Origin of the sequence: Diaphorobacter ruginosibacter, assembly GCF_014395975.1 — a bacterium.
Taxonomy (GTDB): Bacteria; Pseudomonadota; Gammaproteobacteria; order Burkholderiales; family Burkholderiaceae_C; genus Diaphorobacter_A; species Diaphorobacter_A ruginosibacter.
In genome coordinates this window covers 2,847,940-2,905,154 of record NZ_CP060714.1, presented here as the reverse complement: position 1 = coordinate 2,905,154, position 57,215 = coordinate 2,847,940, and the positions used below count along the sequence as shown (strand labels likewise).

The 57,215-nt window shown below is 62.2% G+C and carries 49 protein-coding genes, 1 other RNA gene and 1 pseudogene (2 of these 51 only partly in view); 23 read left to right on the top strand and 28 right to left on the bottom strand.

Annotation, left to right across the window (positions count from 1 at the left end):
* The 4 genes from H9K76_RS13105 to H9K76_RS13090 all read left to right on the top strand — a co-directional run.
* A protein-coding gene (locus H9K76_RS13105) for a 2-hydroxyacid dehydrogenase (protein WP_187595862.1) crosses the window boundary here: on the top strand, positions 1-859 show its 3' portion. The gene continues 125 nt to the left of window position 1, outside the view; only the last 859 of its 984 coding nucleotides appear in the window; the start codon falls outside the window, past its left edge; its stop codon occupies positions 857-859.
* A 43-nt stretch (positions 860-902) separates the two neighbouring features.
* The gene (locus H9K76_RS13100; RefSeq protein ID WP_187595861.1) at positions 903-2,315 is read left to right on the top strand and encodes a DNA recombination protein RmuC; all 1,413 of its coding nucleotides are present in this window, start codon (positions 903-905) and stop codon (positions 2,313-2,315) included.
* A gap of 1 nt (position 2,316) precedes the next feature.
* Entirely contained in the window at positions 2,317-3,501 is a 1,185-nt protein-coding gene (locus H9K76_RS13095) for an MFS transporter (RefSeq protein WP_187595860.1), read from the top strand.
* A 73-nt stretch (positions 3,502-3,574) separates the two neighbouring features.
* On the top strand, positions 3,575-3,991 hold the full coding sequence (locus H9K76_RS13090; RefSeq protein WP_187595859.1) for a hypothetical protein: 417 nt from the start codon (positions 3,575-3,577) through the stop codon (positions 3,989-3,991).
* A gap of 52 nt (positions 3,992-4,043) precedes the next feature.
* On the opposite strand, the gene H9K76_RS13085 is transcribed toward H9K76_RS13090, so the two are convergent.
* The 5 genes from H9K76_RS13085 to H9K76_RS13065 form a co-directional block, all read right to left on the bottom strand.
* Entirely contained in the window at positions 4,044-4,907 is an 864-nt protein-coding gene (locus H9K76_RS13085; protein ID WP_187595858.1) for an LOG family protein, read from the bottom strand.
* 93 nt (positions 4,908-5,000) lie between these two features.
* On the bottom strand, positions 5,001-5,387 hold the full coding sequence (gene crcB, locus H9K76_RS13080) for a fluoride efflux transporter CrcB (RefSeq protein WP_187600629.1): 387 nt from the start codon (positions 5,385-5,387) through the stop codon (positions 5,001-5,003).
* Between the two features lie 58 nt (positions 5,388-5,445).
* Positions 5,446-6,753, bottom strand: coding sequence for a TRAP transporter large permease (locus H9K76_RS13075; RefSeq protein WP_187595857.1), 1,308 nt, complete (start codon positions 6,751-6,753; stop codon positions 5,446-5,448).
* Positions 6,754-6,791: 38 nt separating this feature from the next.
* On the bottom strand, positions 6,792-7,301 hold the full coding sequence (locus tag H9K76_RS13070; RefSeq protein WP_187595856.1) for a TRAP transporter small permease: 510 nt from the start codon (positions 7,299-7,301) through the stop codon (positions 6,792-6,794).
* A gap of 43 nt (positions 7,302-7,344) precedes the next feature.
* On the bottom strand, positions 7,345-8,325 hold the full coding sequence (locus tag H9K76_RS13065; protein WP_187595855.1) for a TRAP transporter substrate-binding protein: 981 nt from the start codon (positions 8,323-8,325) through the stop codon (positions 7,345-7,347).
* A 398-nt stretch (positions 8,326-8,723) separates the two neighbouring features.
* Between H9K76_RS13065 and H9K76_RS13060 the strand changes: the two genes are divergently transcribed.
* On the top strand, positions 8,724-12,362 hold the full coding sequence (locus tag H9K76_RS13060) for a hydantoinase B/oxoprolinase family protein (protein WP_187595854.1): 3,639 nt from the start codon (positions 8,724-8,726) through the stop codon (positions 12,360-12,362).
* Positions 12,363-12,391: 29 nt separating this feature from the next.
* On the opposite strand, the gene mnhG is transcribed toward H9K76_RS13060, so the two are convergent.
* The 16 genes from mnhG to gyrA form a co-directional block, all read right to left on the bottom strand.
* The gene (gene mnhG / locus H9K76_RS13055; protein ID WP_187595853.1) at positions 12,392-12,793 is read right to left on the bottom strand and encodes a monovalent cation/H(+) antiporter subunit G; all 402 of its coding nucleotides are present in this window, start codon (positions 12,791-12,793) and stop codon (positions 12,392-12,394) included.
* A complete protein-coding gene (locus tag H9K76_RS13050) occupies positions 12,790-13,071 on the bottom strand; it encodes a K+/H+ antiporter subunit F (RefSeq protein WP_187595852.1) in 282 nt (93 codons plus the stop codon). Before H9K76_RS13050 ends, mnhG begins: the two co-directional genes overlap by 4 nt.
* Positions 13,068-13,559 carry a Na+/H+ antiporter subunit E gene (locus tag H9K76_RS13045; RefSeq protein WP_187595851.1) on the bottom strand — a complete coding sequence of 164 codons (492 nt, stop codon included), beginning with the start codon at positions 13,557-13,559 and terminating at the stop codon, positions 13,068-13,070. Before H9K76_RS13045 ends, H9K76_RS13050 begins: the two co-directional genes overlap by 4 nt.
* The gene (locus H9K76_RS13040; RefSeq protein ID WP_187595850.1) at positions 13,556-15,313 is read right to left on the bottom strand and encodes a monovalent cation/H+ antiporter subunit D; all 1,758 of its coding nucleotides are present in this window, start codon (positions 15,311-15,313) and stop codon (positions 13,556-13,558) included. The genes H9K76_RS13045 and H9K76_RS13040 overlap by 4 nt, the downstream gene beginning before the upstream one ends.
* The gene (locus tag H9K76_RS13035) at positions 15,310-15,675 is read right to left on the bottom strand and encodes a Na+/H+ antiporter subunit C (RefSeq protein WP_187595849.1); all 366 of its coding nucleotides are present in this window, start codon (positions 15,673-15,675) and stop codon (positions 15,310-15,312) included. The genes H9K76_RS13040 and H9K76_RS13035 overlap by 4 nt, the downstream gene beginning before the upstream one ends.
* Positions 15,675-18,674, bottom strand: coding sequence for a monovalent cation/H+ antiporter subunit A (locus tag H9K76_RS13030; RefSeq protein WP_187595848.1), 3,000 nt, complete (start codon positions 18,672-18,674; stop codon positions 15,675-15,677). Before H9K76_RS13030 ends, H9K76_RS13035 begins: the two co-directional genes overlap by 1 nt.
* A 481-nt stretch (positions 18,675-19,155) precedes the next feature.
* A complete protein-coding gene (locus H9K76_RS13025; protein WP_187595847.1) occupies positions 19,156-19,536 on the bottom strand; it encodes a ComEA family DNA-binding protein in 381 nt (126 codons plus the stop codon).
* 90 nt (positions 19,537-19,626) lie between these two features.
* Entirely contained in the window at positions 19,627-20,781 is a 1,155-nt protein-coding gene (gene lapB, locus H9K76_RS13020; protein ID WP_187595846.1) for a lipopolysaccharide assembly protein LapB, read from the bottom strand.
* Entirely contained in the window at positions 20,771-21,091 is a 321-nt protein-coding gene (locus tag H9K76_RS13015) for a LapA family protein (protein ID WP_187595845.1), read from the bottom strand. The genes lapB and H9K76_RS13015 overlap by 11 nt, the downstream gene beginning before the upstream one ends.
* Before the next feature lie 75 nt (positions 21,092-21,166).
* Positions 21,167-21,487 (bottom strand): integration host factor subunit beta, encoded by a 321-nt coding sequence (locus tag H9K76_RS13010; RefSeq protein ID WP_187595844.1) that lies wholly within the window; start codon positions 21,485-21,487, stop codon positions 21,167-21,169.
* A 140-nt stretch (positions 21,488-21,627) separates the two neighbouring features.
* Complete coding sequence (rpsA, locus tag H9K76_RS13005; protein ID WP_187595843.1) at positions 21,628-23,313, bottom strand: 30S ribosomal protein S1; 1,686 nt, start codon at positions 23,311-23,313, stop codon at positions 21,628-21,630.
* A 193-nt stretch (positions 23,314-23,506) separates the two neighbouring features.
* Positions 23,507-25,525, bottom strand: a complete 2,019-nt coding sequence (locus tag H9K76_RS13000) for a bifunctional 3-phosphoshikimate 1-carboxyvinyltransferase/cytidylate kinase (protein ID WP_187595842.1) — start codon at positions 25,523-25,525, stop codon at positions 23,507-23,509.
* An 8-nt stretch (positions 25,526-25,533) separates the two neighbouring features.
* Entirely contained in the window at positions 25,534-26,421 is an 888-nt protein-coding gene (locus tag H9K76_RS12995) for a prephenate dehydrogenase (protein WP_187595841.1), read from the bottom strand.
* A gap of 11 nt (positions 26,422-26,432) precedes the next feature.
* Positions 26,433-27,533, bottom strand: a complete 1,101-nt coding sequence (gene pheA / locus H9K76_RS12990; protein ID WP_187595840.1) for a prephenate dehydratase — start codon at positions 27,531-27,533, stop codon at positions 26,433-26,435.
* Between the two features lie 102 nt (positions 27,534-27,635).
* Positions 27,636-28,745, bottom strand: a complete 1,110-nt coding sequence (serC, locus tag H9K76_RS12985) for a 3-phosphoserine/phosphohydroxythreonine transaminase (protein WP_187595839.1) — start codon at positions 28,743-28,745, stop codon at positions 27,636-27,638.
* A 180-nt stretch (positions 28,746-28,925) separates the two neighbouring features.
* Positions 28,926-31,595, bottom strand: coding sequence for a DNA gyrase subunit A (gene gyrA, locus H9K76_RS12980; protein ID WP_187595838.1), 2,670 nt, complete (start codon positions 31,593-31,595; stop codon positions 28,926-28,928).
* 225 nt (positions 31,596-31,820) lie between these two features.
* Between gyrA and ompA the strand changes: the two genes are divergently transcribed.
* From ompA to H9K76_RS12930, 10 genes and pseudogenes are all read left to right on the top strand, one after another.
* On the top strand, positions 31,821-32,486 hold the full coding sequence (gene ompA / locus H9K76_RS12975) for an outer membrane protein OmpA (protein WP_187595837.1): 666 nt from the start codon (positions 31,821-31,823) through the stop codon (positions 32,484-32,486).
* A 114-nt stretch (positions 32,487-32,600) separates the two neighbouring features.
* Positions 32,601-33,314, top strand: coding sequence for a bifunctional 2-polyprenyl-6-hydroxyphenol methylase/3-demethylubiquinol 3-O-methyltransferase UbiG (ubiG, locus tag H9K76_RS12970; protein ID WP_187595836.1), 714 nt, complete (start codon positions 32,601-32,603; stop codon positions 33,312-33,314).
* A gap of 50 nt (positions 33,315-33,364) precedes the next feature.
* Positions 33,365-34,036: an HAD family hydrolase gene (locus tag H9K76_RS12965; RefSeq protein ID WP_187595835.1), complete on the top strand. Its 672-nt coding sequence runs from the start codon at positions 33,365-33,367 to the stop codon at positions 34,034-34,036.
* A gap of 12 nt (positions 34,037-34,048) precedes the next feature.
* Positions 34,049-34,427, top strand: a transfer-messenger RNA (tmRNA) gene (gene ssrA, locus H9K76_RS12960).
* Positions 34,428-34,644: 217 nt separating this feature from the next.
* Positions 34,645-35,870: pseudogene (locus H9K76_RS12955) on the top strand (tyrosine-type recombinase/integrase).
* Between the two features lie 303 nt (positions 35,871-36,173).
* Complete coding sequence (locus H9K76_RS12950) at positions 36,174-37,808, top strand: DNA cytosine methyltransferase (protein ID WP_246475002.1); 1,635 nt, start codon at positions 36,174-36,176, stop codon at positions 37,806-37,808.
* Positions 37,809-37,871: 63 nt separating this feature from the next.
* Positions 37,872-39,194 (top strand): ATP-binding protein, encoded by a 1,323-nt coding sequence (locus H9K76_RS12945; protein ID WP_187595834.1) that lies wholly within the window; start codon positions 37,872-37,874, stop codon positions 39,192-39,194.
* Positions 39,191-41,872 (top strand): Z1 domain-containing protein, encoded by a 2,682-nt coding sequence (locus H9K76_RS12940; RefSeq protein ID WP_187595833.1) that lies wholly within the window; start codon positions 39,191-39,193, stop codon positions 41,870-41,872. The genes H9K76_RS12945 and H9K76_RS12940 overlap by 4 nt, the downstream gene beginning before the upstream one ends.
* Positions 41,854-42,894, top strand: a complete 1,041-nt coding sequence (locus H9K76_RS12935) for a PD-(D/E)XK motif protein (protein ID WP_187595832.1) — start codon at positions 41,854-41,856, stop codon at positions 42,892-42,894. The genes H9K76_RS12940 and H9K76_RS12935 overlap by 19 nt, the downstream gene beginning before the upstream one ends.
* Positions 42,895-42,946: 52 nt before the next feature.
* Complete coding sequence (locus tag H9K76_RS12930; RefSeq protein WP_187595831.1) at positions 42,947-43,468, top strand: very short patch repair endonuclease; 522 nt, start codon at positions 42,947-42,949, stop codon at positions 43,466-43,468.
* A gap of 163 nt (positions 43,469-43,631) precedes the next feature.
* Here H9K76_RS12930 and H9K76_RS12925 read toward each other — a convergent pair whose 3' ends face one another.
* Positions 43,632-43,844, bottom strand: coding sequence for a hypothetical protein (locus H9K76_RS12925; protein WP_187595830.1), 213 nt, complete (start codon positions 43,842-43,844; stop codon positions 43,632-43,634).
* 305 nt (positions 43,845-44,149) lie between these two features.
* Here H9K76_RS12925 and H9K76_RS12920 point away from each other — a divergent pair, with 305 nt between their 5' ends.
* Together H9K76_RS12920 and H9K76_RS12915 are read left to right on the top strand one after the other, a co-directional pair.
* Positions 44,150-44,815 carry a PDDEXK nuclease domain-containing protein gene (locus tag H9K76_RS12920; protein WP_187595829.1) on the top strand — a complete coding sequence of 222 codons (666 nt, stop codon included), beginning with the start codon at positions 44,150-44,152 and terminating at the stop codon, positions 44,813-44,815.
* A 143-nt stretch (positions 44,816-44,958) separates the two neighbouring features.
* A protein-coding gene (locus H9K76_RS12915; RefSeq protein WP_246475000.1) for an IS3 family transposase occupies positions 44,959-46,205 on the top strand; the annotation gives its coding sequence in 2 pieces (ribosomal slippage) (positions 44,959-45,304 and positions 45,304-46,205; 1,248 coding nt in all).
* 39 nt (positions 46,206-46,244) lie between these two features.
* Here H9K76_RS12915 and H9K76_RS12910 read toward each other — a convergent pair.
* On the bottom strand, positions 46,245-46,910 hold the full coding sequence (locus H9K76_RS12910) for a P-loop NTPase family protein (protein WP_187595828.1): 666 nt from the start codon (positions 46,908-46,910) through the stop codon (positions 46,245-46,247).
* A 327-nt stretch (positions 46,911-47,237) separates the two neighbouring features.
* Here H9K76_RS12910 and H9K76_RS12905 point away from each other — a divergent pair, with 327 nt between their 5' ends.
* Complete coding sequence (locus tag H9K76_RS12905) at positions 47,238-48,155, top strand: putative molybdenum carrier protein (RefSeq protein ID WP_187595827.1); 918 nt, start codon at positions 47,238-47,240, stop codon at positions 48,153-48,155.
* A 229-nt stretch (positions 48,156-48,384) separates the two neighbouring features.
* On the opposite strand, the gene H9K76_RS12900 is transcribed toward H9K76_RS12905, so the two are convergent.
* Entirely contained in the window at positions 48,385-48,786 is a 402-nt protein-coding gene (locus tag H9K76_RS12900) for a DUF6157 family protein (RefSeq protein WP_187595826.1), read from the bottom strand.
* A gap of 306 nt (positions 48,787-49,092) precedes the next feature.
* On the opposite strand from H9K76_RS12900, the gene H9K76_RS12895 reads away from it, so the two are divergent.
* The 4 genes from H9K76_RS12895 (at position 49,093) to H9K76_RS12880 (ending at position 53,344) form a co-directional block, all read left to right on the top strand.
* The gene (locus H9K76_RS12895) at positions 49,093-51,249 is read left to right on the top strand and encodes a TonB-dependent siderophore receptor (protein WP_425489582.1); all 2,157 of its coding nucleotides are present in this window, start codon (positions 49,093-49,095) and stop codon (positions 51,247-51,249) included.
* A gap of 28 nt (positions 51,250-51,277) precedes the next feature.
* Positions 51,278-52,480, top strand: coding sequence for a PepSY-associated TM helix domain-containing protein (locus H9K76_RS12890; protein WP_187600626.1), 1,203 nt, complete (start codon positions 51,278-51,280; stop codon positions 52,478-52,480).
* The gene (locus tag H9K76_RS12885) at positions 52,477-52,671 is read left to right on the top strand and encodes a hypothetical protein (protein ID WP_187595825.1); all 195 of its coding nucleotides are present in this window, start codon (positions 52,477-52,479) and stop codon (positions 52,669-52,671) included. Before H9K76_RS12890 ends, H9K76_RS12885 begins: the two co-directional genes overlap by 4 nt.
* A gap of 445 nt (positions 52,672-53,116) precedes the next feature.
* Positions 53,117-53,344: a hypothetical protein gene (locus tag H9K76_RS12880; protein WP_187595824.1), complete on the top strand. Its 228-nt coding sequence runs from the start codon at positions 53,117-53,119 to the stop codon at positions 53,342-53,344.
* Between the two features lie 44 nt (positions 53,345-53,388).
* On the opposite strand, the gene H9K76_RS12875 is transcribed toward H9K76_RS12880, so the two are convergent.
* The 4 genes from H9K76_RS12875 to asd form a co-directional block, all read right to left on the bottom strand.
* Entirely contained in the window at positions 53,389-53,670 is a 282-nt protein-coding gene (locus H9K76_RS12875) for a hypothetical protein (RefSeq protein WP_187595823.1), read from the bottom strand.
* A gap of 116 nt (positions 53,671-53,786) precedes the next feature.
* Positions 53,787-54,347 (bottom strand): Rrf2 family transcriptional regulator, encoded by a 561-nt coding sequence (locus tag H9K76_RS12870; protein ID WP_187595822.1) that lies wholly within the window; start codon positions 54,345-54,347, stop codon positions 53,787-53,789.
* Between the two features lie 291 nt (positions 54,348-54,638).
* The gene (locus tag H9K76_RS12865) at positions 54,639-55,022 is read right to left on the bottom strand and encodes a hypothetical protein (RefSeq protein ID WP_187595821.1); all 384 of its coding nucleotides are present in this window, start codon (positions 55,020-55,022) and stop codon (positions 54,639-54,641) included.
* 251 nt (positions 55,023-55,273) lie between these two features.
* Complete coding sequence (gene asd / locus H9K76_RS12860; protein WP_187595820.1) at positions 55,274-56,113, bottom strand: archaetidylserine decarboxylase; 840 nt, start codon at positions 56,111-56,113, stop codon at positions 55,274-55,276.
* 300 nt (positions 56,114-56,413) lie between these two features.
* Here asd and H9K76_RS12855 point away from each other — a divergent pair, with 300 nt between their 5' ends.
* Positions 56,414-57,215, top strand: partial view of an HPP family protein gene (locus H9K76_RS12855; protein ID WP_187595819.1) — the 5' portion only. 413 nt of this gene lie beyond the right edge of the window; 802 of the gene's 1,215 nt are visible here — the first part of the coding sequence; it begins with the start codon at positions 56,414-56,416; its stop codon lies off the right edge, out of view.

Here is a 57,215-nt window from a genome sequence, read left to right as displayed (position 1 = left end):
ACGCCTGAAGGACAAGGACGGCGCGCTGACCACGGGAACGCAGCCGATCAACACGGCGCTGCTTGCCGCCTGCCCGCGGCTGCGCATCGTCTCCAACATGACGGTGGGCTACAACAACTTCGACGTGGCGGCGATGACGGCCGCGGGCGTGCAGGGCACGAACACGCCCGACGTGCTCACCGAGACCACGGCCGACTTCGGCTTCGCGCTGCTGATGGCTGCTGCGCGCCGGGTGACCGAAAGCGAGCATTACCTGCGTGCCGGCAAGTGGACGCGCTGGAGCTACGACATGTTTGCCGGCGCCGAAGTGCACGGCAGCACGCTGGGCATTCTGGGCATGGGCCGCATCGGGCAGGGCATTGCCAGGCGCGGCGCGTACGGCTTCGGCATGGATGTCATCTATCACAACCGTTCGCGCCTCACGCCGGAGCTCGAGGCCGAATGCCGTGCCCGCTACGTGAGCAAGGAAGAGCTGCTCGCGCAGGCCGACCACCTGGTGCTGGTGCTGCCCTACACGCCTGCATCGCACCACGCGATAGGCGCCGCGGAACTCGCGCAGATGAAACCCACGGCCACGCTGATCAACGTCGCCCGTGGAGGCATCGTGGACGATGCGGCCCTTGCGCAGGCGCTTGCGGACAAGCGTATCGCGGCGGCCGGTATCGACGTGTTCGAGGGCGAGCCTTCGGTCTACCCGGGGCTGCTGCAGGTACCCAACGTGGTGCTCACGCCGCACATCGCGAGCGCCACGGTCAAGACGCGGCTGAAGATGACTCAGCTGGCCGCTGACAACCTGATCTCCTACCTGGAAGGCGGCCTGGCCATCACGCCCGTGAACCAGCCGGCCGCTCGCGGCTGAGCTCCATGCCGCCTGCCGGAGAGCCGAGCCACCGATCGTTGCGATGACCCCTGAAACGCTTGCCATCCTCGTCCTGATTCTTTCCATCGTCACGGTGCTGTTGCTGCTGGCACTCGTGGTGCTGCTGTTGCGCAAGCCGCGCGGCGAGATCCCGCCCGAGTTGCAGCAGCGGCTGCTGGCGCTGGAGACCGTTGCACAGGCCACGCAGCTTGCGGTGGCGCGCAACGACGGGGCCATGAATGGCATGGCCATGCATCTGCGCGCGTTCTCGCAGACGTCGCAGGATGCGCTCGACGGTGTGCGCGATGCGGTGGATGAGCGGCTGGCGCTGGCGGTGAACGAGGCGCGCATCAGCCGCAACGAACTGCAGACTTCGCTGGGCGCGTTCGAGAACAAGCTCGATCAGCGCCTGGCGTTACTCGACTCCGCGTTCGCGCAGCGCTTCGAGACGCTGTCGCACACCCTGCGCAGCACGCTCAACGAGCGCCTGTCGGCGATCCAGACGGACAACTCCGCCAAGCTCGAGGAGATGCGCCGCACGGTCGACGAGAAGCTGCATGCAACGCTCGAGCAGCGGCTGGGCGAGTCCTTCAAGCTGGTCAGCGAACGGCTCGAGCAGGTGCACAAGGGGCTGGGGGAAATGCAGACGCTGGCCGGCAGTGTGGGCGACCTCAAGCGCGTGATGACCAATGTGAAATCGCGCGGCACATGGGGCGAGATGCAACTGGGCGCAATCATCGACAACGTGCTCTCGCCCGAACAGTACGCCCGCAATGTGAAGACCGTGCCGGGCAGCGATGAGCTGGTGGAATTCGCGATCCGCCTGCCCGGAAAGAAGGAAGACGAGCCCGTGTGGCTGCCCATCGATTCGAAGTACCCGGTCGAACACTACCAGCGGCTGCTCGATGCATCGGAGGCTGCGGACCGGATCGCGATGATCGCGGCAGGCAATGCGTTCGAGACGTCGATACGCCTCGAAGCCCGCAAGATCTTCAGCAAGTACGTCGCGCCGCCGCACACCACGGACTTTGCCGTGTTGTACCTGCCTACCGAGGGCCTGTTTGCTGAAGTGATGCGCAGGCCCGGCCTGGTGGAGGCGATCCAGAACGAGTGCCGCGTGATGATCACCGGTCCGGCCAATCTTGCCGCCATGCTCAACAGCCTGCAGATGGGTTTCAAGACGCTGGCGATCGAGAAGCGCTCGTCCGAGGTATGGTCGGTGCTGGGGCAGGTGAAGACGGAGTTCCAGAACTTTGGCGCGGTGGTGGATGCGACGCGCAAGTCGATCGAGGCCGCGGCGCGCAAGTTCGATCAGGTCGATGTGCGCACGCGAGCCATCCAGCGCAGGCTGCGATCGGTGCAGGAGCTCCCAGGGCCGCAAGAAGGGGCGAGCCCTCTCGCCGACGAATCCGATGAGGCGGGCGGCGGATTGCTGCCGGGCGGTGAGGGCGGTTGACGTGAATCTTGCGCTCGCGCGTCTCATCGCAGGACAGATCTGCATCCACGCCAGCATGACCGGCATGCGCATGGCCGCGCCGCTGCTCGCGCTGCGCGAGGGCTACAGCGCGGTGGCCGTCGGCATGCTGCTGGCGCTCTTCGCATTGACGCAGGTGTTTCTCGCGCTGCCGGCAGGGCGCTACGCGGACCGGCATGGCCTGAGGCGGCCCGTGAAGTATGCGGTGATCGTTGCCGCCGTGGGGTGCGCGACCGCGCTGGCCTTCCCGGTCTATGCCGCGCTGTGCTTTGCAGCGCTGTGCACGGGCGCGGCCACCGGCACGGCCACGATCGCGCTGCAGCGGCATGTGGGCCGCGCCGCGCACGACGCCACGCAACTGCGCCAGGTGTTCAGCTGGCTGGCCATCGGGCCTGCCGTGTCGAACTTCATCGGTCCGTTCTTTGCGGGCCTGCTGATCGACCACGCGGGCAGCTCTGCGGGAAGCACGGACGGCTACCGCGCCGCCTTCGCGATGATGATGGTGACCGCGCTGCTGACCTGGCTGTGGGTGCGCCATGCGCAGGAACTGCCGCCGGTGATTGCGGCCGACGATGGCCGGGGACGCAAGGCGTGGGATCTGCTCGGCGAACCCAACTTCCGGCGGCTGCTGATCCTCAACTGGCTGCTGTCTTCCTGCTGGGACGTGCATACTTTCGTCGTCCCTCTGCTGGGACACGAGCGCGGGCTGTCCGCCTCCGTCATCGGCACGATTCTCGGAATATTCGCGTTGGCCGCCGCACTGATCCGCGTGCTGATGCCGTTCATCGCGGAGCGCCTGCGCGAGGCCACCGTGCTGTGCTGGGCCATGGCCATCACCGCACTGCTGTTCGCTGTCTATCCCTTGATGCCCACCGCGTTCCTGCTGGGCACCTGCTCGGTGCTGCTGGGGCTGGCGCTGGGGTCGGTGCAGCCCATGATCATGAGCATGCTGCATCAGCTCACGCCGCCGGAGCGACACGGCGAGGCACTGGGCCTGCGGCTCATGGCGATCAATGGATCCAGCGTGCTGATGCCGGTGATCTTCGGCTATGCCGGTGCGCTCGTCGGTGTGGCCGGCCTGTTCTGGATCGTGGGAGCGGCCGTGGGGTCGGGCTCACGCATTGCATGGAAGATGCGCGGGGTGGAGGCATCTGGCCATGCGCACTGAGCCGCTTCCCAAGCCATGGCATGTCCAATGACGTGCGCATGGATGCCCGATGCATCAATGGCCTGAACAAGGTATGAACAGTTTTCTTTCCTTTGTCAGCAGGACGAGTGACAGCTCCATTGACCAGGGTGTGGTTGACGAGGCGTCCCATTGCCTGGACAGATTCACCGAGGCGTTCAATTCACTGGATCTGGCCGGAATGGACGCGCAGTTGCACTTCCCGCATGTGATGATTTCGGAGTCGGAGACACTGCTTTGGGATGCCCCCGGCCAGCACCCCTCCGATTTTTTCCTGCGGCTGAAAAGTACAGGCTGGGCATCCACCCGATATGAGTCGAAGGTTCCGGTCCTGACCAGCCGGGACAAAGTCCACTTTCTCGTCACGTACACCCGGCGCTCAAACGTGGGCGCAGAGCTGAGTCGTCACACCAACCTCTGGATTGTGGTGAGGCGAAACGACATGTGGGGCATATCGCTTCGCTCATATTGAGTGCGTGCAGCCCCTGGCAGCCAGGAGGCGGCATGCTGCGGAGCCGTGCCGGTCAGAGCTTGTAGAAGTCCCTGATCAACTGCCAGGCCTCGGCCGGATCATCCACGTAGTGGAACAGCTTCAGGTCATTGGCCGAGATCGTGCCCTGTTCGACCAGTGCCTCGAAGTTGACCAGCTTCTTCCAGAACTCGGTGCCGAACAGGATGATGGGCAGTGCCTTGGCCTTGCCGGTCTGCACCAGCGTGAGGACTTCAAACAGTTCGTCCAGCGTGCCGAAGCCGCCGGGGAAGGCCACGAGTGCCTTTGCCCGCATGAGGAAGTGCATCTTGCGCAGCGCGAAGTAGTGGAACTTGAAGCACAGCGAAGGCGAGATGTACTTGTTGCCGCTCTGCTCGTGCGGCAGCGTGATGTTCAGGCCCACGTTGAGTGCGCCCACGTCATGCGCGCCGCGGTTGGCGGCCTCCATGATGCCCGGGCCGCCGCCGGTGCAGACGTAGATGCGCTCCTTTTCGGTTCGGGTCTTGCCGAACTCCGCGACCAACCGGGCGAACTGGCGTGCCTTGTCGTAGTAGTACGAGTTCTTCACCGCCAGCTTGCCACGGGCGATGCGCTCCTCGTCGCCGCTGGCTTCGGCTGCCTCGAGCTGCTGCTTCGCGTCTTCGGGCGACAGCATGCGTGCGCTGCCGTAGACCACGACGGTGTGCTCGACACCTTGCGCGGCCATTTCCAGGTCGGGCTTGAGCAGCTCGAGCTGGAATCGGATGCCGCGGGTTTCGCGGCGCAGCATGAACTCGGGATCGGCGAAGGCGAGGCGGTACGAGTCCGCATCCAGCGGGTTGCCCGCGACGGCGAAGTTGTGGAGCTCCGCCCAGGCGTCGGCCAGGCGGCGGTCATTCAGGTCGGTATTGGCTTCCATGGAAATTCTTGTTGTCGATGGTTCAGTGAAAAGAAAGGGTGAGGGCGCCGGAAACCCGGCATCGTCGGTGGGATGTCGTTATCGTAAGCCGTGTCAGCGCTGCAATTGCGTCCAGAGCAGGGCAATGGTCTGCAGGCCCAGCCAGGTCATGAACAGCGAGCCGAGCAGGTGTACGGCGCACCAGCCGAGGGCCACGCCGAAGCGCTGCTCCTGCAGCAGGGCGATGACCTCGGCGGAGAAGCTGGAGAAGGTGGTGAGCGCGCCCAGGAAGCCGGTGACCAGCGCCAGCCGCCAGACGGGGTCGAGCTGCGGCATGGCCTGGAAAACGCCCACGCAGATCCCGATGAGATAGCCGCCCACGATGTTGGCGGCCAGCGTTCCCCAGGGAAGAACCGCGCCGGCGCTGAGCCACAGACCCAGTCCCCAGCGCGCCAGTGCGCCGAAGCAGGCTCCGACGCAGATGGCAATAACTTGAATCAGCATGGAGCCATTGTAGAGGCCGCGCAGAGACCTCGTCCGTGCCCGCCCCGGCGGCCGATCAGCCGCGCACGATCATCTTCTCAGGCAGCCAGGTGACGATCTCGGGGAAGATGTAGATGAGGGCCACGGCCGCGCACATCAACAGGAACATGGGCAGTGCCACGCGAGCGATCCAAAGCAGTTCCTTGCCCGTCATGCCCTGCAGCACGAAGAGATTGAAGCCGACGGGGGGCGTGATCTGGGCCATCTCCACGACCAGCACGATGAAGATGCCGAACCAGATCGGATCGATGCCCGCAGCGTTCACGGTGGGCATCAGCACGCCCATGGTGAGCACCACCATCGAGATGCCGTCAAGGAAGCAACCGAGGACGATGTAGAACACCGCCAGCGCTACGATGAGCTGCGCCCGGCTCAGGCCCAGCGAGGAGATCCATTCCGCCAGATGGCGCGGCAGGCCGATGTATCCCATCGCCAGCGTGAGGAACGCGGCGCCCGCGAGGATCAGTGCGATCATGCAGTACAGGCGGGTCGCGCCATACAGCGACTCGCGAAAGCTCTGCCAGTTGAGCGAGCCCTGTACCGCCGAGAGGATGAGCGAGCCCAGCACACCCACGCCCGCCGCCTCGGTGGCCGTGGCGATACCGGTGTAGATGGAGCCGAGCACTGCCGCGATCAGCAGCACGACGGGAATCAGCGCACGCGATTCGTGCAGCTTCTGCCAGAACGTCATGCGGGCATCGGCGCGCGGAACCTGGTCGGGAAAGCGCAGGGCCCACAGCATGATGAAGCCCGAGAACAGCACTGCCAGCAGCACGCCCGGCAACACGCCTGCGATGAACAGCTTGGAGATGGACACCTCCGCGGTGACGCCGTACACGATCATGATGATCGATGGGGGAATCAGCAGGCCCAGTGTGCTGGCCCCGGCCAGCGTGCCGATCACCATCTTCTCCGGGTAGCCGCGGCGGGTGAGCTCGGGCAGCGTCATCTTGCCGATGGTGGCGCAGGTGGCTGCGCTCGAACCGGAGACCGCGGCGAAGATCGTGCAGCCCACCACGTTGGTGTGCAGCAGCCGGCCCGGCAGGTTCTGCACCCAGGGTGCGAGGCCCTTGAACATGTCCTGCGAAAGCCGGGTGCGGAACAGGATCTCTCCCATCCAGACGAACAGGGGCAGGGCGGTGAGTGTCCAGCTCGACGCGGACCCCCAGATGGTCACGGCCATGGCATCTCCCGCGGGCCGCGAGGAGAACATCTGCATGCCGATCCATGCGACGCCGGAGAGCGTGAGTCCGATCCAGACCCCGCTGCCAAGAATCAGAAACAGCGTCGCAATCAGCAACGCGGTGATGGCCAGATCGCTCATCGGAGAGGGCTTTCGTGAAAGGCGGAATGAGGGGCAGGCTATTCGTTGCGCAGCGCTTCGCCGCTCACGGGGACACTGCGCTTGCCCAGGATCTCGAGCACCATCTCGTCAACACAGGCAATCGCCAGCACCACGGCACCCACTGCCATCGAGAGCTGGGGAATCCACAGCGGCGTGGCATCGTTGCTGGTGGAGATATCGTTGAACTCGTGCGATTGCCAGGCCAGCCGGACGCTGTAGTAGGCGAACAGGATGGCCAGCAGCGAGCCGAAGGCCAGCGCGAAGACTTCGAGCAGCTTCCTGGGCTTGCCCTTGAGTGCATTGATGATCAGCGTGACGCGGATGTGTTCGCCGCGCTTGAGCGTATGCGCCAGGGCCAGAAATCCGGCGGCCGCCATCAGGTATCCGGCATAGGCATCGATGCCGGAGATCAGGAAGTTCATCTGGCGGCTCAGGATGGACAGCAGCACTGCAATCAGCAGCGCCACCATGGCGATGGCGGCGAGCGCCGCCGTGCAGTCATAGAGCGCGTTCAGCAGGCGTCGCATGGGCAGGAGAGGTTGGTTGAAGCCGGCAGCGCGTTCATTTTTTTCATTGCTTGCGGTAGGCATCCACGAGCGCCTTGCCGTCGGGGCCGGCCTTGTCCAGCCACTCCTTGAGCATGGTCTCGCCGACCTTGTTCATGTCGGACTTGAGCTGAGCAGGCGGTGGCAGCACCTGCATGCCCTCGGCCTTGAGCTTGGTGAGCGTGTCATCGTTCACGCGGCGGCTCGCGGCCCAGCCACGGGTCTCGGCGTCGGCTGCAGCCTTGAGCACGGCATCCTGCGTGGGCTTGTCGAGCGCGTCAAATGCCTTCTTGTTCATGATGACCGCGTTCTTGGGCAGCCAGGCCTGTGTGTCGTAGTAGTACTTGAGATGCTCGTAGAGCTTGCTGTCGACGCCGGTCGCGCCGGAGGTCATCGTCGACTCGACCACACCGGTCGCCAATGCCTGCGAGAACTCCGCGGCCTGCACCGTCACGGGCTGCGCGCCCACGAGCTCCGCGATGCGTGCGGTGGCCGGGCTGTAGGCGCGCCACTTGATGCCCTTGAGGTCGGCGGCGCTGTTCAGCGGCTTCTTCGTATAGATGCCCTGTGTCGGCCAAGCGACCGAGTAGAGCAGCATCATGCCCTGCTCGCCCAGCTTCTTTTCCAGGAACGGCTTCTGCGCCTTGTACAGCTTCATCGACGAGTCGTAGCTGTCGGCCAGGAACGGGATGCCGTCCGCGCCATACAGCTGCCATTCGTTCTGGTAGTTGACGAGCAGGATCTCGCCCAGCTGTGCCTGCGCACCCTGCACGGCGCGCTTGATCTCGGGCGCCTTGAACAGTGCGGCATTCGCATGCACGGTGATCTTGAGCTTGCCACCGCTTGCGCTCTCCACTTCCTTGGCGAACTGTGTGATGTTCTCCGTGTGGAAATTGGTGGTCGGATAGGCCGTGGCGAAGTCCCACTTCGTCTGCGCCTGTGCCGAGGCCATGCCCAGCGTCCCACACATTGCTACAGCGGCCACGGAAAAAAGTCTGCGCTTCATTGTCATCACTCCACGGTTCACGGAACGGAAGAAGTCAGGCGTGTGCCTGAAATCGGATCAATGTAGCGGATGAGTTTTTCGGAACTAATAGGTACATACCTTAGGGAAGCTCTGCACGAATCCAATCGACACATGCCAGCGCGGACTCGGGCGGTCTGCGGCGTTGAAAATCCTCGCGATAGCTTCGGCTATCCCTGCGGTTTTCGCCTTGCAGCCCATCCCGATCCGCGCTGGCTGCTTGTCGATCGATTCGTGCAGAGTTTCCCTAGGCTTGGCAGAACAGCCACAGCAATACCGATAGCCCGGACTGGAACCGGTTGCGTGCCCCTCACTTCGATGGACAATAGTTGCTCGAATGGAATGACCGAAGGCGCAGCACAACGCGCCAGGAAACCGAAATGACAAGTCGACGCTGGCAGTTCTGGGTGGATCGCGGTGGTACGTTCACCGACGTGGTGGGGCGCAGGCCCGATGGCGACATCGTGACGCACAAGCTGCTGTCCGAGAACCCGGAGCAGTACCGCGATGCGGCCGTGGCCGGCATCCGGCACTTGCTGGGCCTGCAGTCCGGCGAGCGCATCCCGGGCGAGCAGGTCGAATGCGTGAAGATGGGCACCACCGTGGCCACCAATGCGCTGCTGGAGCGCAAGGGCGAACCCACGCTGCTGGTGACCACCAGGGGCTTTCGCGACGCGCTGCGCATCGCCTACCAGAACCGCCCGCGCCTCTTCGACCGGCGCATCGTCCTGCCGGAGCTGCTCTACAGCCGCGTGATCGAGGCCCAGGAGCGCATGAGCGCCGGCGGCGAGGTCATCGAGGCGCTCGATGCCGGGCATCTGCGCGAGCGGCTCTGGGCGGCCCACGACGCCGGCCTGCGCAGTGTGGCCATCGTATTCATGCATGGATGGCGCTACACCGAACATGAGGCAGCAGCGGCGGAGCTTGCGCGCGCAGCGGGGTTCACCCAGGTCAGCACGTCGCACGGCACGAGCCCGCTCATGAAGTTCGTGAGCCGTGGCGACACCACGGTGGTCGATGCCTATCTCTCGCCGATCCTGAGGCGCTACGTGGAGCAGGTGCAGGCCGAGCTGCCGGGCGTTCCCCTGTATTTCATGCAATCGTCGGGCGGACTGGCGCATGCCCACCGCTTCCAGGGCAAGGACGCGATTCTCTCCGGGCCTGCGGGCGGCATCGTCGGCATGGCGCGCACCGCGCAGATCGCGGGCCAGCAGCGTGTGATCGGCTTCGACATGGGGGGCACGTCCACCGATGTGAGCCACTTCGCCGGCGAGTTCGAGCGGGAGTTCGAGACCCAGGTCGCCGGCGTGCGCATGCGCGCGCCGATGATGAGCATTCACACCGTGGCCTCGGGCGGTGGTTCGATTCTGGCGTTCGACGGCTCGCGCTTTCGCGTGGGGCCCGAGAGTGCGGGGGCCAATCCCGGGCCCGCGAGCTATCGGCGCGGCGGGCCGCTTGCCGTCACCGATGCGAACGTGATGGTGGGGAAGCTGCAGCCCGCGCATTTCCCACGCGTGTTCGGGCACGCCGCGAAAGAGAGCCTGGATGCAGACGTGGTGGCCCGCAAGTTCGCGGAGCTGGCCGCGCCCCTTGCCCGAGCCCCCGAGGCGGTCGCGCATGGCTTCATCGAGATCGCCGTGCAGCAGATGGCCAATGCCATCAAGAAGATTTCGGTGGCGCGTGGCTATGACGTCACGCGCTACACCTTGCAGTGCTTCGGCGGCGCGGGCGGACAGCATGCCTGCCTGGTGGCGGATGCGCTGGGCATGGAGAAGGTGCTGATCCACCCGCTGGCCGGCGTGCTGTCGGCCTACGGCATGGGTCTGGCAGACCAGAACATCATGCGCGAGAAGGCGCTGGAGCTGCCGCTCACGCAGGCCTCGTATCCGCAGATCGAGGCCACGCTGGTCGAACTGCAAGGCGTGGCGCGCTCGGAGCTTGAGGAGCGCGGGCTGGCATCCACCGACGCCGCGGTGCTGCGCCGTGCGCATGTGCGCTACGAGGGGGCCGACTCGGCGCTGGTCGTGCCGTTCGGGAGCCTTGTCGAGATGACGGCGTCATTCGAGTCGGGCTATCGACAGCGCTTCGCATTCCTGATGCAGGGGCGCGGCCTCGTCGTCGAGGCGGTGTCGGTGGAACTGGTGGTGGCGGGAGATACACCGGGCGAGCGGTTGCAGGAAGAGCAGCCACCGCGCGAGGTACCGGTGGCTGACCGGCTGCGCGTGTTCACCGTGGGGGTGTCGGGCGAACCGCAATGGCATGACGCTGCGCTCATCGTGCGCGAGGACATGCGGCCCGGCGACAGCGTGAAGGGGCCCGCCATCATTGCGGAGAAGAACGCCACGACCGTGGTGGAGCCGGGCTGGGAGGCGCGGCTCACGGGGCTCGACCACCTGCTGCTGACCCGCCATGTGGCCCGTGCGCGGCGCATGGCGGCGGGAACGCAGGTCGATCCCGTGCTGCTCGAGGTCTTCAACAACCTGTTCATGAACATTGCCGAGCAGATGGGGCTGCAACTGCAGAACACCGCCTACTCGGTGAACATCAAGGAGCGGCTCGACTTCAGTTGCGCGCTGTTCGACGGGGAAGGGCACCTGATTGCCAATGCGCCGCACATGCCCGTGCACCTCGGCTCGATGGGCGAGAGCATCAAGACGGTGATCGCGCGCAACCAGGGCAGCATGCGGCGTGGCGACGTCTTCGTGCTCAACGATCCCTATCATGGCGGAACCCACCTTCCCGACATCACCGTGATCACACCGGTGTATGTGGGTGATGGCGACACGCCCACGTTCTATGTGGGCAGTCGTGGGCACCACGCCGATGTGGGCGGTGCGACGCCGGGCTCCATGCCGCCGTTCTCCACGCGCATCGCGGAAGAGGGCGTGCAGATCGACAACGTGAAGCTGGTCGATGGAGGTGTACTTCGCGAGGCGGAGATGGTGGCGTTGCTTCAGAGCGGGGAATTCCCGGCGCGCAACCCCGTGCAGAACATGGCTGACCTCAAGGCCCAGATCGCAGCCAACGAGAAGGGCGTGCAGGAGCTCAACCGCATGGTCGAGCAGTTCACGCTGCCCGTTGTCCAGGCCTACATGCAGCATGTGCAGGACAACGCCGAGGAGTCGGTGCGCCGCGCGATCACGCGGCTGGCTGCCCGCATGAATGGCGGACAGTTCACGCTGTCGCTGGACAACGGGGCGCAGATCCAGGTGGCCATCCGTATCCATGCCGGGGAACGCAGCGCGGAGATCGATTTCACCGGCACGTCGGCGCAGCAGACGAACAATTTCAACGCGCCCACCGCCGTGTGCATGGCGGCGGTGCTCTATGTCTTCCGCACGCTGGTGGACGATGACATCCCGCTCAACGCGGGCTGCCTCAAGCCGCTGAAGGTGCATATTCCCGAAGGCTGCATGCTCAATCCGCTGCCGCCGGCATCGGTGGTTGCGGGCAATGTGGAAACCTCGACATGCATCACCAATGCGCTGCTGGGCGCGCTGGGCGTGTCGGCCGCAAGCCAGTGCACGATGAACAACTTCACTTTCGGCAATGCGCGCTACCAGTACTACGAGACCATCTCGGGCGGAAGTGGCGCGGGTGGCGTATTCGATGATGCCGGTGCGCTGGTGGACGGCTTCGACGGAACCAGCGTGGTGCAGACGCACATGACCAACTCGCGCATGACCGATCCCGAAGTGCTGGAATTCCGATTTCCGGTGCGCCTCGAGAGCTATGCGCTACGCGCCGATTCGGGTGGACAGGGACGATGGAACGGGGGCCACGGCGGCATTCGCCGCATGCGCTTTCTCGAGCCGATGACGGCCGGCATTCTGTCCAACGGTCGTGTGAACGGCTCGTTCGGCATGGCGGACGGCGGCGCCGGCAAGCCCGGCATCAATCGCGTGGTGCGCAAGGATGGGCGCGTCGAGGAGCTTGGGCACATCGGCCAGGCGCAGATGGAAGCCGGTGACATCTTCGAAATCCACACGCCGGGAGGCGGCGGATTCGGAAAGCGTTGACGGTGCTGACGGAGGGGGCCGAGTGGGGCTCAGTCCGGCTCCATTTCGCCGCACTGCACGGCCGCGGCCTGCGCGCGGCTTTCGCTGTTCTCGCTGAGGCTCGGCGGCACCTTCTCGCCCGAGCGGCGCGCGCGGAACAGCGCGGCGCGCATCAGGAAGATGGTGGTGACGGGCACGGTCACGGCGATGAAGATGGCGATCAGGAGGGCATGGATGGCGAGCTTCTGCTCCTGGACCGAGAAGTAGATCACGGTGGCGTGCATGACGCACCAGGTGGCCAGCGTCGCAATGATCGAGGGTGCATGAACGCGCTCGAAATAGGTCTTCAGGCGCAGCAGTCCGGATGAACCGATCAGCGCGACGAGTGCGCCCAGCACCACGACGGCCGAGATGAAGATGTCGAGCCAGAGCGGGAGAATCTGTTCGGTCATTCGATCACCTCGCCGCGCAGCAGGAACTTGGCCATGGCCGTCGAGCTGGCAAAGCCCAGCAGGGCGATGAGCAGCGCGGCCTCGAAGTAGGCGCTGCTGCTGTAGTAGATGCCCAGCACCAGCATGAACAGCATGCCGTTGAGGTACATGCAGTCGAGTGCGAGCACGCGGTCCTGCGCGGCCGGCCCGCGCAGGATGCGGATCAGGCAGCAGAACATGGCCAGCGACAGAAGGAACATCGCGATGGGAAGGGCCACCGACAGCACGGGATTGATCATTCGAAAATCTCCATCAGCGGGCGTTCGAACCGGGACTTGACGTGATCGATGATGGTCTGCGGATCATCGACCTCGAGCACATGCAGCATCAGCATGGAGCGGTCGAGCGAGAGCTCGGCCCATGCCGTTCCGGGCGTGATGCAGACGATCATGGCCAGGACGGCAAGGCCATTGGGGTCGCGCAGCTCGAGCGGGATATGCACGAAGCCCGAGGGGCTGCGGCGTGATTTGGGGAACACGAGAAAGCGCACCACCGCAATGTTGGAGGCCGTGGTGTCCACCATCACGGCCCAGCACAGCCGCAGGATGGCGCCGAGGTTGCGCACGCGCACATGGCGCGGGCGCAGGCCGCTGAACATCACCGGCAGCAGCAGCGCAAGAATGATCGCCAGCACGACATGGCCGATGCTCAGCGACTGGTTGAGCAGCAGCCAGATCGTGAACAGCGCGACCGAGAGAAGCGGCGCGGGAAAGATCTTCTTCATCATTGCCGACTCCCTGTCGCACTCTCGGTCGCGCTTCCCATCGCGCTCTCCGCAGGTAGCGACGGTGCCTCATGCGCCACCGGGCCGGGTTTGGGGCGCGTGGACATGACCGCCTTCACGTAGGTGCCGGGGGCATGGAGCATGTTGGCGGTGGCCTGCGTGAAACGCATCACGGGCTCGGCCTTCACGGTGAGCATGATGCTCGCCAGCAGCAGCATGGCGAGCGGCAGGGCCTCCACGAGGCGCAGCCTGGGCGCCGTGCGCGCATGGCTGGCCCAGAACACGCGGATGCCCGAGCGGGTGAGAGCGATCAGCGCGATCAGCCCGGTGGCGATCATGAGCGTGACCAGGGTCCAGCCGGGCGTGCCCAGCTGCATGCCCGCGGACGAGCCCATGCCCAGCGGATTGATCAATGCCGTCAGCATGGCGAACTTGCCGATGAAGCCCGACAGCGGGGGCAGGCCGGCGATCACCAGGGTGCACATCAGGTACGCGATGCCCAGGAAGGCGGCAGCTGCGGGAATGACACGACCCACCAGCACCTCTTCGTCCTCATCGAAATTGGTGCCGGCCTGCGGGGTGAGTTCGGGCGTCAGGAAAGGCGCAGTCTCGTCCTCGTCGTAGGGCGAGAAGCTCGATCCATCGTTGCGCCAGCGCTCGACCAGGTCGGACAGCAGGAACAGCGCGCTCACGGCGAGCGTGGAGCTCAGCAGGTAGTAGAGCAGGCCCGCGGTCAGTTCGTTCTGCCCGAACCCGGTGGCTGCGAGCAGCGTGCCCGACGAGAGGATCGCTGCATAGCCCGCGAGCTTGGAAAAACGCTGCGAGCCCAGCATGCCGATGGCGCCGAAGGCCATTGTCAGCACGCCGCCGCCAATCAGCCACATGCTGCCGAAGAGCGCCGAGGCACCGGCCTCGCTGCTGAACATGAGCGTCCACAGGCGCACGATGGTGTAGATGCCGACTTTCGTCATCAGGGCGAACAGCGCACCCACGGGCGGCGTGGCCGCGCTGTAGGCCGGCACCAGCCAGAAGTTGAGCGGCCAGACGGCGGCCTTGATGAGAAACGCGGTGGCGAGGATGGCCGCCGCCGCGTGCAGCAGGCCGCGATCCGCAGCCGCGACGCTGGGAATGCTCTGCGCGAGGTCGGCCATGTTGAGCGTACCGGTGATGCCATAGAGCATCGAGGCGCCGATCAGGAACAGCGACGATGCCGCCAGGTTGACGGCGATGTAGTGCAAGCCCGCCTGCACCCGCGTGCGCCCGGAGCCATGCAGCAGCAGGCCGTAGGAGGCGGCGAGCATGATCTCGAAGAACACGAAGAGGTTGAACAGGTCGGCCGTCAGGAAGGCGCCCGACAGGCCCATCAGCTGCAACTGGAACAGCGGGTGGTAGTGCACGCCCGCGCGGTGCCAGCGAGACGCGGCGAAGATGATGGAGCACAGCGCGACGAAGCTGGTCAGCACCAGCATCATCGCGGAGAGCCGGTCGAGCACCAGCACGATGCCGAAAGGCGCAGGCCAGTTGCCTGGCAGATAGACCCCCATGGAGGCGGTGCCTCCGGTCGCCTTGCTCCACTTGAGCAGGGCGATGGCGACGATCAGGCCCAGCAGCGTGGATGCCAGATTGATCACCAGCTTGGCGCGCTGGCGCTCTTCGCCCAGCAGCAGCATCATGGCCGCCGTGAACATCGGCAGCATGATGGGCGCGAGGATCAGGTGCGGCATGAGCGCCGAAGTCCACTCACTGAAGATGCTCATGGCATCTCCTGCGAGTTGCGCGCATCAACGCCGTCCACATGGTCGGTGCCGCTCATGCCGCGCAGCGCCAGCAGCACGACGAGGAACAGCGCCGTCATGGCGAAGCCGATCACGATGGCGGTCAGCACCAGGGCCTGCGGCATGGGGTCGGCATAGTGGTGCAGGTCCTGCGGAACGCCGCTGGCGAGCACGGGCTCCTTGTCGATCGCGAGGCCGATGCGGCCCATGCTGAACATGAACAGGTTGACCGCATAGGCCAGCAGGGACAGGCCCATGATCACCTGGAAGGTACGCGGGCGCAGCAGCAGCCACACGCCCGAGCCGGTGAGCACGCCGATGGCGATGGCAAGCACGATTTCCATCAGCGGGCTCCTTCGGGGGTGAATTCAGGGTTGGTGTTGTCGTCGGATGCCAAGCGGATCGGTTCCTCGGGAAGTTGGACGGTCAGGGCCTCCTGCTGCTCCTCCATCAGGCGTTGGTGGTAGCGATGGCCGCGCACCGACTGGTGGGCAATGGCGATCAGGATCAGCAGCGTCGAGCCGACGACCAGCAGGAACACCCCGATGTCGAAGAACAGCGCGCTGGCGATATGGATCTCGCCCAGCACCGGCAGCGTGAAATGCGCCGTGTGGCTGGTGAGGAATGGATAGCCGAACACGATGGAGCCGAGGCCCGTGCCCAGCGCGAACAGCATGCCCAGCGCGATCCATTTGCGCGGATAGAGCGTGAGGTGTGCCTCCACCCATTCGGTGCCCGAGATGATGTACTGCAGCAGCAGGCCCACTGACAGGACAAGGCCCGCCACGAAGCCGCCGCCGGGCTCGTTGTGGCCGCGCAGGAACAGATAGAACGACACCAGCGCGGTGAACGGCAGCAGCAGCCGCACCAGCACGGCGGGCACCATGAGATAACCCACGGCGGTGTCCTTGGCATTGCGCGGGTTGAGCAGGTCGGTCTGCAGGTCGGGCGCGAGCCAGCGCTGCTGCTCGGGCAGGTCCATGGCCTCGGGCGCGGGGCGGAAGCGCCGCAGCAGCGCGTAGATGGTGAGCGCGACGATGCCCAGCACGACAATCTCGCCGAACGTATCGAAGCCGCGGAAGTCGACCAGCATCACGTTGACGACGTTGGTGCCTCCGCCCTCGGTGAGCGCGCGCTCCAGGAAGAAGGTGGAGGTGCTTTCAGGGAAGGGACGGCTCATCATGGCGTAGGCGAGCCAGGCCATGCCGCCGCCCGCGCACACCGCGATCACGAAGTCGCGGGCACGGCGCGCACGGGTGCGCAGCGAGCGGTTTTCCGCGGCCGAGATCGTCTGGTCGCGCTTGGGCAGCCAGCGCAGACCGAGCAGGATGAGAATGGTGGTGACGATCTCGACCACCAGCTGCGTGAGCGCGAGATCGGGCGCCGAGAACCACAGGAACGTGAGCACGGTGCACAGCCCCGATCCACCCATCAGCGTCAGGGCCGCGAGGCGGTGGTACTTGGCCTGCCAGGCGGCAGCCAGCGCGCAGGCCGAGCCCACGGACCACAGCACGACGAAGGCGGGCGAGAGCGGCAGGGTTCCCCGATCGCCGAACTCGATGCCGCGTGCGATCAGCGGAATGACGGCACCCAGGACAGCGGCCAGCGCCAGCCACAGCATCTGCCACTGCAACCTGTTGGTGGACAGCAGGCGCTTGCCGCGGCGCCCGGCGTAGGTCAGGCGCGTGATGAACCATTCGAAGATGGCACGGCCGCTGATGTACTGCATGACGGGCGGCGCATCCACGCGGCCGGCCTCGCGCTGCATGCGCAGGATCCAGTACAGCAGGATGCCGCCGAGCAGCGCGATGATGCTCATGACCAGCGGCGTATTGAAGCCGTGCCAGATGGCGAGGCTGAATTCGGGCAGCTGGCCGGTGCCGATCACCGGAATCGCCGCGGCGTCGAGGAAGCGGCCCACCGACCAGTTGGGGACGATGCCGACGACCAGGCAGGCCAGCACCAGCAGTTCGACGGGAACCCGCATCCAGTGGGGGGGCTCATGCGGCTGCAGCGGCAGGTCGGTGGCCGGGGGGCCCCAGAATACGTCGACGATGAAGCGCAGCGAATAGGCCACGCTGAAGATGCCCGCAATGGTGGCGGCAATCGGCATCGCCATGCTGACGAAGGGCGACGCGTCCACGAACACGGTCTCGGCGAAGAACATTTCCTTGGAGAGGAAGCCGTTGAGCAGCGGCACGCCGGCCATGGCCGCCGCCGCCACGCAGGCCAGTGTGGCGGTCACCGGCATCATCTTGCGCAGGCCCGAGAGACGGCGGATGTCGCGCGTACCGCTTTCATGGTCGATGATGCCCGTGGCCATGAACAGCGACGCCTTGAACGTGGCATGGTTCATGATGTGGAAGACGGCCGCCACGGCGGCCAGCGGGCTGTTCATGCCGAGCAGCAGCGTGATCAGGCCCAGGTGCGAGATGGTGGAGTAGGCCAGGAGGCCCTTGAGGTCGTTCTGGAACATGGCGGCATAGCCGCCGATCAGCAGCGTGGCAATGCCTGCGCCGCCCACCAGCCAGAACCATTCGTCGGTGCCGGCCATCACCGGCCATAGGCGCGCGAGCAGGAACACTCCGAGCTTCACCATGGTGGCCGAATGCAGGTACGACGACACCGGCGTCGGTGCGGCCATCGCGTTGGGCAGCCAGAACTGGAAAGGGAACTGCGCGCTCTTGGTGAAGGCCCCCAGCAGCACCAGGATCAGTGCCGTGAGGTACATGGGGTGGTTGCGCACCAGCTCGGCCGAACCCAGCACGCGGTCCAGGTCGTAGCTGCCCACGATGTGCCCGATCACCAGCATGCCGGCCAGCAGGCACAGGCCGCCCGAGCCGGTCACCGTTAGCGCCATGCGTGCGCCGCGGCGCGCGTCCTCGCGGTGGTGCCAGTAGCCGATCAGCAGGAAGGAGAACAGGCTGGTCAGCTCCCAGAAGAACACCAGCTGGATGATGTTGCCCGACAGCACCACGCCGGACATGGCGCCCATGAACGCCAGGAAGAACGAGAAGAAGCGCGGAACCGGGTCGGCGGGCGACATGTAGTAGCGCGCATACAGCACGACCAGGCTGCCGATCCCCATGATGAGCATGGAGAACATCCACGAGAACCCATCCATGCGGATCACGAAATTCAGGCCCAGCGCGGGAAGCCAGGCGAACTCCTGCCGTATCACCTCGCCGTGCGCGATGTCGGGGAAGAGCAGCGCTGTCTGCACCGCGCAGAACAACGCGATGCAGCCCGCCAGCGTCGACTCCGCATTGCGGGCGTTCGCGGGCAGGACAGCGGCCACGAGGCTTCCGATCAACGGAAGGAGGATCAGTAGTGCAAGGGACATGGATGACCAATTCTACGGTCGAGCGAAGAAGGTTTGCTATGAAATATTTAGCAAACTCAGATGGTCGAATATAAGGTTTTCTTGAAAAACTCCGTTAGTTTCTAGGGGTGTTCCGATTAAAAACCGGCCCGCGCAGGCCCTCTGTAGGACAGAAACACCGTTCGATGGGAACCGCGCGCGGGCGAACGGCGGCACGCCGTTGATTTTCCGCCCGGACACCGGATGGCGGTCTCGGTGTTTGCGAGGCATGGCGGCTGGCAAAGGGCTGGGAGTGACGTCGGGGGCGATGCCCGCGGCATGCAGGAAGGAAAATGGGCCCCACGCTCCCCCTGTTTGGCATGGTCCGCGGCCCCCCTGGGGGCGCTTTTCATCTTGGGGCGGCCCGGCGATGAAAAAAGGCGATGAGTCCTTGCGGATCCCATCGCCGGGTCATGAAGCGCCGCCACAAGGCGGTGGCGGCGAGGCCGATAGCCTGGGCGCGCTACTTGGCGCTCACCGGGGGCTTGTCGGCCTTTCCTGCCTTGGCAACCTTGCCCAGGTCACGTTGCGCACCGGATTTGGCCGTTGCCGAACCTGCTGTCGCCGTGGATGGATCGAAGGACTTGCCGTTCACCACGAGGCCTTCCTTGGAGAGCTTGCTGGCGCGCTTGGTGCCGATGCCCTTCACGCGCCTGGCGAGGTCGTTCCAGTCGCTGAACGGGGCGGCCTTGCGCTCTTCCTGGATCAATCGGCTGGTGGCGGGGCCGATGCCCTTGATGCCGTCGAGCTCGGCTACCGTGGCGGTATTGATGTCAACGGCCGCCAGGGCCAGGGTCGTGCTCAACGCAGCAGCCAGAGCTGCCAGCCAACGTTGGATTCTCATGTGGATTCCTCCCTCTGTGATGGCATTCGTTCTTATGTGAATGCCGTGTTGGACAAACAAACACGCACAGAGGTCGGGGATCCGCGTGATTCAAAGCTCCTCGACTCTGCGCGCGGGATAACTATCCCACGTTTGGCATCCGGGGCACTGCCAGAAATGCTGACGGGCCTCAAAGCCACAGGCAGCACAGCGGTAGCGCGTCAAGGGCTTTGCAGCTTGATCAAGAGAGCGTTGCACCTGCGGGTGAAATTGCTCGTGTTCGAGCTTTTCGTCATGGAGCCATTTGGCAGCAGCGACTAGGGAGGGCTCATGTTCGAGGTGGCGCACATACCATTCGCGGGGGCTCGAATCGTGCCCCAGTGCGGTGTCGAGTGCGACGATCCCGTCCAGCAGATCCAGCGAAGGCATGACGTCGTAGCGCTGGCGCAGCAGCGTGAACACCTTCTCGCCTTGTCCGGTGGCGAGGCTGAGCTCCACCATCAGCGGGACGGCGAGGGGCAGCCAGACGGGAGCCACGTCGGCCAGTTCCAGCAGCGTGTCGAGCGCCTCGCGTGCATGGCCCGCGCGCTGCTTCAGGCGCGCCAGTTCGATGCGCGCTCGGGCTGCCTGAGGCGCGGTCTTCACCGCCTGCTCGAACATGGCGCGCGCACCCTCGGTGTCGCCATGCGCCGATTTGGCCAGAGCCTGTTCGCACAGGAAATGGGCCTGGCGTGCGCTGAAATCGCCCTGGTGTGCCTCCTGCATCTTCTGGGTGATGGCCATGGCCTGGGGCCAGTCGCGCGAGCGTTCGTAGATCGCCAGCAGGGCCACGCGGGCCTGGGCCTCGAAGGGCGTGCCTTCCAGGCGGCGCAGCGCGTCCTCGGCATGATCGAGCAGGCCCGCCTTGAGAAAGTCGAGCGCCAGGGCGTGCTGGGCGCGATCCCGGTCCGCGCGGCCGAGGTCGCCACGGGAGAGAAGGTGTTCGTGCACGCGCACGGCACGGTTGTATTCGCCGCGGCGGCGAAACAGGTTGCCCAGCGCGAAGTGCAGCTCGGTGGTATCGGGGTCGTTCTGCACGGCCTCGATGAAGGCGTCGATGGCCTGGTCCTGCTGCTCGTTGAGCAGGTAGTTCAGGCCCTTGAAGTACGCCTTGGGCGCGCGGCGATTCTCGTCGCGCAACTGGCGCAGGTCAAAGCGCGAAGCCAGCCAGCCCAGCACGAAGGCAACGGGCAGGCCCAGGAGAATCCAGCTGAGATCAAATTCCATGGATGGGGGGCTGTTGCAGCGCCGGATCGTTCGAAGGTGTGGCGGCAGGTGCCGGAGTTGCCGCGCCGGCATCGGCCGGCGGCGTGGCTGCGCGCTGGGCGGCCGCACGGTGCTTCCACCAGCGGGGCACCATGCCCAGCACGCCCACCACGACGCCCAGCGCAAACGCAGCGAGCACGATCAGCACGAGCGGTGCGCGCCATTGGGTGCCGAAGAAGAAATGGACGATCGCGTCCTGCTGGTTGTTCAGCGCAAAGGCGAACAGCGTGAAAAATATGGCTGCCTTGAGCAGCCACAGGAAATATTTCATGAAGGAATCTCTCCAGTGCTGCGGGAGATTCTACGGTCAGACATGCCCCGCCCGGGAAGTCCCTGCAGGGGAGGGTCAGGCTGTAGGGGTCGAGGCCTGTGCCAGTGCGGCAGGCGTGCGCTGATCCACCGCTTCGCGCAGGGCCTTGCCCGGCTTGAAATGCGGTACGCGCTTTTCGGGAATGGCAACGGCTTCGCCGCTGCGGGGGTTGCGGCCCATGCGGGGTGGGCGGCGTGTGACGGAGAAGCTGCCGAAGCCGCGGATTTCAATGCGATGACCGCGCACCAGCGCATCACTGACAGCGTCGAGAATGGTCTTGACGGCGATTTCGGCGTCGCGCTGCGTCAGGTGGTCGAAGCGGGCGGCCAGTTCCTCAACAAGGTCAGATCGGGTCATGTAGTTATCGCTAAATCTTCGGAAAGACAAAAAAAAGCGGACGCATCCTGCGCCCGCTGTCCTGAGCCAGTTGACCGGGCTCTGCTGGCAGGGCCCGGTCAGTGGTTCATTGCAGTGCCGGTGCGGCACCCGACGAGTGATTACTTGTCGGAGTGGTCCAGCTTGGCACGCAGCAGGGCGCCGAGGCTGGTCGTGCCAGCGTTTTCCTTGGCGGATTGAGCCGACAGGGAAGCCATGGCTTCTTGCTGGTCAGCCTGGTCCTTGGCCTTGATCGACAGCTGGATGTTGCGGGTCTTGCGATCCACGTTCACCACCACGGCTGTGATTTCGTCGCCTTCCTTGAGCACGTTGCGAGCATCTTCCACACGGTCGCGGGAGATTTCGGAAGCGCGCAGGTAGCCGATGATGTCTTCGCCGAGGTCGATTTCAGCGCCACGGGCGTCAACGGTCTTGACCTTGCCGGTCACGATCTGGCCCTTGTCGTTCACGGTCACGAAGGTCGTGAACGGATCGCTGTCGAGCTGCTTGATGCCCAGGGAGATGCGCTCGCGGTCGACGTCGACTGCCAGCACGATGGCTTCCACTTCCTGGCCCTTCTTGTAGTTGCGAACTGCGGCTTCGCCGGGTTCGTTCCACGAGAGGTCGGACAGGTGCACCAGGCCGTCGATGCCGGCAGCCAGGCCCACGAACACGCCGAAGTCGGTGATCGACTTGATCGGGCCCTTCACGCGGTCGCCGCGCTTGGTGTTCTGTGCGAACTCTTGCCATGGGTTGGCCTTGCACTGCTTCATGCCCAGGCTGATGCGGCGCTTGTCTTCGTCGATCTCGAGGACCATGACTTCGACTTCGTCACCCAGCGACACGAGCTTGGAAGGAGCAACGTTCTTGTTGGTCCAGTCCATTTCGGAAACGTGCACCAGACCTTCGATGCCTGGCTCGAGTTCCACGAACGCGCCGTAGTCGGCAATGTTCGTGACCTTGCCGAACAGGCGGGTGCCCGAAGGGTAGCGGCGCGACACGCCCAGCCATGGGTCGTCGCCCATTTGCTTGAGGCCCAGGGACACGCGGTTCTTCTCGGTGTCGAACTTGAGGATCTTGGCAGTGATTTCCTGACCGGCTTGCACCACTTCCGAAGGGTGACGCACGCGGCGCCATGCCATGTCGGTGATGTGCAGCAGGCCGTCGATGCCGCCCAGGTCCACGAACGCACCGTATTCGGTGATGTTCTTGACCACGCCGTTGACGATGGCGCCTTCCTTCAGCGTCTCCATCAGCTTGGCGCGCTCTTCGCCCATCGATGCTTCCACCACGGCGCGGCGGCTCAGCACCACGTTGTTGCGCTTGCGGTCGAGCTTGATGACCTTGAACTCCATCGTCTTGTTTTCGTATGGAGTCAGGTCCTTGATCGGACGTGTGTCGATCAGCGAACCGGGCAGGAACGCGCGGATGCCGTTGACCAGAACGGTCAGGCCGCCCTTGACCTTGCCGGAAGTGGTACCGGTGACGAATTCGCCGGATTCCAGAGCCTTCTCGAGCGACAGCCACGAAGCCAGGCGCTTGGCGGTGTCACGCGACAGGATGGTGTCGCCGTAGCCGTTTTCGATCGAGCCGATGGCCACGGACACGAAGTCGCCCACTTGGACTTCGATTTCGCCCTGGTCGTTCTTGAATTCGTCGATTGGCACGTAGGCTTCGGACTTCAGGCCAGCGTTCACAACCACGAAGTTGTGTTCAACGCGCACCACTTCAGCAGTGATGACTTCGCCTGGGCGCATTTCGGTGCGCTGCAACGATTCTTCGAATAGGGCGGCAAAAGATTCAGACATGTATTTCCTTGTCCACAAACAGGTTTCCACCGGCACCATTGCCGGATGTTTCTAAGACTGCCTGCGGAGGAGTGCGATTTCGATAGAAAACCGCGGGGGTTAGAGTTGCAAAAAACCACACAGCCAATGCGCTAGCAGGGCGCGACGGGAACTGTGTGGAGCCGTTCGTCAGTGGGTGTCCGGCGTTGAAAAATCAAGCACCGAACGGCTGACGTGCCTGCCACCAGGCAATCACCCGATCCACCGCCTCATCGATGGAAAGATCGGAATTGTCCAGCACCAGAGCATCTTCTGCAGGCTTGAGCGGCGCAACCGCCCGGCTCTGATCCCGGGCGTCACGCGCCTCAAGGTCTGCGCGAAGGGTGTCTATATTAGCTGAAATCCCTTTAGAAATCAACTGCTTATAACGGCGCTCCGCGCGACACGCGGCGGAGGCGGTCAGAAACACCTTGAGCGGCGCCTGCGGGAAGATCACCGTGCCCATGTCGCGGCCATCCGCCACCAGGCCCGGAAGCCGCTGGAAGCTGTGCTGCAGGTCGATCAGCGCTGTGCGCACCTGCGGCAGTGCCGAAACCCGGGAGGCATTCATCCCGGCTTCCTCGGTGCGGATGGCGTCGCTCACGTCGTCCTGGTCCAGCCAGATGCGGCCGCCGTGGAAATGCACCGGCAATTCGCGAGCCAGCGCTGCGATCTGCTCCTCGTGGGCCGCATCGATCGCCAGCCCGGCGCGAATGGCGGCATGGGCGGTGATGCGGTACATCGCACCCGAATCGAGGAACCGGTAGCCCAGCTTCTGTGCCACTGCCGCGGCCACCGTCCCCTTGCCCGAGGCGGTGGGGCCATCGATGCAGATCACGGGGATGTGGCGCGGGGCGGTGCGCGTGACGCTGAACAGCGCCTCGAAGTAGTCGGGAAAGGTCTTGCCCACGCACTTGGGGTCTTCGATGCGCACCGGAACGCCGGCGGGATTGAAGGTGGCGAGCGAGAAGCACATGGCGACACGGTGGTCGTCGTAGGTATGGATGCTGGCCGCGCGCCAGTCGGCAACCGTCGGGGGCGGCGTGACGCGCAGGTAGTCCGGGCCTTCCTCGATGATCGCGCCCAGCTTGCGTGACTCGATGGCCATCGCGGCGATGCGGTCGGTTTCCTTCACGCGCCAGCTGGCGATGTTGGTGAGCGTGGTCGTGCCGTCGGCGAACAGCGCCATCACCGCGAGCGTCATGGCCGCGTCGGGAATGTGGTTGCAGTCCATGTCGATGGCCTTGAGGGGCCAGGCGCCTCGGCGGATCTTGAGCCAGTTCGGACCGCTCTCGATATCGGCGCCCATGGCGCGCGCAGCCTCCACGAAGCGGATGTCGCCCTGGATCGAGTCCTGGCCCACGCCCAGCACGGTGATGCCGTCGTGCCCGGCGCTCGCCGGCGCCAGCGCGCCGAGCGCGATGAAGTAGCTCGCGGACGAGGCATCGGCCTCGACATGCACCACGCCGGGAGACACATAGCGGCTGCCGGCCGGGATGGTGAAGCGCTGCCAGTTGTCGTGTGCAACGGCAATCCCGAAGCGCGCGAGCAGTTCGAGCGTGATGTGGATGTAGGGCTTGGAGATCAGCTCGCCGACCACGTCGATCACGATGTCGCGGTCCCTGGCGACCAGCGGCAGCGACATCAGCAGGGCGGTGAGGAACTGGCTCGACACGTCGCCTCGCACCTTGATCGGCTCGCCGAGCGCCAGCGGCGGCAGGCCATCGCCGTGCCGGATGTGCAGTGGAGGAAAGCCGTCGTTGCCCAGGTAGTCGATCTGGCAGCCAAGCTGGCGCAGCGCGTCGATCAGGTCGCCGATGGGGCGCTCGTGCATGCGCGGCACGCCCGAGAGCTCGAACTCTCCGCCGAGCAGCGACAGCGCCGCGGTCAACGGGCGCATCGCGGTGCCGGCATTGCCGAGGAACAGCTTGGCGGGCGAGTTCGGCGCCTTGGTTCCCAGGCCGGTGATGCGCACGGCGTCGGCATCCTCGCGCACGTCGCAGCCGATCTGGCGCAGTGCGTCCAGCATCACGCGGGTGTCGTCGGAGGCCAGCAGGTCGCGCACTTCGGTGGTGCCTTCGCTCAGAGCGGAGAGCAGCAGCACGCGGTTGGAGATGCTCTTGGAGCCTGGCAATTGGACACTGCCGCCCGCTGATTCCAGCGCCGGCAGATCGAGGTACTCGGTAGTGAACATCGTGGTGCTTACAGGTCGTCTTTGCGCTTGCGTTGTGCGCCCATGCGCCAGTTGGCGCGGGTGTGGCTGGCCAGGGTGATCAGGTCTTCGAGCGCCTGGTCGTCGTTGCCCTGGATGGCGTGCTCCAGCTGATGCAGCGCCGCCTGGAAATGGCGCGATTGCGCCAGCACCTCGTCGCGGTTGGCGAGCAGCACGTCGCGCCACATCTTGGGGTCGCTCGCGGCAATCCGCGTGAAATCACGGAAACCGGGGCCGGCGAGCGAGAGCAATTCATCGGCGCGTTCCTGCTGCGTCAGGCCGTTCATCATCGCGAACGCCAGCATGTGCGGCAGATGGCTCACCGCGGCAAATGCGGCGTCGTGCGCCTCGGGCGACATGCGCGAGACGCGGCAGCCGAGCGCCGTCCAGAGTTCTTCCGCGCGGTCGAGGTGCGCGGTCAGCGTGCGCTCCGTGGGCGTGAGGATGACCTGCTTGCCGGTGTACAGGTCGGGGTCGGAGTGCTCCACGCCCGACACCTCGCGGCCGGCGATCGGATGGGCCGGCACGAAGGAGCCGATCTGGTCGCGCAGCGCCGTACGTGCGGCCTGCACCACGTCGGCCTTGGTCGAGCCCACGTCCATGATCAGCATCTGCGGCGTGACGAGGTGCTTGATGGCCTTGAGCGTTGCCTCCGTCGCGGCCACGGGCACCGCCACCAGCACGATGTCCGCGCCGGCCACGGCGAGCAGCGCGGAGGGCGCCTCCACGTCGATCACGCCCAGCTGGCGCGCGCGCTCGGTGGTCGAGGGCGACTTGCTGTAGCCCACCACGCGATTGACGAGGCCTGCGCGCTTGAGCGCACGGGCAAAGGAGCCTCCCATGAGACCGCAACCAATGAGACCCAGTTGTTCGAACATGCTCGTGGACCTCAGGCTGCCGAAACGGGGTAGGTGCCAAGCAGCTTGAAGAACGCGCTGAGCTGCTGCAGCTCGGCGAGCGCCTCGGCCACGTTCGGCTGGTCGGGATGGCCTTCGATGTCCACGTAGAAGTAGTACTCCCACTTGCCGGTGCGCGCCGGGCGCGACTCGAAGCGCGTCATCGACACGTTGTGCTTCTTCAGCGGCGCAAGCAGGTCGTACACGGCGCCGGGGCGATTCGGCACGGAGATGATCAGGCTGGTGCTGTCGTTGCCCGAGGGCGGCGGAGTGGTCAGCGTGCCGGGCAGGCAGATCACCGCAAAGCGCGTGCGGTTGTAGGCCTGGTCCTGGATGGCGTGGGCCACCACATGCAGGCCGAACTGCTGGGCCGCGCGCTCGCTGGCGATGCCTGCCCAGTTCGGGTTCAGTGCGGCCAGGCGTGCGCCTTCGGCATTGCTCTCGACGGGGCGGCGCTCCGCATGCGGCAGGTGCTTGGACAGCCACGACTGGCACTGCGCGAGTGCCTGCGGATGGGCCGCGACGACCTCGATGTTGTCGGCCGAGTTGCTCGAGCGCAGCAGGTTGTGGCGGATCAGCAGGCTGACCTCGCCCACCACATGGCAGGGCGTGTGCAGGAACATGTCGAGCGAACGCGTGACGACGCCTTCGGTCGAGTTCTCGACGCCCACCACGCCATATTGCGCGCTGCCGGCGGCCGTCGCGTGAAAGACTTCCTCGAAGCTGTTGCAGTACAGCAGGTCGGCGGCACCGCCGAAGTATTGCACCGCGGCCTCTTCGCAGAAGGTGCCCGCGGGGCCGAGCACCGCAACGCGCTGGGGCGACTCGAGCGCCAGGCATGCCGACATGATCTCGCGCCAGATGGCCGCGACATGCGTGGACTTCAGCGGGCCGGGATTGGCCGCCTTGATCTTCTCGATGACCTGGGCCACGCGGTCCGGACGAAAGAATGCCGAGCCTTCGCGCTTCTTGACTTCTCCCACGCGTTCAGCCACCAACGCGCGCTGGTTGAGCAGGGCGAGAAGCTGCTGGTCGAGGTTGTCGATCTGCACGCGGAGGCTGGCGAGATCCGGAGAGGCTTGCGGAGTGGTCATCGGAGCGGTTGTCTTGTCGTGTGTGTGGTATCGGGGTTGCCGCGGGCGTCGCGCGGCGCTTGGTGCTCGGCGCTTTGGGCGGCGGCACCAGGGGCGCAAGGATCAGCTGTGCTTCTGCGCAAATTCTCGCATGTAAGCGATGAGCGCCTCGACGCCGGCCATGGGCATGGCGTTGTACAGGCTTGCACGCATGCCGCCCACGGACTTGTGGCCCTTGAGCTGCAGCAGGCCGCTGGCCTTGGCGCCAGCAAGGAATGCGTCGTTGCGCGATTCGTCGTTCAGGAAGAACGGAATGTTCATGCGCGAGCGGCAGTTGGCCGCCACCTTGTTCACGTAGAAGTCGGAGGTGTCGATGAAGTCATACAGCGCCTTGGCCTTCGCCGCGTTGCGAAGCTCCATGGCGGCAACGCCGGTGGCATGGCCTTCGCGCTGTTCCTTGAGCCACTGGAACGTGAGGCCGGCAATGTAGATGCCCCAGGTCGGTGGCGTGTTGAACATCGACTGGTTGTCTGCAACCACCTTGTAGTCGAATGCACTCGGGCAGGCGGGCAGGGCGTGGCCGAGAAGGTCTTCGCGCACCACGACCAGCGTGAGCCCGGCTGGGCCCAGGTTCTTCTGCGCGCCGCCAAAGGCGAGACCCACCCTGGACCAGTCCACGGGACGCGAAGCCACATGGGATGAAAAATCGATGGCCAGCGGGGCATCGCAGCCCAGTGCCTTCAGATCGGGCAACTGCTGGAACTCCACGCCGTGGATCGTCTCGTTGGTGCAGGCGTGGACGTAGCTCGCGCCGCGGCTCAGTTGCCAGGTCGCGGGATCGGGCAGGGTGGTGAAGTGGCTGTCCTCGCCGGATGCCGCCGTATGCACCTCGGCAGCATACTTGGCAGCTTCCTTGCGCGATTTCTGGCTCCACGAGCCGGTCACCACGAAGTCGACGGTGGCGCCGCGCGAGAGATTCAGCGGCACGATCGCATTCTCGGCAAGGCCGCCACCCTGCATGAACAGGATCTTGAACTCGCTCGGCACGGCCATGAGCTCGCGGAAATCGGATTCCGCCTTTTCGTAGATCGAGATGAATTCCTTGCCCCGGTGGCTCATCTCCATCACGCCCATTCCGCTGCCGTGCCAATCGAGCATTTCGGCGGCGGCCGTTTTCAGAACTTCTTCGGGAATGGCTGCCGGACCGGCAGAAAAGTTGTATGGGCGATTCATCGTCAAACCTGAGAAAAGAAAATTGCAGCCTTCGCTGCAGGCACCGATGCGCTGGCCGGACTGTGCATCGGTGCTCCGGTTGGCAGCCGCCGGGCATCGCGGCTGCAGTGAGTGGCTCTGCTTCGTATGCTGCCTTGAGCGTGTCGACGATCTCAGCGCATGGAGATCGTCAACATGCTCTCAGGCCTCGCCGGGAGTGCTCTCGCCTTCCTCGCCGCCTTCGGTTTCTGCGGCATTGGCATCGTTCTCGACGATGCGCTGCAGGCCGCTGAGCTTGGCGCCGTCATCCAGCGAAATCAGCGTCACGCCCTGGGTCGCGCGTCCCATCTCGCGGATCTCGCCGACGCGCGTGCGCACCAGGACGCCCGTGTCGGTGATCAGCATGATTTCATCGTCGGTGCTCACCAGCGTGGCGGCAACCACCTTGCCGTTGCGCTCGGACTGCTGGATGGCGATCATGCCCTTCGTGCCACGGCCGTGGCGCGTGTATTCGCTGATGTGCGTGCGCTTGCCATAGCCATTCTCGGTCGCTGTCAGCACGCTCTGGGCGCTGGTGCTGCCTTCGCCGCCCTCGGTCGATTCGGCATCGGCCACGAGCATCGCGATCACGCTCTGGCTCTCGTCAATGTTCATGCCGCGCACGCCGCGTGCATTGCGGCCCATGGGGCGCACGTCGTTCTCGTCGAAGCGCACGGCCTTGCCACCATCGCTGAACAGCATCACGTCATGCTTGCCATCGGTCAGCGCGGCGCCGATCAGGAAATCGCCCTCGTCGAGGCCCACGGCAATGATGCCGGCCTTGCGCGGGTTGCTGAACTCGTCGAGCGCCGTCTTCTTCACGGTGCCCATGCTGGTGGCCATGAACACATAGTGGTCGGCAGGGAAGCTGCGGTATTCGCCCGTGAGCGGCAGCACCACGTTGATCTTCTCGCCGTCCTGCAGCGGGAACATGTTGACGATGGGGCGGCCGCGCGAGCCGCGCGAGCCGGCCGGCACTTCCCAGACCTTGAGCCAGTACAGGCGGCCCTTGTTCGAGAAGCACAGCAGGTAGTCGTGTGTATTGGCGATGAAGAGCTGGTCGATCCAGTCGTCTTCCTTGGTTGCCGTCGCCTGCTTGCCGCGTCCGCCACGCTTTTGCGAGCGGTACTCGGACAGCGGCTGGCTCTTGATGTAGCCCGAGTGCGAGAGCGTGACCACCATGTCGGTGGGCGTGATCAGGTCCTCGGTGGAGAGGTCTTGCGCGCTGTGCTCGATCTCGCTGCGGCGCGCGCCCAGCTTGGTCTGGCCGAACTCGGCCTTCAGCGCGGTGAGCTCCTCGCCAATGATGATGGAGACGCGCTCGGGCTTGGCCAGGATGTCCAGCAGGTCTTCGATGACCGCCATGACTTCCTTGTACTCGGCAACGATCTTGTCCTGCTCGAGGCCCGTGAGGCGCTGCAGTCGCATCTGCAGGATTTCCTGCGCCTGTGTTTCCGAGAGGCGGTAGAGGCCGTCCGCCTGCATGCCGAACTCGCGCTCCAGGCCCTCGGGGCGGTAGTCGTCGGCGCTCACCACGCCGCCGTCTTCGCGCGTGCGGGTCAGCATCTCGCGCACCAGCGTACTGTCCCATGAACGGGTCATCAGCTCGGCCTTGGCGACCGGCGGGGTGGGCGATTCACGGATGATGCGGATGAATTCGTCGATGTTGGCCAGCGCCACCGCCAGGCCTTCCAGCACATGGCCGCGGTCGCGTGCCTTGCGCAGCTCGAACACCGTGCGGCGCGTGACCACTTCGCGGCGGTGCTGCAGGAAGACGACGATCAGCTCGCGCAGGTTGCACAGCTTGGGCTGGCCGTCGACCAGCGCCACCATGTTCATGCCGAACGTGTCCTGCAGCTGCGTCTGCTTGTACAGATTGTTGAGCACCACCTCGGGCACTTCGCCGCGCTTGAGCTCGATGACGAGGCGCATGCCGGACTTGTCGGATTCGTCCTGGATGTGGCTGATGCCCTCGATCTTCTTCTCGTGCACGAGCTCGGCCATGCGCTCCTGCAGCGTCTTCTTGTTGACCTGGTAGGGAAGCTCGTCGACGATGATCGACTGGCGCTGGCCCTTGTCGATGTCCTCGAAATGCACCTTGGCGCGCATGACCACGCGGCCACGGCCCGTGCGGTAGCCTTCCTTCACGCCCTGGATGCCGTAGATGATGCCGGCGGTGGGGAAGTCGGGCGCGGGGATGATCTCCATGAGCTCATCGATCGTCGCCTCGGGGTTGCGCAGCATGTGCAGGCAGGCATCCACCACCTCGTTGAGGTTGTGCGGGGGGATGTTGGTTGCCATGCCCACGGCAATACCCGCCGAACCGTTCACCAGCAGATTGGGCAGGCGGCTCGGCAGCACCAGGGGTTCCTGCTCGCTGCCGTCGTAGTTGGGGCCGAAATCAACGGTTTCCTTGTCGATATCCGCCAGCATTTCATGCGCGATTTTCGCGAGGCGGATTTCGGTGTATCGCATCGCGGCAGCGTTGTCGCCGTCGACCGAGCCGAAATTACCCTGGCCGTCCACGAGCATATGGCGCAGTGAAAAATCCTGCGCCATGCGAACGATGGTGTCATAGACGGCACTGTCACCGTGAGGGTGATATTTACCGATCACGTCGCCGACGATACGGGCCGACTTCTTATAAGGCCGATTCCAATCGTTGTTGAGCTCGTGCATCGCAAACAGAACTCGCCTGTGCACGGGCTTGAGGCCATCGCGGGCATCGGGGAGGGCGCGACCGACAATCACGCTCATGGCGTAATCGAGGTAACTGCGTCGCATTTCCTCTTCGAGGCTGATAGGCAAAGTTTCTTTGGCAAACTGGGTCATGACAACTCGGACGACATCGGAAACGGTCATTTTAGGTGCAACGCCGTGTTGCGTGCTGGCAACATAACACGGGGTATTGCGCTTTTGTCCTACCGTTCGTAGCCCTCATCTGCAGACCAGAGGATGTTACGTATGGCACAATCGTTTCCAACGTTCTTAGTGATGGTCACTGACGACGTCCATGATTCGCAGCGCGGCTGCGGCTTTTTCCCCAAGAGGAGAACCATGAAGAAACTGAACAAAGTGGCGATGTTGTTGGCCTCTGCCGTGCTCGCTACATCTGCTGGCGCTCAAGTGAAGGCAGCTGATGGTGGCAAGGTTGTCGATAACTGGCAAAACGGTACTGGCGAGCTGGTCTGGAAGAACGGCACCAACGAACTGTGCTGGCGCGATGCCAACTGGACGCCTGCTACTGCAGCTGAAGGTTGCGACGGCGCTCTGCAAAAGGCTGTTGCTGCTCCAGCACCTGCCGTGGCCGCCCCAGCTCCTGCTGAAGCCGCCAAGCCTGCTCCGGCACCACAGCCTGCAGCTGCCCAGAAGGTGACCTACGCTGCCGACGCTTTCTTCGACTTCGACAAGTCTGTTTTGAAGCCAGAAGGCAAGGCCAAGCTGGACGACCTGGTCTCCAAGGTCAAGGGCATCAACCTGGAAGTCATCATCGCCGTGGGTCACACCGACTCCGTTGGTAGCGATGCATACAACCAGAAGCTGTCGGTTCGCCGTGCAGAAGCTGTGAAGGCGTATCTGGTGTCCAAGGGCATCGAAAAGAACCGCGTTTACACCGAAGGCAAGGGCGAGAAGCAACCTGTTGCAGACAACAAGACTGCAGCTGGCCGCGCCAAGAACCGTCGCGTGGAAATCGAAGTGGTGGGCACGCAAGCCGCCAAGTGATCCCACGGATCGCAGTAAAAAGCCCCTCTCGAGGGGCTTTTTTTATGCCTGTCTGATCGGCCTGCATCAGGCCTCTTCCTGTATTTGCCGCCGCGAATCGGTGAGAATGCTGGCATGACTGAATCCGTGAATGCCGATCCGGCCGAACTGGCCAAATTTTCCGAACTGGCTCATCGTTGGTGGGATCCCGAGAGCGAGTTTCGTCCTCTGCATCAGATCAATCCGCTCCGGTTGGACTGGATTGACCAAATTTCACCTTTGCGCGGCGAACGTGTTCTCGACGTAGGTTGCGGCGGAGGCATTCTTGCGGATTCCATGGCACGCCGCGGCGCCAGGGTGCTCGGCATCGACCTGGCCACCAAGGCCCTGCGCGTGGCCCAGCTTCACGCACTGGAGACGCAGACGCCTGACATCGAATACCGCGAGGTGGCGGTGGAAGCCCTGGCGGAAGAGCGCCCCGGCTCCTTCGATACCGTCACCTGCATGGAAATGCTGGAACATGTGCCCGATCCCAACTCGGTGGTGGCCGCGTGCGCGCGTCTGGTCAAGCCGGGTGGCTGGGTGTTCTTCTCCACCATCAACCGCAATGCCAAGGCATTCATGCTGGCGATCGTCGGCGCGGAATATGTGTTGAAGATGCTGCCCAAGGGCACGCACGAGTACGCCAAGATGATCCGCCCGAGCGAGCTGGCGGCTGCCTGCCGTGCTGCGGGACTCGACGTTCTGCAGACCAAGGGCCTGCAATTCAACCCCATCAGCAACCGCTACTGGCTCAACGACGACACGGGCGTGAACTACATGTTCGCAACCCGCCGCCCCCTGGCCTGAAGTGGATGAATGAACGAACGAGTAAATGAACGAATGGATGCGTGCACCCCATGCCTGATTTGAAGAATATCCGAGCCGTCCTGTTCGACCTGGACGGCACCCTGATCGACAGCGCCCCAGATCTCGGCGCTGCCGCGGACATGCTCCGCGTGGCACGCGGCATGCCATCGTTGCCGATCGAAGACTATCGGCACATGGCGGGCGCCGGTGCGCGGGGTATGCTGAAGGTGGGTTTTGGCATGACGCCGGAGCATCCGGACTTTCCTGTATTGCGGGAAGAGTTTTTTGATAATTACGAAGCCCGCATTCACGAAAACACCTTCCAGTTCGACGGCGTGCAGCAGCTGATCGACGCATTGGTGGCGCGCTCCATGCCCTGGGGCGTCGTCACCAACAAGGCGACGCGCTTCACCTCGCTGATCGTCCAGCGCATGCCCCTGTTCGCAACGGCTGGTGCCGTGGTGAGCGGCGACACCACTCCGCACGCCAAGCCCCATCCGGAGCCTCTGCTGGAGGCGGCCAGGCGCATCCAAGTCGATCCGTCCCAGTGCGTCTACGTGGGCGACGATGAACGCGACATCATCGGCGGCAAGGCCGCCGGCATGCTGACCGTCGCGGCAGGCTATGGTTACCTCGGCGAAAACGCCGGCCCGAAGGCCTGGGGTGCAGATTTCTTGATCGAATCTCCCCTCGAACTCTTGAAGTTGCTGAATCCGGACTAAAATAGCACGCATGGGGCTGCCCCGGTTTCGACGTGGGTTCGGAATCGGCGTGGTGCATGTCGAGCTTGAGTGACGCTCGTAAATCTCCATTCAAAAAACTAACTGCAAACGACGAACGTTTCGCACTCGCCGCTTAAATACCGGTGAGCTTTGCAACAGCACGCTGATGGGCTGGGCAAGGGGGTAGCAATACCTCCCGGCTGCAAAGGAATTCACATCAGCTGGCCGTGCACCGGGCTCCTTGGTGCATGGCGAGATCCAAGGGGGCTGGCTTTCACTGAAGCGTGCGCCTGCGCGTCTTTGAAGGCGAGACTCAAATCAGAACGCTAAACATGTAGATCTGCCCGAAGAAGGCTTGCGGACGCGGGTTCAATTCCCGCCAGCTCCACCACCATAACGTCCAAAGGCGTTCACCAATATCCGGTGAACGCTTTTTTTCTTTGAAAAATCAATGAGTTAGTGTTTATTGCCGTCCGAGGAGATTCGCTAACTGCCGGAGTGGAGTGGGGGAACAAATGGGGGAACAGGGCAAAAAATCGTAGAATTTAGGCAGTTGTTCCCCCGTTCTCGAGGGAGAAAGGCCCAAAAGTCTCAGGAGTTGTTCCCCCATGCTGACCGATATGAAGTGCCGAAACGCTGTTTGTTCCCCCGACGCCAAGCGAGAACGCTTGGCCGACTCGGGAGGCCTGTACCTGGAGATTTCCCCTGCTGGATCCAAGCGCTGGTTCTGGAAGTACCGGTACAACGGCAAGGAAGGGCGGATGGCGCTAGGCAGCTACCCCGCGGTCAGCCTGACGGCGGCGCGCAAGGCCCGGGATGTGGCCAGGCTGCAGAAGTCCACGGGGGTGGACCCGGTCCAGGTTCGTAGGGTCGAGAAGCTCAAGGCCATGAACCCGGAGGGCGACACCTTCAAGGTCGTTGCTCTGGAGTGGTTTAGCAAGCAGAAGGCCCAGTGGAGTGACACCCATGCGGTTCGTGTACTGCGGCAGTTGGAGCGGGATCTGTTCCCCTGGCTGGGTGATCGCCGGCAAGCTGACATCGAGCCGGTGGAGTTGTTGGCGACCTTGCGAAAGATCGAGGCACGCGGGGCAATGGAGACGGCTGATCGTGGGCTGATGGTAGCTCGTCAGGTCTGGCGCTATGGAGTGGCCACAGGGAGGGTGGAGCGTGACATCACTGGCGACCTGAAGGGGCGCTGTCACCCTACCGCGGCAAGCACTTCGCGGCCATCACCGATCCTGAAAAGTTGGGAGAGCTGCTGCGGGCCGTCCAAGCCTACAGGGGAGGGCTCATTGTGCGTGCCGCATTGCAGCTCGCTCCGCTTCTGTTCCAGCGTCCAGGCGAGCTTCGGGGTGCGGCGTGGGCTGAGGTCGATCTGGATGGGGCTCTCTGGACCATACCTGCCGCCCGCATGAAGCGTGGCAAGGAGGGAAAGGAGTATGGGGATCCGCATCTGGTGCCCTTATCCACCCAGGCGGTGGCGATACTCCGGGAGCTGCATCCATTGACAGGACGTGGCGCCTTGGTGTTCCCGGGCGAGCGTAACCATGATCGGCCGATTTCGGAGAACTCGGTGCGCACGGCGTTGATCACGATGGGCTATACGCCTGAGATCCAGACCTGGCACGGCTTCAGGGCAACGGCGCGGACGATGCTGGCGGAACGGTTGGAGGTCGATCCCATCATTATTGAGGCACAGTTGGCTCATGCCGTGAAGGACGCGAACGGGCGCGCCTACAACCGTACACAGTATCTGGCCCAACGTTCGCGGATGATGCAGCGGTGGGCGGATTACCTCGATCAGATTCGGTGCAGGATGGATGTTTCTTCATGACGGCGGCTCCTTATGTGGATCTTTGCATATCATTTTTTTCAAAGAGCATTCGGCTTTGCTTCCGAGCTTGTTCCGGCAGCGCTTTTTCTGTCATTTGCATCGAAACAATTTGTATATATCCGGCTCGCAAAATGGCACAATATTTCAAGGCACTCTGGTATCGACTTGAGTTGCCCTCCAGCAGTTGAGGTCGTCAGTGTTCCGCGGCTGTGAAAGGTGTAGGAGGCGGTGCATCTGTGATAACGCCGTAGAGGGTGGCTCCAAGAATGTGTCGAATGCAAAAATGCAGGTGAATTCCATATTATGAGCAAACAAAAATCGTCCTCCGCTGTGCCTGTGAGCGCTGACACGGAAAGTCAAGCCCCGCTGACATATGTGGACTTGTTCTGCGGGTGCGGTGGGTTTTCATTAGGGTTGAACTGGGCTGGGTTGAGGTGCCTTGCTGCAATAGATTTCAATGCGCCAGCAATCGATACCTTCAAGGCCAACTATCCGAACGTGCCACATGCCTTGGTCAAAGACCTCACGTCCTTCCGGCCGGAGGATTTGGACAAGCTCATCGCGCCGGAGCGGGTGGATCTCATCGTTGGTGGACCTCCCTGCCAAGGCTTCTCTAAAGCGCGTCAAGTCGACGGGGCTAATCATGGAGACCGTTTGATTCATGACCCTCGTCGGGATCTATATCAGGAGTTCCTCCGGTACGTGAAGTACTACCAACCGAAAGTCTTCATCATGGAGAACGTGCCCGGTCTCAGGTCAGCCGCCGGTGGGGAGTTCTTCACCAAGGTTCAAGTTGAGAGCCGTGAGCTAGGGTACCGCGTCATTCCTTATGAAGTGGAAGCTTGGCGTTTTGGTGTGCCGCAAAAGCGTGTCCGCCAACTCTTCATCGGGACGCGTAGGGAACTGCCTCTCTTCATACCGGACCGGTATATCAAGCACACCCATGCAGGTATCGAAGAGCCTGTTGAGGGAGGGCTGCTGCCACCTGTCACTCTTGGTGAGGCCATAGGGGATCTTCCGCACATCATGCCGGGCGATGATAGGTTTCATCGTCTCTACGAACCGGAGCTCCGCAAGGCACATATCAAGAAGTATGGCAAGCGATATATCGATAAGGTGCTGCTTGCAAACAAGGCGAATGTGCTAACCGCACACACTGCGAGGCCCCACAGTCAGAGAGATCTGCGCGACTTCATGCGTCTGAGAGAAGGGGAGAACAGCAAGCAGGCTATTGGGCGTGGGGAAGAGATGGAGTTCCCATATGACCGAGAAAACTTCAAGGATCGGTACACGAAGCAGCATCGCGACGAATTGTGCTCGACCATTGTTGCGCATCTGAAGAAGGATGGACTCATGTTCATACATCCGGTCCAGTGTCGTTCCCTTTCGCCACGAGAAGCGGCCCGCATCCAAAGCTTTCCAGATACATTCATTCTTCCTAGGGCCCCCACTCACTCGTTTGCGCAGGTCGGCAATGCTGTCCCTCCGCTGGTCGGCCAAGCGATGGGCTTGGCTGTTAAAGAGTATGTGATGGCTGCGGTGGACAGCGACATGGTTGCTCCCAAAGCTGTAGCAAAGCTCCCCTCGGACCGACAAGCAGCTATAGAGCAACTCGAAGTATTTGTTGAATCCTTGTTTTTGAAGCCTCTTTCCAGTCTTTCTAAAGCCGACTTTCTGCATGCTTGGTGGGCCGTGGGCTTCCTCCATCCCAATTTGCACCCTGACGCTGCGGCTGACAGCGGACGGGTACTGAGTCCAGGACCGAAAAGAGGAATCAGTCATGTGTTGGAGCCAGTCTATGTAAGAAGTGGTTGGCCTGTGGAGCTCATTCCCATCGCGATCGAAGCAAGGAAACGGTTTGACGAGGGCCATCTATCCGAAGATGAGTACTATTGCTCTGCTGCGGTCATGGCAGGGGCAATAAGTCACAATCTCTAGCATATAAAAAAGGGGAGCACTTTGGCTGCAAATGGTCTGGAAGTCATTCCAAGCGCAAGGCGGATGATTCGTTCACAGCGGGATTTAGGTTATGAGTTTGCGGCGGCCGTCGCAGACCTGATAGATAACTCCATCGAGGCCAAAGCCAGCACCGTGAGAGTGAATGTCGACTGGCTAGGGGCCGCGACGACGGTAACGATTGCAGATAACGGCGAAGGGATGTCGCCCGAGCAATTAAGAGAGGCGCTTCGTTTCGGCTCCGAGCGCGACTATGATGATGCTGATTTGGGAAAGTTCGGCTTGGGATTGAAGACGGCATCTCTTAGCCAGTGTCTAAGGCTGACGGTCGCTACCCGCCGAAATCCAAATCGGGCTGATATCACCGCATACTGTTGGGATGTCGAGCATGTCGAGGCGATAAATCGCTGGGAAATTCTTCCGGTGAAAACCAGTACCCTCCCTCCCCAGGCGCTATCTCATCTCAAGGAAACTACGGGAACTGTAGTCATCTGGGAGCGGCTGGACCGGATACTGGGGTATAAGTATCCAAGTGGTGAGCATGCGAAGAAACATCTTTTCGCCGTGACTCGTGAAATGGAGGAACATGCCTCCATGGTCTTCCATCGATTTCTGGCTGGAGAAGTCCGTGGCAAGAGGCTCGCTATCTACGTGAATGAGAACAAGCTTGTTCCATGGGATCCTTTCGCGAGGAGCGAGGTCGAGACAAAAGTGTTGGAGTCGAACGCATTCCCCGTCGATGGTTCCAAAGGGCGGTCCGTAGTCATCGTTGAGCCGTATGTTCTTCCTCCAGAAGCAAAGTTCTCCACCAAGGAGGCGCATATTAGATCTGCAGGTCCGAGGAAGTGGAATATGCAGCAGGGATTTTACATCTATCGTGCGGATCGCATGATTCAGAGTGGTGGATGGTGTGGTCTGAGGGTGGTCGATGAGCATCGCAAGTTATCGCGGATAGCTGTTTCATTCAATCCCAAGTTGGATGAGGAATTTGAAATCAACGTGCCCAAGATGCGTGTTGCACTGCCATCCGAAATACGAGCGGAAATCGAAAGATGGACCAAGCCCGCTGTAAAGATGGCTGAGGATATCTATCGGACAGGGAACACTAGGAAGCCGCAGCCTGTTGCCGGACCCGTCTCTGTCCCCGCCGGCCTTGGTGGCCAAGTTGCCCGGACATCTCATCCTTCAATTCCGTCTGCTCTGCCGCTCGTTGATGGACCCTCTCCGAAGATGCCCAAACGGCGAGCGACCCGTCAAGAGCTTGACATGGTGGCCGACCTGCTCATACAAGTGGCAGAAGCTTCAGAGATAGCTGCGGTTGAAAATGCAATTGCCCGTGCACGCACCAAGTTGGAGAGCCAATTTTGAGTACCCATTCCATTCAGCAAGAAAATGCTCTTCGCACGGCGCGATTCCTTATTTCGATGGGGCATATGCCCAGCGATGTTCTCGCCAATCCCCTTATACCGGAAGAGTTTCGCGAGTGGGTGGCAAAAGAACTGGAGAAAGAAAGCAATCGGACCTTTGAGAAAGCCAAGGTGATTGCCACGGCTGCAGACTCCGCGGACTGGCTCGATGGGGTCGACAGAGATGAGTGGTACTACTGGCCGACCTTGAGAAGCTACTTGCTAGGCGTGAAGAATCGTCCCCGAGATTCTGTTGCATCTCTTGATGATGCATCTGACACGGTGCTTCGACAGCTTCGTCCGCCCGGCACTGCTGAATTTGATGTCAGGGGACTTGTCCTTGGGTATGTGCAGAGTGGAAAAACGGCGAATTTCGCCGCAGTGATTGCAAAAGCCGCTGATGCAGGGTACCGCCTCATCATCGTCATGTCCGGTGTCGATAATGGGCTGCGTCGCCAGACCCAGATCCGATTAAGCAAGGAACTTACTGGCTACTCGAACAATCCACATGATGCAGTGCCATTACCACCTTCAGGCAAGCAGTGGCACAAGTTCACCAGCGACGACTTTGACGGGGATTTTGAGCCAGGTCGTGCTAGTCATGCAGCTTTGCAAGGATCTGAGCCAGTTCTTCTCGTGGTCAAGAAAAATCCGGCGGTTCTGAAGAGACTCAAGCAGTGGCTGATAACAGCACCTAGCGGGGCTAAAAAAAACCTGCCAGCACTTTTCATTGATGATGAGGCTGATCAAGCGAGCGTCGATAGTCGGGGTTCAATCCAGACCGAGGAGACTTATGATCCGGAGGATCCGGATTATACGTCGCCGGCAGTCATCAACGGCTTGATTCGCGAACTCTTGCTCATTTTCTCCAAACGTGCATATATCGGCTATACGGCGACTCCTTTTGCCAATATATTAATCCCACATGAGCAATACGATCCGGTGGCTGGTCTTGATCTTTATCCAAAAGATTTTTTCATAGACTTGCCAAAACCAAAAGGATATTTTGGGACGGAGGAGTTTTTTGGGAGGTTTGACCCCGGCAACGATGAGAAAGTCTTCGGTCTGCCAGTCCTACGTCCCGTTGAGGTAGAGCAAATTGCGGCGTTGCTGGATGACGGCGAGCTGACTGACTCCATGGATGAGGCCATGGTTGCGTTCGTATTGGGGGGAGCGGCTAGGGCTCTGCGTGGAGAGGTAGATGCACCTTGCACCATGCTTGTGCATACCACTCACTTGAATCTCAAGCAGGGCCCGATGAGAGCTGTAATTGAAGAGCATTGGCGTGAATTGAAGGATGAATGGCGTTACGATAGAAAAGGTGGACTTCTCGATAGATTCCAGAAGTTCTGGGATGAGGACTTTGTAACCACTTCGGGCAGGGTGAATGGCAGTCCTTTGCATAAATTTGAGGATCTCGTGCCGCATATCGGGAAATTCATGGAGGCCGTGGAAGTCCGCGAGGTGAACTCTGCCGCGGGGGACGTACTTGATTATGAGAAGGAGCCTTCCCTCAAGGCGATTGCGATAGGTGGTAACAAGCTCTCCCGTGGGCTCACACTGGAAGGTTTACTTGTCAGCTATTTCGCGCGTCGGTCGCTCCAGTATGACACCCTTTTGCAGATGGCTCGCTGGTATGGATACCGCCTCGGCTATCATGACCTTACACGCATATATTCAACCGGAGAGTTGCTAGGCTGGTTCGCGGATTTGGCACTCGTCGAACATAGGCTCCGCGAAGATATGCAGATATATCAGCAGGTGCCTGGAATAACCCCCAAGGATGTTGGAATGCGGATTCTCCGGCATCCTGCGATGAAGGTCACGGGGAGCATCAAACAGCGCTCGACAACCGTCACCGTCGAGAGCGAGAGCTATTCGCTACAGTTGGAGCAGACAATTCATTTTCCTCTCCAGGACTTGGTTCGTTTGGGTTTGATGTGTGAGCGAAACCGCTTGGCAGCCATTGAATTAATTCAGAAAATCGGCCAGCCTGTGCGATTGGAAGGTAAGGAATACGCACCTATGTGGAGCGATGTCGGGGCCGCACCAGTGGTTGAGTTTTTACGTGCCTTTGATTTCGAATTCACGGATTCGGGATGCGTGCCACGCTTGATGGCCGATTGGATTGAGGAGCAGAATCATCATGGAGGCTTGGTCAATTGGACGGTGGTCATACGAGGTCGCGAGACAATGAGTCCGAAACTGGGCTCTGTTAAGTGGCTTCCAGAATCTGTCGGCTTTGTGCACAACATTGCACGAACGAGGATAAAGGGATCGAATTCGTTGGGTGTTGTTACGACGGCAGGTGATGAGGCTTTCGGCTTGACAGTGGAGCAAGTCAAGGCTGCAGAGTTGTTGATGACTCAAGGAGGGCCTAAATCGCTCAATCGTGCTGCTCGAATGGTCCGGGATTCAAGTTCAGGACTTTTGATTCTCTATCCCATTAGTCGATATTCTGGATATGACGAGAACTCATCGCCAGCACCTGGCAGCGCGCGCGCACCACTATTTGCAAACCCTGATGGTGGAGAGGCTCGTGACCTGATTGGCTTTGCGGTTTCTTTCCCCGGTGCGGCAAAAGACAGGCCTAGTAGTTCGTATGTACAGGGCACAGCGAAATGGACACAGTTGATCTGAGTGCCATGGGCAGCGTAGTGGACTTCCGCTGGGATCTATTGGCATCTGAGGTTCCTGCTCCCGAACGGCTCATTGCCCGCCTTGCTCAGCCTGATAGCAGCTGCGAGGTATACATAGCCGTGGACGCGACTGGAAATCGTTCCATCTTGGTTCGCATCCCGGCTGGAGAGCAAGATGCTCTGGCTGAGCGTATAAGTCGAGGTGTCCGGGTCCAGACCTTGGAGCTGAAAGTGGACACGGCGAGACCAAACGAGGTGTTCGTGGAAATTGCCTGCTTAGACCACGAAGGTCACCAAATATTGGACGTCATCGCTGCGGAAATTATCGATGCCTTGCACAAGGGGGCCACCATCCGGCGCATCAGGCTCATTCAAGGCATCTTGGTAAAATGGCGAAAATTCTGGTCAGATGCTCCGCAGAAATTGCTTTCAAAGGAAAAGCAGATTGGGCTATTTGGTGAGCTCTGGTTCTTGAAGGAGTGGCTCATTCCTCAGCTCGGCATAGAGAAGGGGGTGTCCATGTGGAGGGGCCCGCTTGGCTCAAGGAATGATTTTGAGGCCGAAGGCTTATCCATAGAGGTGAAAACCAGTTCAAGGGCTGATGAGAGCCATCAGGTCAATGGGCTTGAGCAGCTGTTGGCCCTTGAGGGTACGACGCTCTTCCTATTCAGCTTATTGATCAGAGAGGAGGCTGGCGGTGCTGAGTCACTTCCGAGTCTGGTCGCTGAACTGCGGGAGACATTAAAGACTGAATATGAGGCGCAAGCCCAGTTCGAAGGAATGCTGGCAGCCGCTGATTTCCAGGAGTCCGATATCGAACAATACCAGAAGCTGAGGTTCCGAATCCGTGGTCAAGGCCTTTATCGAGTGGAGGAAGGATTTCCTAGGCTCATCCCCTCGTCAATTGTCGGGGGACTGGTGGCGGGTATCCATGATATCAAGTATGGCTTGAGGCTGGACGTAGCGAAAAATTGGCTTGTGGCAGATAATCCGAAGGCATGCGGAAGTCTGTTGAAAAACTGACAAAAGCATTGCAATCCCCTGAAGATTCACTTTGGTGAAGTTGTAATCTGTGATGGCTGACGTATTTGACAAGATCAAGCGTTCTGAGGTCATGGGATTGATTCGAGGTCGAAACAACAAGTCGACTGAGATTAGACTTGCGGCTGCATTCAAATCGGCCCGGGTCAGCGGATGGAGGCGGCAGGTTCAATTGAAGCCTTGGAGTGTGGAGTCTGGCCTTGCAGAAGGCAAGAAAATTCGTGTTTTGATCAGGCCTGATTTCATTTTTCGTGCGCCAAAAGTTGCGGTTTTCGTCGACGGATGTTTTTGGCATGGATGTCCACGGCATTCAAAAATGCCAAAAACAAACGCAGCATTCTGGAGAGAGAAGCTCTCTAAAAATATCATCCGCGATGAGCGTGCCAACAAGGCGCTTGAAGCTGCTGGTTGGACTGTTATACGAATATGGGAGCATGAGATGGCTGAGCCATCGATTGTGGTGGAGCGGGTGACTCAAGTACTTGCCAAGCATATGGCTCCGTTGTGTGGCACAAGCCCGCACGAGACATCGCCGGCCGATACTGAGCGTTCATGATGCGTGTCGGAATCATGTTCGCTATTTGAGCCAATCGTGGAGCCAAGCGGGGCAGGACGCGGCTCTTCGAGGGGCTAGCTGAAGGTCACCAAGCGCTGGTGATTTAATGTGTCCCGCTTGGATGCCTTACAGCTTTTCGGATTTTGGAGCAATTGCTGCGAGGCTATTGGGATTGCTTGTTTAAGCCATACCCATGGGCAAGGCGTGGTGCCAGTGCGGGGAACAGCATACTGAGTATGGCGTCATAATGCGCTGGCCGCAGATGAGTCTCGTCACCTGTGTTCACCTTGTCGATGATGCGTTGCCTCCAGTCGGCGTAGCGCTGCCTCTGCTCCTCAGTGAACTCCGCTTCCAGTTCAGAGGCTTTGACAGCCATGGGATATAGCGTGTGCCATTGCTGTTAGTCCGGTCCGCTTTGCATGATGGCATTGAGCACCTGGTACCCGGTATTGAACGCATAGCCGATCCCCCGGTTGTGCTGGATCGACAACAACCTTGGAATGATGCCCGCTACACCCCCATTTCCGAGTCGACGCCCCGCGGCTGGCCATGCACAGCAAGTGCCTCAGCAGCTTCTATAAGTTGCTTCCATTGCGCACTGTCCTTGTCTAGCAGTAAGGGCTTGGGTCCATCTCCCTTGTGTGCCCGTCTGGCCTTCTCGATGCGGGCTATTATGCGCAGATGGCCAGTGCCCAACGCTGGAGCGTACGGACGCTGCGCGAGCGCATGGATTCCATGCTGTACGAGCGTACCGCGCTGTCCCAAAAGCCCGATGCGCTGATTGCGCAGGAGTTGGCGGCCTTGCAGGGCACCGAGCGCATGTCACCTTCGCTGGCCATGCGTGATCCGTACATCCTCGATTTCCTGGCCTTGCGGGATACTTGGCAGGAAGCCGACCTAGAGGCCGCGATCATCCGCGAAATGGAATCCTTCCTGCTGGAGCTGGGCGCGGGCTTCTCCTTCGTGGCCCGGCAGAAGCGTATCCAGATCGACGGAGACGACTTTCACCTCGACCTGCTGTTCTACAACCGCAAACTGCGGCGCCTGGTGGCGGTGGAGTTGAAGGTCGGGGAGTTCAAGGCTGCATACAAGAGGCAGATGGAGTTGTACCTGCGCTGGCTCGACAGGTACGAGCGGGAGCCGGAGGAAGCCTCGCCCCTGGGGATCATTCTTTGCACCGGCAAGAAGTCCGAACAGATTGAGTTGCTGGAGTTGGACAAGTCGGGCATTCACGTCGCTGAGTACCTGACCACCTTGCCGCCGCGTGCCGTGCTGGGGGAACGGTTGCAGCAAGCGACCGAGCGGGCACGGTTGCAGATCGCACAGCGCAAGACGGGCAACGAGTAGTTCTGTCCCACGCATGCAGGCGTCCCAGCGTGCCGCTGTCGCACTACGCATTGAGCCACCTACGGCGTCTCGTCTGAGATAGCCCCTTGAATCTCCGGACACGGTCCATCGCTTATCTTCGAGATAGGCATAGGACTGTGCGTATGACTAGGCATACAGAAACGATTGAGGTCATCACCCGAGACCAGCGCAGGCGGCGCTGGTCGGCTGCCGAGAAGGCCGCCTTGGTTCGCAAGACGTATGAACCGGGCATGAGCGTCTCGCTCGTGGCCCGCCAGGAGGGTGTGTCGGCGAGCTTGCTATTCACTTGGCGGCGGCTGGAGCGCGAAGGCGCGCTGGTGGCTGTCGGTGCAGGCGAGGCCGTTGTGCCGGCATCGGAACTGGCAGCCGCCCGTGCCGAGATCGCCAAGCTGCAGCGCGTGTTGGGCAAGAAGACCTTGGAGAACGAGATACTCAAGGAAGCCGTGGAGATCGCTGCAGCAAAAAAATGGATTGCGCGCTCGCCCTTGTTGCCCGGGGACGACCAATGAAGCCGGTCTGCTCGGTGCTGGGCGTGGCGCGCTCGAATCTGCATGTGCGGCATCACCGCCCTGGCCACTGGCAGGACAGCCGCAGAGGCCGCACCCCGGCCCAGGATGAGCTCTTGCTGGCCGACCTGCGGCGCCACATTGCCGAGTTGCCCAGCTATGGTTATCGCCGCGCCGGTGCGCTGCTCAATCGAGAGCGACGTTCGCAAGGTCAACAGGCGCTGAACCACAAGCGCATCTACCGGGTCATGGCGCGGCATCGACTGCTGTTGCCCAAGGCGCCCAAGCGACGGCATTCGAGCCGCATTCACGATGGCCAGGTCAGTGTGCCGATGAGCAACATGCGCTGGTGCTCTGACGGCTTTGAGATCAAGTGCGATTCGGGCGAGACGGTCACAGCCACCTTCGCCAAGGACTGCTGCGACCGGGAGATCCTGGCCTGGCGGGCTTGGGAGGGCAAGGGACTTGCGGGAGAGCCTGTGCGCGACATGCTGGTGGAAGCCGTGGAGCGGCGCTTTGGCACGGTTGAAGCCGTGCCCCTGGAGCGTGAATTGGAGTTCCTCACCGACAACGGCAGCGCCTACATCGCGCACGAGACGCGTGGCATTGCTAGATCGCTGGGCCTGAAGCCGATCAACACGCCCGTGTGTAGCCCGCAGAGCAACGGCATGGCCGAGAGCTTCGTGAACACCTTCAAGCGCGACTACATGAGCCGTATGGACCTGCGCGATGCGCCGACCGTGTTGGCGCAATTGCCGGGTGCGTTCGAGCACTTCAACGAAATCCACCCACATTCGAGTTTGAAGATGATGTCACCCAGGGAGTTCCGACGGCGGCAGAATCACCTCGCCCATCAGGGCTAACTTAGCGACTGGACGGTGTCCGGAACTACGGGGGCAAGATCACCGGCCGTCCGAGACCCAGCTGACTAGGACACGCCGTAGCAAACTGTCTGGGAACTCATCCGATCGAGCAGCTACCGACTGGTAGTTAAGGTTGATGATATGGACCGTGCCTTCTGCGTTGGCCGTAACGCCGCACTCGAATGAATCCTTGAATAGCTTCGAGATTGATCGGCAGACTGGACCAGCGTTTTTCGAGCTGATGATCGCTCTCAACCGCCCCTCGTTCGCACAAACGACTAGAGCTTCGTTGCCTCGAGTGCCTGCCTCCTCAAGGAGAGTCGCTGCATTTGAAGGTGGCTGAATCTCGGAAAGATCCTTGTGGATTCGCAGGGGCACGCCTTCAATCCCGCTCGCCGGAGGTATTGCAGAGCTGCCATCGCAGCTTTCGAGCAGAAACTTCCTTGCGCTTCCAGGGCCATGTCCCAGTAGACTAGTCTCGATCAGCCGCCTGCACATGTGGGTCTTGCCATGACCGGCATCTCCGGTAAGTATTACGCAGCGTGCACCTGCCCTGATTGCATCTGCGGCATACGAAATAGCCACCGTGGCGAGGTCAAGATTGTCATCGCCAGTCTGGTACTCCTCGTAGATCTGATCATGGGCGGCGCTGAACGGCATGAAGCGGTGCAGACGAACGACGTGACTGTTGATATTCGCTGGCATATCAGTCTTCCTCTGTGCTAATTATTCTCGGTTGCATTTGTAACATACCTTGGGTCGGTGGTTTCCATTCAGCGGTGATGCAGAACGTTCCAATAAATCCTCCGCTGCCGCGATTGGCGGGAGTTCTGTTTTCAGTGGGCAGTCCATTCGATGTGATGCGTACAGCGGACGTCTGGTATCGGCGGCTGCGGTCAGAGGCTTATTCAGTGACTGCTTTGAGGTGTCGAGCGGACTTGGAAGGAAGATTCTGCCCAACGAACGCTTTGAAGAGCAGCAGCCCAGTGCGCCAAACCGGAATATGCCTTCGTGTGGTAAGGAGACTGATCGATGGGTAACGCTGAGAATGCCGGCTTCGTTCCGATCCTGACCGTGATGGCGGAATACGGCAATGCGCCATTTTTGTGGCTGGTCGACAGCCCCGATCAAGGCGGTGTCGGCCCCAATAAATGCGATGGTACTTATTGGGACGAATCGTTCTTGATGTCAGAAGGGCTCTGGCGCAAGTTCGCGGACTGGGCTATCGAGTTCGATCGCACGGCGTTCTACTCCGATGATTTCAACGCCGACGATTGGGATTGGCCCGTCTTCCACACGCGTGGTCTGCAACTTTCCCAGTGGCTGAAGGAGGAGGTCGGAGCTGCATATCGCGTTGTGTACGACAAACCGTTCGAGGACCCGAACCACCGCATCGAGGAACGCACGGAAGTCCTTGCTGATGGCACGCTGTTGTCGCTGCCGCCCTTGCGCAGTCCTTTCCCTGAACCGCGTCGCGTTTGTGAGCGAATTGTCTCCGGTGGACAGACTGGGGCGGATCGAGGTGCGCTGGATTTTGCCATCAAGCATGGCTACATCCATGGTGGGTGGGCTCCCCACGGACGCCTTGCCGAAGACGGCGTCATTCCAGCCAAGTATCAGCTCACAGAGATGGCGGAGGGTGGTTACCGACAACGTACCCGCCGCAATGTAGTCGACAGCGATGCGACGCTGGTCGTCAATCTTGGTGATCTGGATGGCGGCACTCTGGCCACCAAGGTCTTTGCTGAGAAGTCAGCTAAACCCTGTCTCGTTGTTCAGGTCGATGCCGGTGTTTCGGAGGAAATGGCGGATCGTGTCATTGCATGGTTGCGCCAGCATGATGTGAAGATCCTGAATGTGGCTGGCCCGCGCGAAAGCAAGCGGCCGGGCATTTACCGCCTGACCGGGGAAATGCTGATGGCGGCGGATGCTGTGCTTCAGTCAAAGTAGACCTGTGGTGAGGCGACGTTGGAGCTGAGCGCAGGAAAAAGCCGAAACGATCCTCGGCCTCCAGCAGGAATTGGTGCACGATGGTGTGATGGTTGGCCTGGTCCCGTCGTGTCAGTGATGCCAGATTCCCAACCGCACTGTGTACTACCGCATCCTCAAAATCAAGGCAAGGGCTGGCAGGTGCGCAAGCGCCCGGCGGGCTTAAGAATCCAGGCCTTGCTGTCTGTGGTCAACCCGCCCGCCGACTCCGCATCCCCGCCATCGTCTTCAATTCCTTGCTTCCGCAAAAAGATCGATACGCATCCGTCTCCACGCCATAGGCCGCGATCTTGGCTTTGGCGTCGTGGTGGATGCCCCAGCCGAATTGCTTGACCAGGGGAGAGGCGCGCAGGCAAGCCTGGGATTTGGCGAAGAACGCTGCGCGTGCCTGCTCACGGTCTTTCTGTGCGATGTGGTTGCGGATGGCGTGGACTTCGAATAGCAGATCGTCGCTCGTGAAGTGGTACGGATGCGCCAGTAGCAGGGCGTGTTGGATCTGTGCGACGGTGCCGGCCTTTGTCGGGGTTGTTCCCGCGGTGGCGGTGCTGTCGGCCGAGGCGGTGATGAAGGTTTCCGTGTAGTTTGTTGTCATGGTGTTACCGGATTGGATTCGCTGACCTTGTTGAATGTCTCCTTGCCAGCGGAGGAGGGTGGGGGAGGAGGCGGCCGACTGTGGCCTGCCATTTCCGTGCGCCTCTCCTTGCCTGATTCAGCACTGTAGCGCGCTGCCTTGTTGGGTCAAGGTGGATGCACTGGTTCCGAAGCTTGCGGGGAAGGATGGCTGCATGCATTGGACTTTCCGGCGTGGCAATCGGTGCATGCAGTGGGTCGATTGCTTCTTGATGCCGATCATGCATTTGTATAATAAATAAAAATCATACTCATTAAGATTAATGCAATGAGCCCTCAATACCAGAACTCTCTCCACCTGCCGCGCTCCGCGCTCTCGGCTGCCGTTGCCGTGCTGATGCTGTCCTCCGGCTCGGCCGCATGGGCGCAGGGCGCGCCTGCATCGAAGCCGGTGTCCCCTGAAATGACGCTGCCGACGGTGGAGGTCGATGCTGCTTCGACGCCCGAGACCGCGACCTCGCCGGTAATTGGCTATCGGGCGCGGCGTGCTGCCACGGCTACCAAGACGGATACGCCGCTGGCGGAGACGCCCCAGTCGGTGACGGTGGTCACGCGCGATCAGATGCTGGATCAGGGGGCGACCAATTTGCAGGATGCGCTGACGTATGCGGCGGGCGTGCGTTCCGACGCCTATGGCATCGACTCGCGCTCCGACAGCTTTCTGGTGCGCGGCAGCGAACCTTCGCTGTATCTCGACGGCCTGCAGATGTATTCATCGGGCTGGTACACGGCCACTGCGCGGCCCGATCCGTACACGCTGGAGCGCGTGGAGGTGCTGCGCGGCCCGGCGGGCATGCTGTTTGGTGCGGGCACGGCGGCCGGCGTGGTCAACATGGTCAGCAAGCGTCCGCAGGCCGAGGCCGCGCGCGAAGTGGGGGTGCAGTTCGGCTCGTTCGGTCGCAAGCAGATCCAGGCCGACCTGACGGGGCCGCTCACCGCCGATGGTGCGTGGTCGTACCGCCTTGTCGCTTTGCAGCGCAAGGCCGACACGCAGGTGGACTATGTGCCGGACGATCGTTCGCTGCTGATGCCTTCGCTCACCTGGCGACCCAGCGCCGCTACCTCGCTCACGCTGCAGGGCCTGTGGCAGAAGGACAGGACGGGCAGCACCTCGCAGTTCTTTCCCTGGCAGGGCACGATCCTGCCGAACGTGAACGGCCCGTTGCCCAGCAGCCGCTTCATCGGCGAGCCCGGCGACGGTTACGACACCACGCGCAAGTCCTTCGGCTGGCAGTTCGAGCACCACTTCAACGATGAGTGGAGTTTCCGCCAGAACGCCCGCACGGCGCGCACCTTCAACGACTCGCATTACCACTATGCCGATTCGTTCTCGCTGCCTGGCGGCTGGAGCCAGGACCCCGAGGGCCAGCGCCTGCTGGGCCGCTACAACGACAAGTCGTTGACCTGGACCCGCATGACCGCCATCGACAATCATGTCGAAGGCCACTTTGCCACGGGAGAGGTGCGGCACACGATGTTGCTGGGTGCCGAGTATTCGCGCCAGCGCCAGGACAAGCGCGAGGGATCGGTGTACAGCACCATCGACGCCTACGCGCCGGTCTATGGCAGCGGCTACGTGCCGGTGACGGAGCTGACGGACCGGCCGCGCACCACCCAGCGCAATGCCGGCATCTACCTGCAGGACCAGATGAAGTGGAACCAGTGGATCTTCGTGGCGGGCCTGCGATATGACCGCAGCACCAGCGGCTCGGCGGGCAGTGCCTCCGAAACGACGACGGCCACCAGCCATCGCCTGGGTGCGATGTACATGCTGCCCTCGGGCTGGTCGCCGTACCTGAGCTACACCGAATCGTTCACACCGCAGGCCGGCACCGATGCCTCCGGCGGCCTGTTCAAGCCGCTGCGCGGCGAGCAGGTTGAGGCAGGCATCAAGTACCAGCCGGAGGGATCGGCGAGCAGCTTCACGGCGTCGGTCTACTCGCTCAAGGAGAAGAACCGCCTCGTCTCGGATGCCACCAATCCCAACTACGGGCGCCAGGTCGATGCGACCAAGAACAAGGGGTTGGAACTGGAGATGAAGACCACGCTGGCGAAGTCCGTCGACGTGATCGCGAACTACAACTACATCGACGTGGATCGCAAGCTTACCGACCTGCCGCGCAACCAGGTATCGGTGTGGGGCAAGTACCGCTTCGCCCTGGCCGGCGTGCCGGGCTTCTCGGCCGGCGCGGGCCTGCGCTACATGAGCGGGTTCCAGGACGTGGAGGGTGCAGACCGCGGTCCGCGCATGCCCTCGGTGGCGCTGTTGGACCTGATGTTCGCCTATGAATCGGACCAGTGGCGCTATGCGCTGAACATCAACAACGCGACGGACAAGTCGTACTTCAGCACCTGCCTCGCACGCGGTGACTGCTGGTGGGGTGCGCGGCGCAATGTCGTGGCCAGCGCCACCTACAAGTTCTGATGTCGGCGCGGAGAAGCCAATCATGTCGATGAGCAATCGAACCATCAAGACCTGGGCCTGGGTGCACAAGTGGAGCAGCCTGATCTGCACCGTCTTCATGCTGCTGCTGTGCCTGACCGGGCTGCCGCTGATCTTCCATCATGAGATCGGTCATCTGCTGGGAACCGAGGTGGAAACGCCGAAGATGGCGCCCGGCACGCCGCATGCCAGCCTGGACAAGGTCCTTGAAGTGGCGCGCGCGCAGCACCCCGACCGCGTGGTGCAGTTCGCGTCGAAGGACGAGGATGACGACAACCTCTGGTTCGTCACCATGACGCCCACGCCGGATCCCACGGAGGATTTCCGGTCGGTGGCCATCGATGCGCGCACGGCGGAGGTGCTCGCTCAGCCGCGCTTCGACGAGGGCTTCATGTACGTGATGTTCAAGCTGCATGTGGACCTGTTCGCGGGCCTGCCGGGCAAGCTCTTCCTCGGCTTCATGGGGCTGCTGCTGCTCGTGGCCATTGTCAGCGGGGTGGTGCTGTACGCGCCCTTCATGCGCAAGCTGGATTTCGGAACCGTGCGACGCGACCGGCGTACACGCCTGAAGTGGCTGGACCTGCACAACCTGCTGGGTGTCGTCACGCTGGTGTGGCTCTTCGTGGTGGGCGCCACGGGCATGATCAATACCTGGGCCGACCTGGTCATCAAGTACTGGCAGTACGACCAGCTCAGCGCGCTGATGGTGCCCTACCAGGGGCAGCCGACGGTGCCCGTCGCCGAGCGCGGCTCGGTGCAGCGCTCGATGGAGGTCGCACAGGCGCAGGCGCCGCACACCAAGCTGTCGTTTATTGCGTTCCCGGGCACGGCGTTCTCCAGTCCGCACCACACGACCTTCTTCCTCAAGGGCAACGAGCCGTTCACGTCCAAGCTGCTGCAGCCGGTGCTCGTCGACGCGAAGACCGCGGAGGTCACGGCCGCTCCCCAATTGCCGTGGTACCTGACGGCGCTGCTGGTGTCGCAGCCGCTGCATTTTGGCGACTATGGCGGCATGCCCATGCAGATCATCTGGGCGCTGCTGGACATCGCGACCATCATCGTGCTGGGCAGCGGCCTGTACCTGTGGCTCAAGAAGGGCAAGACCGTACCCGTGCCCGACCCCAGGTCCAAGCCCGAGACCGAGACCGGCGAGGTGCCTGCCAGGCCCCTATCCGACCAACCTGTCGAACAACCCCTGGGAACCGCATCATGAAGCCGCGCCATCTATTCTGGCCCCTGTGGGGCTGGCCCATTGCGATGGGCGTGCTCACATGCATCGGACTGGTCTCTGCGCTGTTCAGCGACGGGGGCTTCGGTGACATGCTGGCCTGGCTGACGCTGGGCATTCCGACAGCGGTGTGCTTCTGGTTTGGCTGGGTACGGCGCATTGAGCAACGTCCATGAGGCCTGGAGATCGGTTGTGCTTCCCGTGCTGCGCGCGCCGGTGCCGAGCCTGATGGCTTTTTCTGTCGAATGGGAGTAGGATCCATGAATCAGAACTGATTTTTATTGATCAGTTGTTATGGATGCTTGCCAAGAGTGAAATACCTCTTTGCCCTCGCCACCTTCGGGTGGCTTTTTTTTGCCTGGCGCGGCGGGGCACAGGCCTACCTTGTTCGGGGGATAGTAATTTTAAAAATTCTGGAGCAAACTGATACGAAAAAGCAAAATCAATGACGGGTCATGGGTACGTGGGAAGAAGGGGGCTTTCCGGGGCGCTTCAAGCCGTTCTGGCGCCGTACCTGGGTGTTGGGAATGCCGGGAAGTTCGTGAACTCACTCACGGAGCGGCTTTTCGGTAACCTGTCGCCGAAGACATGATGGATGGCGTCTGCCGGCAGGAGACAACCATGGAAACTGACGAACACCCCATTGTCGCCATGTTCCGCAAGCGGGCGGAAGTGCTCGAGGCAAGGCATGCCCAGCGCGATCCGAGCGAGGCCATCTCGCGGCTTGCCATCTGGATTTCTCTCAACATCGACAAGCTGTCCTCCGAGGACATCAACGAGCTGACGGATATTGGTGGGCTTTTGCTGCGGGAGCAGATCCGCCGCAGCATGATCTGGCGGGTGAAGTGATGCGAGGTGGGTTGCGCCGCAGGCCGGGCGCATGGCACCGTCCGTCAGGCTTGGGTTTCTGCTGGCTGTTCGAGGGGGACCTGCGTGCCGTCATGCGCAATCAGCATTCCAGCCGATGAGGGATCGATCTCGATGGCCGTGCCCATGAAGCGGTCGATGCGGGGTGTCGAGCGGGCATCGGGAAACGGAACCATGCCGATCTGCTGCAGCTCAAGCAATCTCTCCGCCTGTGCCTGGGAGAGAACAATCTTCTGGGGATAGGCGTCGCTGTGCGCTTTCCAGTGCGCACGCAACGCGTGAACCACGGTCATGTAGATGTCGGACATGGCTGGAGTTTATTCGCTTGGCGGGCCAGCCTGTCGCAGTCTGCACAGAAGCCATTCACTCCTGTACAGACTGCGGCAGCCGGGCAGGGCGCGAGGATCGCCCCGAATCCATCACGTCAGGACCGGGCGCCCAGCGCACCCAGCGCAAATACCGAGTTGGGCACGTGCTGCGCCGGAAACTGTGTCTTGGCCGCAGGGCGGGACTTCAGGCGCTGGATGGCGGAATTCAGTCCTCCGGTGCTGGCACGGGCAGGCGCTTCGCTGACCTGCGCACCCTGGCGTGCCACGAGGTCGGCCACGGTCACGGACTGCAGGTAGTCCAGCACGCGGCTATGGAAGCTGCTCCACAACTCGGCCGTCATGCGGCCGGAGGGGGAGTCTTCGCGCAGCTTGCCGGAGTCGTCACCGTCGTCCGACAGCATGCGATCGGACGCCCTGACGATGTCGGCGACCGAGACTTCGCTGGCGGGGCGGGCGAGCGTGTATCCGCCGCCGGGGCCGCGGATGCTGCGCACGAGGCCCGCCCGGCGCAGGGCGCTGAAGATGTCCTCGAGATAGGAGAGCGAAATGCCTTGGCGCGCGCTGATGCTCGGCAGGGCCACGGGATGGCCGTGCGAGCGGGAGGCGAGATCGGTGATGGCGGTGACGGCCATTTTTCCGCGGGTGGTGAGGCGCATGATGGGCTCCTGAAGTGTTGTCTGCCGCTTGTGATGGCAGGCTTTTTTGTATGGGGCTGTATGACGTTGGCCGGAAGGCTCGACTGCCAGGGAACGTCTTTTTCAGGGTAGGGGCGCTGTGCTGGAGGCTGCGAACGTCGCCGGACCTGGCTGCCTTGTGAAGAAAGGAGCAGGTGCGGCCAGCCTCGTGCAAGGCGGGGTCCGGTGGTCAGTCAGGCGTTGCCTGCCTAGGGACGCTCTCTGCGAAGCAGGACGTCCGGTCGGCTGGACACGCGTGCATGAGGACCCGCCTCAGGCCAGCGTGTACGGAGCTTTGGGCGGCTTGGGCCGGCGCTTCAGGGAGGGAGAGTGCGGCGGCACCAGCCGCGCGACATGCGGGCGCACACGCAGGGAGTCGCCGGGGGAGAACATGCGGGGGGGATCGAGCAGATCGGGAAGATCCACTACGAGGTCGTCCAGCACCAGCTGGAGGGGCGACGAAGGGAAGGTGGAATCGGCCGTGGAGGTGTGCGCATCCAGGGTGTCTGCACATTCGGCCGCATCATGCGCGACGGCATTCACCATGCTGTGGGCGGCCTGAGACTGGAGGGCCGTCTTCGGCGTGGCGCCGTATGCGGAAACTCCGAGACCGAGAATGAAATATGCGCTGATCAGCGCAATAACCCACCGAAACATGATGCTGAAATTATACGCAAGCCAATGGTTGTTGATCCTGTCCTGAAAAAGCGGCTCCAAGCAAATCACTTTCCCAATCATTGACGGGCATGAGTTGGTTGCTATCTATATAGAAGCAAAGGAAGTGTTTTGGTCGGGAAAGACGCCTGTCGTTTCGACGAGCTCGATGGAAATTGGTTCCCCTGCATTCCACCTTGTCGGCGCTGGAGCGCCGGCTGACCGCAGTTGGGGGTGACAGGGAGCAGGGATTTTCAGCGTGACATGGCCTCGCCCAGGCGCACGGGCAGCTCTGCCTTCCAGCGCTCCGTGAACTGGACCGCTCCGCGCTCGAACAGCAGCACGACGGTGGAGCCGAGCAGGAAGCGTCCCATCTCGTCGCCCTGGCGCAGGCTGACCTGACCGCTGGAGTACAGCCAGTTGCGGATCCCGCCGGGACGCGGTGGGTTGACCACGCCATGCCAGGTCGTGGCCATGCTTCCGACGATGGTCGCGCCCACAAGTACCAGGGCCATCTGGCCCAGCGGGGTGTCAAACATGCACACCACGCGTTCGTTGCGCGCAAACAGGCCGGGCACGCCGCGGGCCGTGGTCGGGTTCACGGAGAACAGGTCGCCCGGAACGTGGATCATGCGGGTGAGCTGGCCGTCGCACGGCATGTGGATGCGGTGGTAGTCGCGGGGGCTCAGGTAGATGGTGGCAAAGCTGCCGTTGGCGAAGGTCTTGGCCAGCTTCTTGTCTCCGCCCAGCAGGGCGGTGGTGCTGTAGCTATGGCCCTTGGCCTGGAAAATCTGGTCGTCGGCAATGGGGCCCAGCTGGCTGATCGCGCCATCCACCGGGCAGACGGCGCGGGCTTGCGCCAGGGGGCGGGCACCCTCCTTGAGGGCGCGCGTGAAGAACTGGTTGAAGGTGGCGTAGCTCGCGATGTCCGGATCGGCGGCCTCGCTCATGTCCACCTTGTATCGATCGACAAACTTGCGGATGACCCAGGTGGTGAGCCCGCCGGCGCGCAAATTGGCCAGATGCCCCATCAATTCGGTGAGCGCCTGTTTGGGAAACAGGTATTGGGGGAGTACGGCAAGTCGATCTGACACGTGGGTTGCATCCTTTTTTGTAGCGGCTCATTCTACTGGCGCTGGCGAGGACGCCGCCTGCCAATTTCCCTGAGCGAATACGCCGACATTGGGCAATTGCATTGACCATTCGGGAAACCCCGGTGGCATGAACGTCTGCTGGCTGCAACATGGGCCTGCCACGCACAGGTCTCTGCAATTCCTGACTTCGAGCAGAACTCCATCACAGGCAAGATAATTCCGCACACCCTGCGTCCGCCTATGTGCACCTGCGCATACCCGTGCCTCCCCGCTGGCTGAAGACGCGCACTGACTTCCCGCATGACCACCCCATCCAGTTCGCCATCCCGTTCTGGCGACCCCGCCGACTCCTCCCGTGCCAATCCGAGCGATGATCCAGTGCCGGTGCTGCCTGGCCGGGTCTGGCTCAGGCGGTTCATGCCCGCACCCGTGCAGGTCGATCGCAAGGAGCGGCTGCGCATGTTGCTGGGCATTGTGCTGGCGGTGGGCATCATTGCCATCTGCGCACAGCTGTGGGGGCTGCTGCATCCGCCGGGCCTCTGGATGGTGGCGTCGCTGGCGGCCAGCTCCGTGCTGGTGATCGGCCTGCCGTCCAGTCCCCTGGCGCAGCCCTGGGCTGTCGTGGCGGGCAGCGTGGTGTCGGCCGCCATCGGGGTGGTCGTGGCGCACTTCGTGTCGCCGCTGATTCTCGCGGCGGCGCTGGCCGTGGGGCTGGCCGTGGGCGTGATGCTGCTGCTCCGCAGCCTGCATCCGCCGGGCGCATCGCTTGCATTGCTGGCCGTGCTCGAACCTGCCACCCATACCGGGCGCTATCTCGGCTTCGTGCTGTTCGACGTGTTGCTGCTGGTGTTGATCGGCATCGTCTACAACCGCCTGACGGGGCGCGCCTATCCGCACGAAAAACCGGCGGAGAAGACGGCGGCAGCCGCGGCGGGCGGCAAGCACAGCCCGTTCACGACGGCAGACCTCGACGCGGCCCTCAAGAGCTACAACGGTGTACTCGACATCAGCCGCGGCGACCTGGAGCGGCTCATGGAGCACGCCGCCAAGGCGGCCTTCCAGCGCACCCTGGGCGACCTGCGATGCCGGCACATCATGTCCT

What these genes read in the sequence shown, in the direction of transcription:
- H9K76_RS12945 (WP_187595834.1), top strand. Translation starts at nt 37,872, where the DNA reads ATGATTCGTTCACAGCGGGATTTAGGTTATGAGTTTGCGGCGGCCGTC.
- lapB (WP_187595846.1), bottom strand. Translation starts at nt 20,781, where the DNA reads ATGGAATTTGATCTCAGCTGGATTCTCCTGGGCCTGCCCGTTGCCTTC.
- H9K76_RS13045 (WP_187595851.1), bottom strand. Translation starts at nt 13,559, where the DNA reads ATGATGAAGAAGATCTTTCCCGCGCCGCTTCTCTCGGTCGCGCTGTTC.
- H9K76_RS12870 (WP_187595822.1), bottom strand. Translation starts at nt 54,347, where the DNA reads ATGCGCCTCACCACCCGCGGAAAAATGGCCGTCACCGCCATCACCGAT.
- serC (WP_187595839.1), bottom strand. Translation starts at nt 28,745, where the DNA reads ATGAATCGCCCATACAACTTTTCTGCCGGTCCGGCAGCCATTCCCGAA.
- H9K76_RS13050 (WP_187595852.1), bottom strand. Translation starts at nt 13,071, where the DNA reads ATGATCAATCCCGTGCTGTCGGTGGCCCTTCCCATCGCGATGTTCCTT.
- H9K76_RS12895 (WP_425489582.1), top strand. Translation starts at nt 49,093, where the DNA reads ATGAGCCCTCAATACCAGAACTCTCTCCACCTGCCGCGCTCCGCGCTC.
- pheA (WP_187595840.1), bottom strand. Translation starts at nt 27,533, where the DNA reads ATGACCACTCCGCAAGCCTCTCCGGATCTCGCCAGCCTCCGCGTGCAG.
- H9K76_RS12865 (WP_187595821.1), bottom strand. Translation starts at nt 55,022, where the DNA reads ATGTTTCGGTGGGTTATTGCGCTGATCAGCGCATATTTCATTCTCGGT.
- H9K76_RS12875 (WP_187595823.1), bottom strand. Translation starts at nt 53,670, where the DNA reads ATGTCCGACATCTACATGACCGTGGTTCACGCGTTGCGTGCGCACTGG.
- H9K76_RS13000 (WP_187595842.1), bottom strand. Translation starts at nt 25,525, where the DNA reads ATGTTCACTACCGAGTACCTCGATCTGCCGGCGCTGGAATCAGCGGGC.
- gyrA (WP_187595838.1), bottom strand. Translation starts at nt 31,595, where the DNA reads ATGACCCAGTTTGCCAAAGAAACTTTGCCTATCAGCCTCGAAGAGGAA.
- H9K76_RS13070 (WP_187595856.1), bottom strand. Translation starts at nt 7,301, where the DNA reads ATGCGACGCCTGCTGAACGCGCTCTATGACTGCACGGCGGCGCTCGCC.
- H9K76_RS12880 (WP_187595824.1), top strand. Translation starts at nt 53,117, where the DNA reads ATGGAAACTGACGAACACCCCATTGTCGCCATGTTCCGCAAGCGGGCG.
- H9K76_RS12930 (WP_187595831.1), top strand. Translation starts at nt 42,947, where the DNA reads ATGGCTGACGTATTTGACAAGATCAAGCGTTCTGAGGTCATGGGATTG.
- H9K76_RS12900 (WP_187595826.1), bottom strand. Translation starts at nt 48,786, where the DNA reads ATGACAACAAACTACACGGAAACCTTCATCACCGCCTCGGCCGACAGC.
- H9K76_RS12910 (WP_187595828.1), bottom strand. Translation starts at nt 46,910, where the DNA reads ATGCCAGCGAATATCAACAGTCACGTCGTTCGTCTGCACCGCTTCATG.
- H9K76_RS12965 (WP_187595835.1), top strand. Translation starts at nt 33,365, where the DNA reads ATGCCTGATTTGAAGAATATCCGAGCCGTCCTGTTCGACCTGGACGGC.
- H9K76_RS12925 (WP_187595830.1), bottom strand. Translation starts at nt 43,844, where the DNA reads ATGGCTGTCAAAGCCTCTGAACTGGAAGCGGAGTTCACTGAGGAGCAG.
- H9K76_RS13030 (WP_187595848.1), bottom strand. Translation starts at nt 18,674, where the DNA reads ATGTCCCTTGCACTACTGATCCTCCTTCCGTTGATCGGAAGCCTCGTG.
- H9K76_RS12920 (WP_187595829.1), top strand. Translation starts at nt 44,150, where the DNA reads ATGGCCAGTGCCCAACGCTGGAGCGTACGGACGCTGCGCGAGCGCATG.
- H9K76_RS13035 (WP_187595849.1), bottom strand. Translation starts at nt 15,675, where the DNA reads ATGGAAATCGTGCTTGCCATCGCCATCGGCGTGCTCACCGGCTCGGGC.
- H9K76_RS13015 (WP_187595845.1), bottom strand. Translation starts at nt 21,091, where the DNA reads ATGAAATATTTCCTGTGGCTGCTCAAGGCAGCCATATTTTTCACGCTG.
- mnhG (WP_187595853.1), bottom strand. Translation starts at nt 12,793, where the DNA reads ATGACCGAACAGATTCTCCCGCTCTGGCTCGACATCTTCATCTCGGCC.
- H9K76_RS13085 (WP_187595858.1), bottom strand. Translation starts at nt 4,907, where the DNA reads ATGGAAGCCAATACCGACCTGAATGACCGCCGCCTGGCCGACGCCTGG.
- H9K76_RS13025 (WP_187595847.1), bottom strand. Translation starts at nt 19,536, where the DNA reads ATGAGAATCCAACGTTGGCTGGCAGCTCTGGCTGCTGCGTTGAGCACG.
- H9K76_RS13010 (WP_187595844.1), bottom strand. Translation starts at nt 21,487, where the DNA reads ATGACCCGATCTGACCTTGTTGAGGAACTGGCCGCCCGCTTCGACCAC.
- H9K76_RS12905 (WP_187595827.1), top strand. Translation starts at nt 47,238, where the DNA reads ATGGGTAACGCTGAGAATGCCGGCTTCGTTCCGATCCTGACCGTGATG.
- ompA (WP_187595837.1), top strand. Translation starts at nt 31,821, where the DNA reads ATGAAGAAACTGAACAAAGTGGCGATGTTGTTGGCCTCTGCCGTGCTC.
- H9K76_RS12890 (WP_187600626.1), top strand. Translation starts at nt 51,278, where the DNA reads ATGAGCAATCGAACCATCAAGACCTGGGCCTGGGTGCACAAGTGGAGC.
- H9K76_RS12935 (WP_187595832.1), top strand. Translation starts at nt 41,854, where the DNA reads ATGGACACAGTTGATCTGAGTGCCATGGGCAGCGTAGTGGACTTCCGC.
- H9K76_RS12885 (WP_187595825.1), top strand. Translation starts at nt 52,477, where the DNA reads ATGAAGCCGCGCCATCTATTCTGGCCCCTGTGGGGCTGGCCCATTGCG.
- H9K76_RS13040 (WP_187595850.1), bottom strand. Translation starts at nt 15,313, where the DNA reads ATGAGCATCTTCAGTGAGTGGACTTCGGCGCTCATGCCGCACCTGATC.
- H9K76_RS12950 (WP_246475002.1), top strand. Translation starts at nt 36,174, where the DNA reads ATGAGCAAACAAAAATCGTCCTCCGCTGTGCCTGTGAGCGCTGACACG.
- H9K76_RS12995 (WP_187595841.1), bottom strand. Translation starts at nt 26,421, where the DNA reads ATGTTCGAACAACTGGGTCTCATTGGTTGCGGTCTCATGGGAGGCTCC.
- rpsA (WP_187595843.1), bottom strand. Translation starts at nt 23,313, where the DNA reads ATGTCTGAATCTTTTGCCGCCCTATTCGAAGAATCGTTGCAGCGCACC.
- H9K76_RS13060 (WP_187595854.1), top strand. Translation starts at nt 8,724, where the DNA reads ATGACAAGTCGACGCTGGCAGTTCTGGGTGGATCGCGGTGGTACGTTC.
- ubiG (WP_187595836.1), top strand. Translation starts at nt 32,601, where the DNA reads ATGACTGAATCCGTGAATGCCGATCCGGCCGAACTGGCCAAATTTTCC.
- H9K76_RS13100 (WP_187595861.1), top strand. Translation starts at nt 903, where the DNA reads ATGACCCCTGAAACGCTTGCCATCCTCGTCCTGATTCTTTCCATCGTC.
- H9K76_RS13075 (WP_187595857.1), bottom strand. Translation starts at nt 6,753, where the DNA reads ATGAGCGATCTGGCCATCACCGCGTTGCTGATTGCGACGCTGTTTCTG.
- H9K76_RS13090 (WP_187595859.1), top strand. Translation starts at nt 3,575, where the DNA reads ATGAACAGTTTTCTTTCCTTTGTCAGCAGGACGAGTGACAGCTCCATT.
- H9K76_RS13065 (WP_187595855.1), bottom strand. Translation starts at nt 8,325, where the DNA reads ATGAAGCGCAGACTTTTTTCCGTGGCCGCTGTAGCAATGTGTGGGACG.